At 61.1% G+C, this 56,515-nt stretch carries 53 protein-coding genes (1 of these 53 cut by a window edge); 23 read left to right on the forward strand and 30 right to left on the reverse strand.

All coding sequences use genetic code 11. The features are described from left to right. Positions 1-132: 132 nt before the first annotated feature. The 11 genes from ACIOMR_RS21780 to ACIOMR_RS21830 form a co-directional block, all read right to left on the reverse strand. Positions 133-1,110 carry a LysR family transcriptional regulator gene (locus tag ACIOMR_RS21780; RefSeq protein WP_003211527.1) on the reverse strand — a complete coding sequence of 326 codons (978 nt, stop codon included), beginning with the start codon at positions 1,108-1,110 and terminating at the stop codon, positions 133-135. A gap of 51 nt (positions 1,111-1,161) precedes the next feature. Next, the gene (locus ACIOMR_RS21785; protein WP_401196317.1) at positions 1,162-2,097 is read right to left on the reverse strand and encodes a peptidylprolyl isomerase; all 936 of its coding nucleotides are present in this window, start codon (positions 2,095-2,097) and stop codon (positions 1,162-1,164) included. Next, positions 2,094-2,582 (reverse strand): YbjN domain-containing protein, encoded by a 489-nt coding sequence (locus ACIOMR_RS21790; RefSeq protein ID WP_008430320.1) that lies wholly within the window; start codon positions 2,580-2,582, stop codon positions 2,094-2,096. Before ACIOMR_RS21790 ends, ACIOMR_RS21785 begins: the two co-directional genes overlap by 4 nt. A 20-nt stretch (positions 2,583-2,602) precedes the next feature. Continuing rightward, positions 2,603-3,229, reverse strand: coding sequence for a hypothetical protein (locus tag ACIOMR_RS21795; protein WP_008430322.1), 627 nt, complete (start codon positions 3,227-3,229; stop codon positions 2,603-2,605). Between the two features lie 17 nt (positions 3,230-3,246). Then, positions 3,247-4,944: a putative porin gene (locus tag ACIOMR_RS21800; protein WP_134326875.1), complete on the reverse strand. Its 1,698-nt coding sequence runs from the start codon at positions 4,942-4,944 to the stop codon at positions 3,247-3,249. 41 nt (positions 4,945-4,985) lie between these two features. Then, positions 4,986-5,693, reverse strand: coding sequence for an energy transducer TonB (locus ACIOMR_RS21805; RefSeq protein ID WP_032898546.1), 708 nt, complete (start codon positions 5,691-5,693; stop codon positions 4,986-4,988). Positions 5,694-5,696: 3 nt separating this feature from the next. After that, positions 5,697-6,122, reverse strand: coding sequence for an ExbD/TolR family protein (locus ACIOMR_RS21810; protein WP_401196321.1), 426 nt, complete (start codon positions 6,120-6,122; stop codon positions 5,697-5,699). An 11-nt stretch (positions 6,123-6,133) separates the two neighbouring features. After that, positions 6,134-7,933: a DUF2341 domain-containing protein gene (locus tag ACIOMR_RS21815; RefSeq protein ID WP_401196324.1), complete on the reverse strand. Its 1,800-nt coding sequence runs from the start codon at positions 7,931-7,933 to the stop codon at positions 6,134-6,136. A 24-nt stretch (positions 7,934-7,957) separates the two neighbouring features. Then, positions 7,958-9,556 (reverse strand): ShlB/FhaC/HecB family hemolysin secretion/activation protein, encoded by a 1,599-nt coding sequence (locus ACIOMR_RS21820; RefSeq protein WP_401196381.1) that lies wholly within the window; start codon positions 9,554-9,556, stop codon positions 7,958-7,960. Between the two features lie 59 nt (positions 9,557-9,615). Then, positions 9,616-10,209: a transposase gene (locus ACIOMR_RS21825; RefSeq protein ID WP_087694077.1), complete on the reverse strand. Its 594-nt coding sequence runs from the start codon at positions 10,207-10,209 to the stop codon at positions 9,616-9,618. Positions 10,210-10,728: 519 nt separating this feature from the next. Continuing rightward, a complete protein-coding gene (locus ACIOMR_RS21830; protein WP_032899475.1) occupies positions 10,729-11,193 on the reverse strand; it encodes an Lrp/AsnC family transcriptional regulator in 465 nt (154 codons plus the stop codon). 159 nt (positions 11,194-11,352) lie between these two features. On the opposite strand from ACIOMR_RS21830, the gene ACIOMR_RS21835 reads away from it, so the two are divergent. The 4 genes from ACIOMR_RS21835 (at position 11,353) to dkgB (ending at position 17,685) form a co-directional block, all read left to right on the forward strand. Continuing rightward, complete coding sequence (locus tag ACIOMR_RS21835) at positions 11,353-13,179, forward strand: tyrosinase family protein (RefSeq protein ID WP_401196327.1); 1,827 nt, start codon at positions 11,353-11,355, stop codon at positions 13,177-13,179. Next, a complete protein-coding gene (locus ACIOMR_RS21840; protein ID WP_177045318.1) occupies positions 13,176-14,912 on the forward strand; it encodes a hypothetical protein in 1,737 nt (578 codons plus the stop codon). The genes ACIOMR_RS21835 and ACIOMR_RS21840 overlap by 4 nt, the downstream gene beginning before the upstream one ends. A gap of 65 nt (positions 14,913-14,977) precedes the next feature. Beyond that, positions 14,978-16,588 (forward strand): hypothetical protein, encoded by a 1,611-nt coding sequence (locus ACIOMR_RS21845; protein ID WP_401196330.1) that lies wholly within the window; start codon positions 14,978-14,980, stop codon positions 16,586-16,588. 293 nt (positions 16,589-16,881) lie between these two features. Continuing rightward, on the forward strand, positions 16,882-17,685 hold the full coding sequence (gene dkgB / locus ACIOMR_RS21850) for a 2,5-didehydrogluconate reductase DkgB (protein WP_003211554.1): 804 nt from the start codon (positions 16,882-16,884) through the stop codon (positions 17,683-17,685). Here dkgB and ACIOMR_RS21855 read toward each other — a convergent pair. The 7 genes from ACIOMR_RS21855 to ACIOMR_RS21885 form a co-directional block, all read right to left on the reverse strand. Further along, positions 17,682-18,113: a chemotaxis protein CheY gene (locus tag ACIOMR_RS21855; protein WP_177019722.1), complete on the reverse strand. Its 432-nt coding sequence runs from the start codon at positions 18,111-18,113 to the stop codon at positions 17,682-17,684. The genes dkgB and ACIOMR_RS21855 overlap by 4 nt on opposite strands. 135 nt (positions 18,114-18,248) lie before the next feature. Then, the gene (locus ACIOMR_RS21860; RefSeq protein ID WP_401196334.1) at positions 18,249-21,884 is read right to left on the reverse strand and encodes a transporter substrate-binding domain-containing protein; all 3,636 of its coding nucleotides are present in this window, start codon (positions 21,882-21,884) and stop codon (positions 18,249-18,251) included. Position 21,885: 1 nt separating this feature from the next. Next, the gene (locus ACIOMR_RS21865; protein ID WP_003211560.1) at positions 21,886-22,512 is read right to left on the reverse strand and encodes a response regulator transcription factor; all 627 of its coding nucleotides are present in this window, start codon (positions 22,510-22,512) and stop codon (positions 21,886-21,888) included. A 293-nt stretch (positions 22,513-22,805) separates the two neighbouring features. Beyond that, positions 22,806-23,522 (reverse strand): MgtC/SapB family protein, encoded by a 717-nt coding sequence (locus tag ACIOMR_RS21870; RefSeq protein ID WP_003211562.1) that lies wholly within the window; start codon positions 23,520-23,522, stop codon positions 22,806-22,808. A 581-nt stretch (positions 23,523-24,103) separates the two neighbouring features. Then, the gene (locus tag ACIOMR_RS21875; protein WP_401196338.1) at positions 24,104-24,706 is read right to left on the reverse strand and encodes a GNAT family N-acetyltransferase; all 603 of its coding nucleotides are present in this window, start codon (positions 24,704-24,706) and stop codon (positions 24,104-24,106) included. Between the two features lie 12 nt (positions 24,707-24,718). Then, the gene (locus tag ACIOMR_RS21880; protein ID WP_003211564.1) at positions 24,719-25,060 is read right to left on the reverse strand and encodes an FKBP-type peptidyl-prolyl cis-trans isomerase; all 342 of its coding nucleotides are present in this window, start codon (positions 25,058-25,060) and stop codon (positions 24,719-24,721) included. Positions 25,061-25,082: 22 nt separating this feature from the next. Continuing rightward, complete coding sequence (locus ACIOMR_RS21885; protein WP_023658938.1) at positions 25,083-25,703, reverse strand: hypothetical protein; 621 nt, start codon at positions 25,701-25,703, stop codon at positions 25,083-25,085. A 431-nt stretch (positions 25,704-26,134) separates the two neighbouring features. On the opposite strand from ACIOMR_RS21885, the gene ACIOMR_RS21890 reads away from it, so the two are divergent. Together ACIOMR_RS21890 and ACIOMR_RS21895 are read left to right on the forward strand one after the other, a co-directional pair. Then, complete coding sequence (locus ACIOMR_RS21890) at positions 26,135-26,476, forward strand: DUF6124 family protein (protein ID WP_401196342.1); 342 nt, start codon at positions 26,135-26,137, stop codon at positions 26,474-26,476. 376 nt (positions 26,477-26,852) lie between these two features. Next, positions 26,853-27,935 (forward strand): hypothetical protein, encoded by a 1,083-nt coding sequence (locus ACIOMR_RS21895; RefSeq protein ID WP_401196345.1) that lies wholly within the window; start codon positions 26,853-26,855, stop codon positions 27,933-27,935. 275 nt (positions 27,936-28,210) lie between these two features. Here the strand turns inward: ACIOMR_RS21895 and ACIOMR_RS21900 are convergent, their stop codons facing one another. The 7 genes from ACIOMR_RS21900 to ACIOMR_RS21930 all read right to left on the reverse strand — a co-directional run bounded on the left by ACIOMR_RS21900 (position 28,211) and on the right by ACIOMR_RS21930 (position 34,291). After that, positions 28,211-28,666, reverse strand: a complete 456-nt coding sequence (locus ACIOMR_RS21900; RefSeq protein ID WP_003211568.1) for a RidA family protein — start codon at positions 28,664-28,666, stop codon at positions 28,211-28,213. Next, complete coding sequence (locus tag ACIOMR_RS21905) at positions 28,663-29,547, reverse strand: PhzF family phenazine biosynthesis protein (RefSeq protein WP_003211571.1); 885 nt, start codon at positions 29,545-29,547, stop codon at positions 28,663-28,665. The genes ACIOMR_RS21900 and ACIOMR_RS21905 overlap by 4 nt, the downstream gene beginning before the upstream one ends. Next, positions 29,544-30,584 carry an ABC transporter substrate-binding protein gene (locus ACIOMR_RS21910; RefSeq protein ID WP_102369372.1) on the reverse strand — a complete coding sequence of 347 codons (1,041 nt, stop codon included), beginning with the start codon at positions 30,582-30,584 and terminating at the stop codon, positions 29,544-29,546. Before ACIOMR_RS21910 ends, ACIOMR_RS21905 begins: the two co-directional genes overlap by 4 nt. 25 nt (positions 30,585-30,609) lie before the next feature. After that, on the reverse strand, positions 30,610-31,374 hold the full coding sequence (locus ACIOMR_RS21915) for an ABC transporter permease (RefSeq protein ID WP_008435867.1): 765 nt from the start codon (positions 31,372-31,374) through the stop codon (positions 30,610-30,612). Next, a complete protein-coding gene (locus ACIOMR_RS21920; RefSeq protein ID WP_401196350.1) occupies positions 31,371-32,189 on the reverse strand; it encodes an ABC transporter ATP-binding protein in 819 nt (272 codons plus the stop codon). Before ACIOMR_RS21920 ends, ACIOMR_RS21915 begins: the two co-directional genes overlap by 4 nt. Before the next feature lie 133 nt (positions 32,190-32,322). Then, entirely contained in the window at positions 32,323-33,126 is an 804-nt protein-coding gene (locus ACIOMR_RS21925; RefSeq protein WP_401196352.1) for a helix-turn-helix domain-containing protein, read from the reverse strand. Between the two features lie 196 nt (positions 33,127-33,322). Then, positions 33,323-34,291: a hypothetical protein gene (locus ACIOMR_RS21930; protein WP_177009748.1), complete on the reverse strand. Its 969-nt coding sequence runs from the start codon at positions 34,289-34,291 to the stop codon at positions 33,323-33,325. A 175-nt stretch (positions 34,292-34,466) separates the two neighbouring features. On the opposite strand from ACIOMR_RS21930, the gene ACIOMR_RS21935 reads away from it, so the two are divergent. The 3 genes from ACIOMR_RS21935 to ACIOMR_RS21945 all read left to right on the forward strand — a co-directional run bounded on the left by ACIOMR_RS21935 (position 34,467) and on the right by ACIOMR_RS21945 (position 36,628). Next, positions 34,467-35,963: a PAS domain S-box protein gene (locus tag ACIOMR_RS21935; protein ID WP_087694084.1), complete on the forward strand. Its 1,497-nt coding sequence runs from the start codon at positions 34,467-34,469 to the stop codon at positions 35,961-35,963. 132 nt (positions 35,964-36,095) lie between these two features. Continuing rightward, entirely contained in the window at positions 36,096-36,347 is a 252-nt protein-coding gene (locus ACIOMR_RS21940; RefSeq protein ID WP_003211583.1) for a CsbD family protein, read from the forward strand. Positions 36,348-36,358: 11 nt separating this feature from the next. Further along, on the forward strand, positions 36,359-36,628 hold the full coding sequence (locus ACIOMR_RS21945; protein WP_401196355.1) for a DUF1652 domain-containing protein: 270 nt from the start codon (positions 36,359-36,361) through the stop codon (positions 36,626-36,628). A 90-nt stretch (positions 36,629-36,718) separates the two neighbouring features. Here ACIOMR_RS21945 and ACIOMR_RS21950 read toward each other — a convergent pair whose 3' ends face one another. Together ACIOMR_RS21950 and ACIOMR_RS21955 are read right to left on the reverse strand one after the other, a co-directional pair. Next, complete coding sequence (locus ACIOMR_RS21950) at positions 36,719-37,912, reverse strand: MFS transporter (protein ID WP_087694085.1); 1,194 nt, start codon at positions 37,910-37,912, stop codon at positions 36,719-36,721. Positions 37,913-38,065: 153 nt separating this feature from the next. After that, a complete protein-coding gene (locus ACIOMR_RS21955) occupies positions 38,066-38,374 on the reverse strand; it encodes an RcnB family protein (RefSeq protein WP_003211589.1) in 309 nt (102 codons plus the stop codon). A gap of 160 nt (positions 38,375-38,534) precedes the next feature. Between ACIOMR_RS21955 and ACIOMR_RS21960 the strand changes: the two genes are divergently transcribed. Then, entirely contained in the window at positions 38,535-38,885 is a 351-nt protein-coding gene (locus ACIOMR_RS21960; RefSeq protein WP_401196358.1) for a LemA family protein, read from the forward strand. A gap of 11 nt (positions 38,886-38,896) precedes the next feature. Here ACIOMR_RS21960 and ACIOMR_RS21965 read toward each other — a convergent pair whose 3' ends face one another. After that, a complete protein-coding gene (locus tag ACIOMR_RS21965; RefSeq protein ID WP_087694087.1) occupies positions 38,897-39,280 on the reverse strand; it encodes a DUF4440 domain-containing protein in 384 nt (127 codons plus the stop codon). A gap of 66 nt (positions 39,281-39,346) precedes the next feature. Here ACIOMR_RS21965 and ACIOMR_RS21970 point away from each other — a divergent pair, with 66 nt between their 5' ends. The 4 genes from ACIOMR_RS21970 to ACIOMR_RS21985 all read left to right on the forward strand — a co-directional run bounded on the left by ACIOMR_RS21970 (position 39,347) and on the right by ACIOMR_RS21985 (position 44,420). Beyond that, positions 39,347-39,904, forward strand: a complete 558-nt coding sequence (locus tag ACIOMR_RS21970; RefSeq protein WP_003211595.1) for a helix-turn-helix domain-containing protein — start codon at positions 39,347-39,349, stop codon at positions 39,902-39,904. 11 nt (positions 39,905-39,915) lie between these two features. After that, positions 39,916-41,262: a glutamine synthetase family protein gene (locus ACIOMR_RS21975; RefSeq protein WP_008435874.1), complete on the forward strand. Its 1,347-nt coding sequence runs from the start codon at positions 39,916-39,918 to the stop codon at positions 41,260-41,262. Between the two features lie 50 nt (positions 41,263-41,312). Continuing rightward, positions 41,313-42,410, forward strand: a complete 1,098-nt coding sequence (locus tag ACIOMR_RS21980; protein WP_401196362.1) for a DNA alkylation repair protein — start codon at positions 41,313-41,315, stop codon at positions 42,408-42,410. Positions 42,411-42,560: 150 nt separating this feature from the next. Then, positions 42,561-44,420: a DUF3857 domain-containing transglutaminase family protein gene (locus ACIOMR_RS21985; RefSeq protein ID WP_401196364.1), complete on the forward strand. Its 1,860-nt coding sequence runs from the start codon at positions 42,561-42,563 to the stop codon at positions 44,418-44,420. Here the strand turns inward: ACIOMR_RS21985 and ACIOMR_RS21990 are convergent. Further along, on the reverse strand, positions 44,417-45,307 hold the full coding sequence (locus ACIOMR_RS21990) for a LysR family transcriptional regulator (RefSeq protein ID WP_003211603.1): 891 nt from the start codon (positions 45,305-45,307) through the stop codon (positions 44,417-44,419). The genes ACIOMR_RS21985 and ACIOMR_RS21990 overlap by 4 nt on opposite strands. Positions 45,308-45,436: 129 nt before the next feature. Between ACIOMR_RS21990 and ACIOMR_RS21995 the strand changes: the two genes are divergently transcribed. The 6 genes from ACIOMR_RS21995 (at position 45,437) to ACIOMR_RS22020 (ending at position 53,428) form a co-directional block, all read left to right on the forward strand. Further along, positions 45,437-47,080: a GMC family oxidoreductase gene (locus tag ACIOMR_RS21995; protein WP_177019728.1), complete on the forward strand. Its 1,644-nt coding sequence runs from the start codon at positions 45,437-45,439 to the stop codon at positions 47,078-47,080. A gap of 145 nt (positions 47,081-47,225) precedes the next feature. After that, positions 47,226-48,848 carry an MFS transporter gene (locus tag ACIOMR_RS22000; RefSeq protein ID WP_008435879.1) on the forward strand — a complete coding sequence of 541 codons (1,623 nt, stop codon included), beginning with the start codon at positions 47,226-47,228 and terminating at the stop codon, positions 48,846-48,848. Between the two features lie 235 nt (positions 48,849-49,083). Continuing rightward, positions 49,084-51,033 (forward strand): DNA topoisomerase III, encoded by a 1,950-nt coding sequence (locus ACIOMR_RS22005; RefSeq protein WP_401196368.1) that lies wholly within the window; start codon positions 49,084-49,086, stop codon positions 51,031-51,033. Between the two features lie 135 nt (positions 51,034-51,168). Next, positions 51,169-51,609, forward strand: coding sequence for a CBS domain-containing protein (locus tag ACIOMR_RS22010; RefSeq protein WP_003211614.1), 441 nt, complete (start codon positions 51,169-51,171; stop codon positions 51,607-51,609). Positions 51,610-51,623: 14 nt separating this feature from the next. Beyond that, entirely contained in the window at positions 51,624-52,472 is an 849-nt protein-coding gene (locus tag ACIOMR_RS22015) for an NAD-dependent protein deacetylase (RefSeq protein ID WP_401196371.1), read from the forward strand. 626 nt (positions 52,473-53,098) lie between these two features. Then, the gene (locus ACIOMR_RS22020; protein ID WP_003211618.1) at positions 53,099-53,428 is read left to right on the forward strand and encodes a hypothetical protein; all 330 of its coding nucleotides are present in this window, start codon (positions 53,099-53,101) and stop codon (positions 53,426-53,428) included. 64 nt (positions 53,429-53,492) lie between these two features. Here ACIOMR_RS22020 and ACIOMR_RS22025 read toward each other — a convergent pair whose 3' ends face one another. Further along, complete coding sequence (locus ACIOMR_RS22025) at positions 53,493-54,401, reverse strand: LysR family transcriptional regulator (RefSeq protein ID WP_023658941.1); 909 nt, start codon at positions 54,399-54,401, stop codon at positions 53,493-53,495. Between the two features lie 132 nt (positions 54,402-54,533). Here ACIOMR_RS22025 and ACIOMR_RS22030 point away from each other — a divergent pair, with 132 nt between their 5' ends. The 3 genes in view from ACIOMR_RS22030 to ACIOMR_RS22040 are tightly spaced (at most 31 nt apart) and all read left to right on the forward strand, a layout consistent with a single transcriptional unit that may run on beyond the window. Further along, positions 54,534-55,232 (forward strand): CoA transferase subunit A, encoded by a 699-nt coding sequence (locus tag ACIOMR_RS22030; protein ID WP_008435892.1) that lies wholly within the window; start codon positions 54,534-54,536, stop codon positions 55,230-55,232. Positions 55,233-55,263: 31 nt separating this feature from the next. Then, complete coding sequence (locus ACIOMR_RS22035) at positions 55,264-55,923, forward strand: CoA transferase subunit B (RefSeq protein WP_003211625.1); 660 nt, start codon at positions 55,264-55,266, stop codon at positions 55,921-55,923. An 11-nt stretch (positions 55,924-55,934) separates the two neighbouring features. Beyond that, a protein-coding gene (locus ACIOMR_RS22040) for an acetyl-CoA C-acetyltransferase (protein WP_003211627.1) crosses the window boundary here: on the forward strand, positions 55,935-56,515 show its start. It continues 601 nt past the right edge of the window; only the first 581 of its 1,182 coding nucleotides appear in the window; it begins with the start codon at positions 55,935-55,937; the stop codon falls past the right edge of the window.

Genomic DNA, 56,515 nt, shown 5'->3' on the forward strand with positions numbered 1-56,515 from the left:
AGCCTAGGCGAGGCACCGAGTGGTGGGGCAAAGACCTTTTGGTTACTTTTGGGGCGTTTGCCAAAAGTGACCCGCTGTAAGAGCGGAACCATAAGTAGCCGTTACCGAAGAAACGGATATGTACTCAATCAATCAATCAAACCACTCCCCCCGCTCAAGAAACGTATTCCGAATCATCTCCACCACCCACCCCACCTCCAGCGGATGCCGCACATCAGCACTCACCCCCATCCAGACCTGCCGCTGCATCCCCTCCAGAAATACCCCATCCAACGCCGTCAACCCACGATCAAAACAACTCATGTACCGCGGCAACAACCCAATACACGCACTGCACCGAATCATCTCCAGCATCAGCGGATACGCTTCCACCCGCACCACCCCCGCCAGCCGCTGCTCCACCAGGCTATTCCACGGCCGCAGCGCCTCCACCTGCCGGTCCGGCTGCCACTGCACCAACATATAATCCGCAAGGTCTTCAATGCTGTCCGGCCGCACCGCCAACCGCGAATACCGCTTGGCAATATGCGGCGAATAATCCAACCGCGCCAACACCTCTGGCGCCCCAATGGCAAAACTCGGCCCCGCCCCCGGCGAATCCATCCCCGACAACCACACCACCACATCCGCATCCAGCGCCTGCAACCCCAACTCGCTGTCGATGGAAATGATCTCCAACCGCACACTCGCATTGCGCCGCAACAGGGCAATCAGGTCCCGCCCCAGAATGTCATGCAGGATCGACTCGGCAACCGCCAGCCGAATCAACGGTTGCTCCAGCACCGGCAAGCGTCGCTCATGCGCCAGGGCAATCAACTGCGCCTGCAACTGCTGCCCTTCACGACTCAGGGCCAGGACATTGCCCTGATAGCTGAACAGCGAACGCCGCAGTTGCTCTTCCAGCTGCGCCAGGCGCTTGCGCAACTGCGTGGCCTTGATGTTGAGGCTGCGAGCCGCCTGCATGAAACACCCACAGCGGGCGCTGATCAGGAAATACTGCGCCACCTCGGGCTCGATGGCGGCCGCCAGGGCCAGCCAGGCCTCGCGGGATTCGGTCGACGCACGATAAGGCGCGACGCCGTGGGGTACAGCCGGTTCAACAAATACCATGGGAGACTCCCTGTCTTGTGGGTACTGTGCATCCAATGCGGTGATACGGTTTTACTCCAGCACCTTGTTCAGCTCGGCGCCATCGATACTCAAGGTCGCGGTATTGAGCATGCCTTCCAGGTAGGCCTTGGCAATCTGCTCCTGGCGTTGCGCACGCAAGGCCTCGGTCAAGCGGCCCCGCAGTTCATCCAGCGTGGCGGTGCGCGCCGGTTGTTGCCCAGTGAGTTTGAGCACGTGAAAACCCGCCGCACTCTGCACCGGCTCCGACACCCCGCCCGTCTTGAGCCGTGCCACCACACCGCGCATTTCAGGCACCAATTGCTGCAATGGCTGCATCCCGGAATCGCCACCGCGCCGGGCGCTGTCGGGGTCCTGGGAATACTGGCTGGCCAGGGCGGCAAACTCGCCTGGCGAGGCCTGCGCCTTGCGGCTCAACTCCTGGGCCTGGCGGCGCACATTGTCGACGGTTTGCGGGTCGCTCACGGCCAGGAAAATCTGGCTGACCTGGTACAACGGCGGCGTCACCCATTGTGCCTTGCCGCTGTCATAGGCTTGCTGCAATTCGGCGGCGCTGGGGTAATCCGTCGGCACCTGGCTGACGGACAACATGTAGTCGCGAAACACGATCTGCTCGGTGGCGGCGCGGGTCTGTTGCTCCACCTCCGGGCGCTGCCGCCAGCCCAGGGCATCGGCCTGTTCAAGCACAGCCTTTTGCGCCAGGCGTGAACGCAGCCAGGTTTCCAGGGCGCTGCGGTTGCCACGCAACTGCTCGCGGGTTTCCGCCGGCAAGGCGGCCAACACCGACTTGAGTTCGGCGAGGTCGATCTGCTGGTTGCCCAGGCGCGCCACCGCCGGCCCGTCCTTCACGGCCAGCGGTGCAGGCTGCTGGGCTGCGACCGGGTCACTGCCCGGCCGCAGGCTCAACCCCACCGCGACCGCCAGCACCACCAGGGCGCCAGCGCCGACCACCAGGGTTGGTTTCTTCACAGGGCAGGCGCCTCTTCACGGGCATCGACGGCAGGCGCGGCGTCGGCCTGGGCTTGAAGCTGGGCGGCTTGCTGGCTGTATTCACGCAGGTAGACGATGAATTCCTGCAGCAGGCGGTCCCACAATTCCAGCTGATTGCGCAAGTACGGCGCACCCACGCCGGCGGCCACCACGTCCATCTCCATCAGCAGGAACTCACCCTGCAACGACAACCGCGCAAAACGTCGGGAAGCGTTCCAGACCTGGGCCAGCCCCTCGGGCAATTCGCCCTGCACCCGCAGCGCGCAGCTGTAGGTGAAGTCCACGTAGCTGCCCTGCTCTGCCGCCGGGTTGCCGAAACGCACGGCGAAGCCGATGCCCTGGCTTGCGCTGAGCAATTGCACGATGCCGTTCTGCTCGGTCTGGTTGACCCGGTAGCCGGCTTCCTGCAGCAGCTCGGTCAAGGCTTGCGGGGTCACGCTGGTGATCAGTTGTACGTCGCTCATAGGGGTCTCTTCCTTGTCGATCAATGATTAGTGACGGTCTGTGGAGCATCGAACCGATTAAGGTAAAGGCCGTCACCAAAACCCTGGGCGAGTTCCTCGAACTTGACCCGGGTGCTGCTGGCGAACGGTTGGCGGATGCTCATCACGTCGGCCACGTCGATTTTTTCGTAGGCCGTCAGCAACTGCTGGGCCACGTCGTACATCTGTTGATTCTTGACTGAACATTGCTGCACTTGTGTGTCACGTTCCGTGAGTTGCGCCTGCAAGCGTGCGCGCTCGGTTTCTTTGCCCCGGGCGATTACCAGCAAGTCTTCATAGGCTTTCTTGAACTTGCCCACCTGCTCATTGCTCGCGGCCACCTGGGCCTGGGCCTGGCTGTGCAGGCTCTGTTGCTGGCCCACCAGTTGCTCGGCCACGCCACGGGTCTTTTCCAGTTCGGCGGTCAGTTGCTTGACCTGCGCCTGGGCCTGCTTGGCCTGGGTTTCGGCGGCGATGCGTGCGGCACTGGCCTGGGCCTGCTCGCTTTGCAGCGCCTGCAACTGCTGGGTGGTGCTGCGCAGCTGAGTGCGCAGGCGCTCCTCCATGCCTTCAGCCGAAGCGCCGGTGGTAACGAGCAGTAGAAGCAGGCCGCAAATTCGCGTGTTCATGAGCTTTCTCCGGCGCATCAGAAGCGCGTGTTGAGTTCCAGTTGCATGACATCCACTTCAAACGGCGCGCCATACACTTCGGAGGCGCTGAGCCAACGGGCACTGGCGTAGATGTTCTTGTCGAGGCCGTAGTTGGCGCCGATGAAATAGCCCTTGGCGTTGGTGCCGCCGAGGTGGAACGAGGAGTCGTTGAAGCCGTCCGGCAAGGCATCCGGCTGGATGTATTTGTAGCCGGCCAGCACGTTCCAATCGCCCTTCTTGCGCATCTCCAGCGCACTGCCGAGGGTGAACTGCACCAGCAGCGCATTGCCGCCACTTTCAAACTGGCCGTCGCGGTTGAGGTTGTTGACGATCTGGCCTTCGCTGCGCTTGAGCATCTCGCCCTTGTCGTAGGCCAGGTTGTGGATGAAGTTGGTCTGGCTGCGCAGCTTGAGGTCCTCCGGCAGCTCGCTGTCCCACGCCAGGTTGAGGTCCAGCACATTGAACTTGGACGCCAGGCCGACGAATTGCGGTTGCGGGGTCAGGCCAGGCGTTGCCGGGTTGGGGGTGATGTCTCGCAGCAGGAACACGCTGTTGCCCTTCTGCATGAAGGCCAGGCGCGTGCCATCGGTATCGCACGCCGGCTGGCCGGCCCACGGCGAGCAAGGGCTGGAGCGTTCGCCCTGGATATCGCCGAAGTGGTAGTAGGCCATCGAGCCCTTCAGGCTGTTGCTGCGGTTGATCTTCCAGTCGGCGCCGATCTGCCCGCCGAACAGCCATTTGTTTTCGCTCTCGTCCTTGTCGAAGCCGTTGGTGGTGGCGGTGTCGGGGCTGTATTCCACCGGGAACGCGCCGAGGGTGCCGAACAGGCCCCAGTCGCTGTTGAGCTTGTGGTTGAAGATCGCCGCCACACCGTCGAAGTTGAGGTCGCCGGAATACATCATGTCGGTGGAATAGAACGGGTTGGCAAAACGTCCGGCGGTCAGGGTCATGTAGTCAGTGGTCTTCCAGGTGAGGTAGCCCTGGTCGAGCCAGATGTCTTTCTTGCCGAAACCGCCGCCCAAGGTCTGGGTGGTGGACACCGGGTTGTTGTCGTTGCCGGTGCCGAGGCGGATGCCGGCGGTCCATTCCGGCGAGATCACGGCTTTCATGCCCAGGCGGGCGCGCAGGCGGAACAGGTTCTCGCGGTCTTCGCGGGTGTTGAGCAGCGGCGGCAATTTGGTGTTGGTGTTCTTGTTCACGTCGTAGGGGCCGCTGTCGTTGAGCTTGGCGTAATCGACGATTTCATTGCTGTTGTTGCCCGAGAAATAGCGCGACTCATCCCGCAGGCGAATATCGCCGTCGAAGCTGATGCGCGAGACCCACTCCGGGAACGTGTTGGGCTGGGCCCAGTTTTCCTGCTTGGCGGTGGCCATGACCTCGGCCTTGACCTGGTCGCGAATCTGGTCGCGCACCGCTGCCGGCACGTACTGCACCCGCACATCGCCGGGGGCCGCAGTTGGACCTGCCGCTACTGCCGTGGCGGTGCTGGCCTGACGTGCCTGCTGAGCCTCTTTTTCAGCCTGGGCGATCAGCCCGTCGGCCTGTTCCTGCTTGAGCACACCTTGCTGCACCAGCAGGCGGATCAGGTTGATCGTGGCGTTTTCCGAAGGCGCGGCGGCGGCCGTCGCCTGGCCGACCAGGGTCGCGATGACCATGCCGACCGCCAGGGTCAATCGATTCACGTGGGAAATCATCTGCACACAACTCCTGTAGAAAACTGCAAAAAAGGGTTCGATCAATCCGGGCGCCGGCCCTTGAGGGACAGGCGTACCGGCAGGGTCATTGAGGTGGGTGTGCGTTCCTTCAGCCGCGGTGTGGCACGCAATGCGGCCAGCACCTGGGCGTCGGTGTCGGCGTCGCCGCTGGACTTGGCCAGCTCCACGCGCGTCACCTCGCCGTCTGCGCTCAGCCACAGGTCGGCCTGCACCGTGTAGGCCTTCTTGCGCAGCTCCGGGTCTTCCCGCAGCAGGCGCTGGAACACCCCGGCCAGGTACTGCTTGAACGTCCCGGTACCGAGCCCGCCACCACCGGAACCGGCCATGCCGCCGCCCTTGCCGGCACCGATGTTGAAACCGTCGGTACCGGACTGAGCGTCGCCGTCGATCTGCATCGGGTTGGCCAGGTCGTCTGCTGGCGAAGGCGGTGCCTCTTCTTCGGGCTTGACCTCGTCGGGGGTCGGCGTGGGTTCCGGCTCGGGGATTTTTTCCTGCACCTCGGGCTCCGGTTCCTTGGGTTTTTCCGGCGGCGGTGGTGGCGGTGGCGGCAACGGAATAATCGTCGGCACCTTGGGCGCTTCACGGCGCACGCCACTCATGTCATTGGCCCACTGCCAGAGAAACCAGGCAGCCACGGCGCCCAGCAGCAGGCCAATGCCCCACTTCAGCGGGCGCAATGGCGGCTTGTTCTTGAGGGGCGTCGGCGTGATCGGCATCTGTGCGGTCATGACTCAGCCCTGGCTCGGTTTGCCGGTGATCAGCCCGACCTGGGACAGCTCCAGGCGACGCAGCAGGTCGAGCACTTCGATGACCTTCTGGTACTGCACCATGGCGTCGCCGCGCACGATCACCGGGAAGTCCGGGTTCAGCGCTTTCTCGATGCGCAGGCGCTCTTCGAGTTCAGGCAAGGTCACCGGGTAAGCGTCGAGAAACACCTGGCCGCCATCGTTCACCGAGATGGCCTTGGTCTTGGCCTCGGACAGCGATACCGAAGCACTGGCCTTGGGCAGGTGGATCTGGATCCCCGAGACCTGGGCGGTGGCGGTGAGGATAAACATCACCAACACCACCATCAGCACGTCCACCAGGGGCGTGATGTTGATGCTGTCGACGGGTGCGTCATCGTCATCGTCGTGGGAGGCATTCACGGAAGCCATGCTGATTCTCCTCAGGCCGGGACGTGGGCGTGGTGGTCGCGACGGTGCGCCGCTTCACTGTGCTGGCTCTCGCCGTGCATCTCCGCCAGGCGGGTGATGAACTCGTCGACGAACACGCGCATGTCGGCGCTGACTTCCTTGTTGCGGGTAATCAGGCGGTTGTAGCCAAACAGCGCGGGGATCGCGACAAACAGGCCCATGGCCGTGGCCAGCAAGGCCGCCGCCATACCCGGGGCGATGGCGTTGATGTTCACGTCGCCGGCCATCGCCGTGCCGAGGAACACCACCATGATCCCCAGCACGGTGCCGAGCAGGCCGATATACGGGCCACCGGCAATCGCGTTGGAGAGGGTCGACAGCTTGGCGCCGAGTTGCTGGTTTTCCCGGGTACGCACGCCGTCCATGGAGCAGCGGATGGCTTCGATGGTGGCTGCCGAGACCGACGAGGTGTCGGCGCCCTGGGCGCGGCGAGTGCGGATTTCCTTGACCGCGACCCGGTACAGGCGCCACAGCGAGGAATGGGTCAGGCGCTCGGCCAGCAACGCGTCGTCGTAGTACATCTCCAGGCGCGTACCGATCTGTGCGAATTGCTCGCGGAAGATATCGTTGGCAGCACTCACGCGACTGACCTGGCGGTTCTTGCGGAGCATGATGAACCACGACTGGAACATCATCCCCACCAGCACCAGGATGATCACCCAGGCATCCACCGGCACCGCCTTGAGCAGGAACCCCAGGCTGCCGAAGCCGAAGCCCGACTGTTCTTCATCCACGCCATAGGCCACCAGTTTCGACTCGGCGCCCTGGGCCGTGGCATCGGCCAGCAACAGGGCTGCCGGGCGCGCGACCTTGGAAAAGCGCAGTTCGTCCATGGCCCCGGTAAACGGCAGGTGCCCGCCGGCGGCTTCCGGCAAATCGGCACCGATGGCCAGTTGCGAATTGAACGCCGGCATCGCCACTGCGAGGGTCGCGGTCTCACGGCCGTTGACGTACAGCGAGACCTTGTCGCCCTCGGCGGTGAACGCCAGGTGCTGCCATTGGCCGGGGTTCAGCGGCTGGGTCGAGACAGCGCGCTGGCCGTCGATTTCAATAAACGGCATGCCCTGGTTCAAGCCCAGCAACAGGCTGTGGGCACCCTCGCGACGGGCCACCACCACTTGCTCGCCGCTGGCCTGGTCGACCCGCAACCAGGCGCTGAAAGTGAAGGCGCCGCCCGCTGCGTGTTGCAGCGACGGGCTGGCTGGCAGCAGCAACGGCTGGCCACTGAACTGCAAGGCCCGGCCGATCACGCCGTCGATGCTCGCACCGGTGGCGTTCACGGCAGTGTTGCCGTAGGCCGTGGTGTCCCGGGGCGGCGTGCCGTTGGCGCCGTCGAAGTGGTAGAGCGCGGTGTAGTTCGGGTCGAAGGTCAACTGGCCGTTGGCGGTGGCCGGCGCCTTCTGGTTGCCGTAGTACATCCACAGGTCCTGGCGCTGGCCGCCTTCGACCTTGGGCACATCGACCCAGATCAGCGCCATGCCCATCAGCGGGTCGAAGCTTTCGATCTGGTGGTTGAACACGGTCTTGTCGTCGGCGCTGACAAAGCGCAGGTCGGCGCCGTCGTCCTTGACCCCGTCAAAGCTGAAGTTGCCGGTGTGCAGGCGCACCAGCAGCGCGGTGCGGCCCAGGGCCTGGCTGATGGCTGCGCCCTGGGAGGTGGTGTCCACCGTGATCTGTTTACGGTAGTGCCAATCGTCCTGCCACCAGGCATGGGCGGTGGCCGGGAGCGCGAAGCCCAGGCAGATCAACAGGCTCAGAAATAGGCGTTGCATGTCAGGAGTCTCCGAAAAAAGGGGTCAGAAAGTCGCCTGCACACTGAAGTGCAGTCGCGAGTCCTGTTTCTGGGTATTTGGGCCTTCAAGCAGCGGGTAGCCCCAATCCAGGCTGCCGGACAACCACTTGCTCAAACTGGCGCGGGTGCCGAGGCCGACACTGGCCAGGCTGTATTCGTCTTCCTGCTCGGGCAGCGGGTCATGCAGGCGCAGGCGTGCGCCTTCGGCAAACGCGTAGAAGCGCCACTCCTGCACGTAGCTGCCGAGAAACTTGGCCAGGGACGGCGTGCGCAGCTCCTGGGACAACAGGTAGCCTTCGTCACCGGTGCGTTCGGCGGCGAGATACCCGCGTACCGACGTAGCGCCGCCAGCGGAATATTGCTCGTTGGACACCAGCGGCCCCGAGGCCAGCTGGAAGCCGGCCTTGGACGCCGACTGCCAGTCGTTGCCGAAGGTGTAGGTGTTATTCAGGTCACCCTTGAGCACCGCAAAACTCGGGCTGGCCTTGTCACGCTTGTACTGGAACTCCTCGGCGTCGCTGCCGTAGCCGAAGAACGCGCGGGTACCCACCACCAGGCTCAAGCCCAGCCCCAATTGCGACTGCTCGGTGTAGCGGTAGCCGTTGTAGCCGAAGGTCAGCGGTGCGTACTTCAGCGGGATATCGTCCGTGCTGCCGCCAAACTTCATCTGCTCCTTGAAGTCCTTGAAGTCGACCCCGGCAGAGAACGAATTGGCCCAATTGCCGCTGGCCGGCAGGCTGTAGATCGCCGACACGCCGTAGGAATGGCCCATGCCCAACACGTTGCTGCCGCCGATGGTGGCGATGTTGCTGTCGGACTGATAACCGGAGAACTGCAGGCTCCAGCGATCAGTCAGCGGCGCGGTGTAGGCGCCCGACCAGACCTTGGCGTTGTCGCTGTCCTGGGGTGCGGTGAAGTACGTCAGGGAAATGCTGTGACCCAGTTGCCAGAGGTTGTCGTAACCCAGGGTCGCGACGCTGCGCAGCTCCTTGGTGTCGGCGCTGTAGTCGTTGTTCAGGCCGACGCTGGCGTGCCAGGGGTTCTGGTCTTCCACCTGCAGGTCGACGTCCATGGTGCCGGGGCGCTGGCCTTCGCGGACCAGCGGCGTGACCTGCCGCCCGGCGCTGCGATTGAGGCCGGCGAGTTGGGTTTGCACGCTGGTGAAATCCGGAACCGCGCCCTCCTTCAAGCCGGGTACTTCGTCGCGGATTTCCACCGGCGAATAGTGCTTGGCGCCGACCACACGGACGCGCCCGACCTTGGTTTCGCTGACCTGCAGGTACACGATTCCGTCATCGACCTTCTGCTCCGGCAGTTCGACGAACACCGACTGATAGCCGCGTGCCTGATAGATCTTCTGCAAGGCATCCCGGGCGCCTTCGATGTCGGCGAGGGTCTTTTGCGGGCCGAGAAACGGGTACACCGCCTCTTCGATCGCACGAGCGTCGAGCACGGTGTTGCCGCGCACGAAGTACTCGTTGACGTCCACCAGCCGTGCCGGAGGCTCGGGCTGGGTGCCCTGCTCTTCGGCCTGTAGCGGTTGCGCCAGTGCACCCAGCGTCAGCCAGCACAGCGCCAGCGTTGATTTGAACAGATGCTCCACACCGCCCCCTGGTTTACTCAAGATGATTGCCGTCGCCGTTTGCCCGGCGTTTGGCCTGTTCAATTGCTGGATATCGAGGTGTTGCCGTGCCGGGCGAGCCAGGTGTGCAGCAGGGCGAAGTTCAGGGAGAACTCCGGCATGTGCAGCAAGGCGCCACAGAACACTTCACCGATGATTTTCTGGATCAACTGCACCGCCTGCGGGTTGTTCAGGAACGTGGCGATGTCGCGTTGCAGGAGGTTGATGCCCCAGACTTTCTGGTTCAGGTCGAGGCCGACGAACCAGCGGAACAGCAGGTTGTAGTTGAGTTGTTCGTGCAGTTGCTGTTCGTTGGGGACTGAGTACAGGAGTTGCAGCAGCAGGATCTGCAAGACGGTCTGGGGGGCGATCTGGGTGCCGGGCTGGGCCTGGAGCAGGTCGCGGTGGAGGTCGAGGATGTCGTCGATCTGCGGGCGCAGCAAGACCAGTGAATGGCCTGCGGGGATGTAGCTGGAGACTTCCTTGAGCGCGCCTTGCCAGTCGTCCTGGGAGACGATCCATACCCACGGTGCGCCATAGCGGTAGACCGAGACCGGTTTTTTGCGTGCGGCTTCGACGATCTTTGACAGGCGCTGGTCGAGCTCCTGCATGCCGACTTTCGAGTAACGTTCCATAGTTCCCATTCGCCCCACTCCTGGCATCCTGCTTGCGGCTCTGACGTCGCCTTTTTTGGCGGTGTTGAGCGCGTTACATAGCCAAGACGGGGGTCGCTGGGGACTACCGAACTTTTGTCATAAAAGCTTCTTTTTTGGGGCGGGGTGAGGTGGGCATATCCGTTGCTGCGGTCAGGGCTGGTATTGGTTCCGCTCTTACAGCGGCTCACTTTTGGAGTGTTGTGAAGCAAAATCAAAAGTTAAAGCGGGCACGGTTCAAATGTGGGAGCTGGCTTGCCTGCGATGGCATCGCCTCGGTGTATCTGAAAAACCGAGTTGTCTGCATCGCAGGCAAGCCAGCTCCCACAGAAAAGCAGAACCACGGAGTGCGGGCATGCCGAGCCTAGGCGAGGCACCGAGTGGTGGGGCAAAGACCTTTTGGTTACTTTTGGCTGGGCCGGCATTCCGGGTGTTTGCCAAAAGTGACCCGCTGTAAGAGCGGAACCATAAGCGGCCGTTACCGAAGAAACGGAGATGTACTCAAACCAAAGACCCCGGCAACGGCAGTTCATAAGACTTCTTAACCGTCCGCACCACCAAAGTAGACGAATAAGTACGAATCGGAATATCCCGATAAATCTCTAAAAACCGATAGATATAATCAGTGTACTCAGTGGCATCCCGAAACTTCGCCACCATCACAAAATCAAACTCCCCGGTCAGCAGATAACAGTCCTGAATCTCCGGATGACTCGCCAGGATATGCTGCATCTTGCGGTCGATATCATTGCTGTCCCTATCAAGCTTGATCAGGAAGAACGCCGTAACCTGAATCCCAAGCTTGCGCTCATCCAGCACCGCCACCTTGGCCTTGATGATCCCGACACTCTCCAACCGCCTGATACGCCGGTAACAACTGGTTGAAGACAGCCCGACACTGTCACTCAACAACTCCAGACTCTGACTGCAATCCCTTTGCAATTTCCCCAGAATCTTCAAATCCATGGCATCTGTCATTTTTTCCATATCTTCCTTGAAAAAACTGCAATGAATCCACCGTAAACACCCACCAATTTGCACAAATCCTGCGCGGTGGCGCACTAACATCAATCCAGCTTAGCAGCCCAGCCAAATCAGGCACCGGGGCCGCATGAGAGGGATCTTATGATAGTCGCGAAACCGACATGGGCCACCGATATCCACGGCCTATTCAGCGCCCCCTACTGGATCCCCCAAGAGCAACGCGCCGCCGTCGCCGCCTCCTGGGTGGGCTGCATGAACGCCTACTTCGTATTCCTCGAAGACCCCGCCTCCGTCAAGACCTGGTCCGAAACCATCTACCAGCACCTGGCCTCCCGCAGCATGCCGCTGACCCTCGACCAGCAGCAGTTCTGGCCCATCGACGCGCTGGAAACCTTCAGGCTGTGGGTCAACCAGGGCTGGCGCCTCACTCCCGCCTCACCGTTCGACGAGGCAGAACGCATCCCCCCACCCGACCTGCCTCACCCGGTCAAACGCGTGCGCCAGGACATTCGCGCACTGACACAGGAACAACTGAACCTGTACCGCTCACGCCTCGATGACGTAATGCAGGTGGCCAACGCCGACAGCGGCTCCCCGTGGCAGCGTTACGCCTATATCCACACCAACTGGTGCCTGCATTACCAGGAAGCGTTTGCCCTGTGGCACCGGGCCTATCTGCTGTACCTGGAAGCGCTGATCGACTGCCCCATTCCCTACTGGGACTGGATGGCCGAAGACGCCAGTGTCGACGGCAGCCCCCAGGCCGGCTTGCCCCAGGCGTTTCTCGATGAAACCTACGTGCACCCGCACACCGGCGAGGTTCGCCCTAATCCGTTGCGCTACGCCGCTGCCAAGGACGGTTGTTCGAAGGTCTGTGAAAAAGCCAGGGTACCCGGTGTGGACTGCCGCTTCGTGCAACGCAACCCGCTGTTCTACACCCAGTGCGAGACGCAGCGCGTCGAACGCACCCAGTTGTACGGCATGAGCCGGATTTTCCAGCAACAGGTGGTCGATGCCCTGAAGTTCAACACCTTCAGCCAGCCCCAGGGCGTGCCAGGTTATCCCTGGGCGAACATCCCGGTGTTTGATCCCCCCCAGGAAGATGACCTGTACCCCAACCGCGCGCTGAATTTCGACGGGCTCTACGAGCAGCCCCACGACAACTATCACGGCTGGATCGGCGGCGACATGGCTGACAACGCCTACACCGCGTTCGACCCGGTGTTCAGCTCCTACCACGCCAATATCGACCGGATGCTGGAGGTCTGGATCCGCGCCCACCCGGCAGCGCAGTACACCACCCAGTGCCTGCTCCAGCCGTTTGCCGGCAGCGAGGCCGACGATGTCACCTTCACCAGTGCCGACGCCTGGCGCTACACCACCCTGGGGGACATGGCCCAGGACAGTCGGCATATCGGCTATGACTACGGTGTGCCCGTCGCACCGCCCTTTGGCACCCGCCGCCCGGCCGCAAAAGCCTGCTGCCAGCAAAGTTCGACGCCGATGCAAGCGCAGGAACAAACCGCAAGACTGGGCCCGTGGGTGGTGTTCGACCATGTGCGCTGCACCCACGACACCTACCTGATCGACGTATTCCTCAACCAGCCCGACGCCACGCCGCAGCAGGTGAGCGCCGACAATCCGCACTATGTCGGGCGCTTCAGTCGCATCGGCATGGGCCTGGTGGATGACAAGGGCCGCTGCATCACCCATGGCGTGTCACGCGCGCTGAATGCCGCGCGCACTGCTGCCGCATTGAACCTTCGCCCCACTGACACCACGCAGTTATCCGTGGTGGTGACCCATCTCGATAGTGCCCGGGTGTTGACGCCGCAAGAGTACGCGCCGCTGCCTGGCTTTATCGCCCAACTGGTGTGGGACGACCCGCGCCAAACCGTCGCCGGCCCTGCTCCCAGTGCCGGTTGCTGCTCCGTTTCCACCACAACAACACCTGGAGAATCGACATGAGCACACCCTTCAAACAATTCACCTCTCCCGCCGGGCAAGCTCCCAAGGACTACAACAAGCTGGGCCTGGAAAACCAGTTGCCGCAGTTTGAAACCGACTGGAACAACGACCTCACCGGCTGGACCCAGTCCGCGATCATCGGCAACCCGTGGTCGGGCCTCAATGACGCGCCGCGCTCGGGCTATTACAACCCACTGGTGGAAGGCTACGGCCCCACCACGCCGCCGGCGATTACCTGGGCGCCCTTCCCCAATCGGCTGTGGACGTTTTTCTACAACAACGGCACAGCGGTGATTCCACAGTTGGGCGGCAAGGCCATGTCCATGCAACAGGTGATGGAGCTGACCGACAACGGCCAGATTACGATCAATAACACCCTGTACATGCTCTACGACCCGAACAAGCAAGGCACCCTGCTGCAACTCCCCGTCACTCGCTGCCCGAGCATCGACTGGCAAGGCAAGTACAAGGATTTCTCGCCTTCGGGCCCCCGTGGCTGGCTTGACGAATATTGCGAGTGGTCCATCGTGCGCGATGCCGACGGCAACATGCGCAAGATCACCTTCACTTGCGAAAACCCGGCGTATTTCCTGGCCATGTGGCGCATCGATCCGACTGCTGTACTGGGGCTGTATCGCGACTACATCGACCCGCAGGTGCAACTCGAAGACCTGTACCTGCGCTACACCGCCGACTGCCCGACCGGTAAGGCCGGCGACCCGGTCATCGACCCCACCACCGGTCAACCGGCCTACGACACCGTCAACAAATGGAACGCCGGCACCGCCTGTGTGCCAGGCCAATACGGCGGTGCGATGCACCTGACCTCCGGCCCCAACACCCTGAGCGCCGAGGTGTACCTGGCTGCCGCGGCGACCATCCTGCGGCCATTGAGCAGCAGCCAGAATTCCCAGGCGTTGATCTGCTGCGCGCAATACGGGCAGAACTACCGCAACTCCGATCCGCATATCGGTTTCTCGGCCAACAGCGTGGCAGTGAATAACCGGCTCTCCCTGACCAACCCCATCGGCCTGTACCTGCAACAACCCACCGACTTCTCGGCGTGGAAAGGCCCCCAGGGCCAGGACGTCAGCCAGTACTGGAAAATCACCCGTGGCACCGCCAAATCCGCCGCCAACGGCTCCGACCAGATTCTGCAAGCGGTGTTTGAAGTGCCGGTCAGCGCCGGGTTCTCGATCAACGACATCACCATCAGCGGCCAGCCGATCGACTACGTGTGGGTGATTGCCCAGCAGTTGCTGGTGGGCCTGAGTGTGACAACCACGCCCATCAGCCCGACGCCGGATTCCTGCCCGTGCGTGACGGACCGGGTCAACGGCGTGCAACCCTGGCCGGTACAGCTGCTGCCGCTGGACCTGTTCTACGGGCAGTCACCCACCGACCTGCCGGCCTGGCTGGCACCCGGCACCAGCGGGCAGTTTGCCCTGGTGGTGCAAGGCGCCGACCTCAAGACCACCGCCGAGACGGCGCGGGTGCAATTCTCCAATCCTGGGGTGACGGCGCAGGTCACAAAGTTCCTGCCGGATGCCTCGGCCATCCCCGGGCAAACCAACTCCGGTGGCACCCAGGGCTACCTGCTGACCATCACCGTAAGCCCCACTGCCGCACCGGGGCTGGTGACAGTGCGCGCCCTCAACCCGGGCGAAGCCGATAACCCCAGCGCGACGGAACACCCATGGGAATCCGGATTGGCGCTGGTGCCTGGCGCCTGACTGATACAGTCCATCAGCCGCACCCACCCAGGGTGCGGCTTTACCTGCTTGCAAGGAGCGCGATGATGTCCAGGTTACGCTTGAGTGTTTTATCGCTGCTGACCAGTGTGGTGCTGAGCCTGTTCGCCATGCAGGCCGCCTACGCATCCCCCACTTCCGACGCCGACGCTTGCGTGCAGCAACAGTTGGTGTTCAACCCGAAAAGCGGCGGCTTCCTGCCGATCAACAACTTCAACGCCACCGGCCAGAGCTTCATGAATTGCTTTGGCTGGCAGTTGTTCATTGCCCTGAACTGGCCGGTGAATCCCGGTTGGCCAGCCACACCTGCCCTCGCGGGTGAGCCGGACATGAACAGTACCCTTGCGCAATTCGGCGTACCGACTGCCTCCGGGCAGCCGATGAGCGTGGCGCCGGTATGGGCCAGCTACAAGGACGCCAACGATATCTTCCTGCCCGGCGCGCCCGTGCCCACCGGCTGGGGCGTGCAAACCCTGGTGCCGTCCAACTGCAGCACCCAGGGCAGCCTCAGGGCGATGTCGGTGGGGGCGCGCAAGTTCATGACCGCCACCTCCGAAAGCGCGATCAACGCGCGGCATGGGTTTCACCTGTCCAGCGGCACCCTGGCCTCGATTCCGGACCCGATCATGGAAGCCTCCGGCGGCTGGCTGACGGACCAGTCGCAGAACCTGGTGTTTTTTGAACGCAAGGTGGGCAAGGCCGAGTTCGACTACATCGTCAGCAAAGGGCTGTACGACGCGGCCAACCAGCTGAAAGTCGCGCAGAACCTCGACAACCAGAACCCCGGCGGGCTGTCCTTGCCCATCGGTGAACCCATGCGCTCGCTGCCGCCCAACCCGGTGCCGCAGGAGCAACTGGGAGCTCTGGAGGTCAAGGCAGCATGGCGAATCCTCACCGGCAAACCCGAGCTCTACGGACGTTACCTGACCACCGTCGCCTGGCTCAAAAACCCGGCCACCTTACAGTGCACCCAGCAAGTGGTGGGCCTGGTGGGCCTGCATATCATCAACAAGACCCAGGCCTCGCCCAACTTCATCTGGACCACCTTCGAGCAGGTGGACAACGTGCCGGAACCCGACCAGGTGCCGCCACAACAAACGCCGCCCGACAGCTTTGCCTTCAACAACCCGAACTGCGGCACCGGCCCCGAATGCACGCCGAACGTGGCGCGTATCCAGTGCAAGCAGCAGCATCCGGACCGCGACTGCACCGAGCCGTTTCCACGGGACCAACCCGTGCAGACCACCCGGGAACATCCGCTGCCCACTGAACTGCAGGCGCTTAACGGCGCGGTGCAGGCCAATTTCGCCCAGCAGAGCCAGGGCAAGTCGGTGTTCCAGTACTACAAACTGATCAACGTACTCTGGACCCTCACCCCCAACCCGCCCACCCAGCCGGAACCGGGTGTCAGTGCGCAAGTGCCGCTGTCCTACGGGCCATTTATCAGCCAGGGCAACGTACCGGTGGCCAACACCACCCTGGAGACCTACGTCCAGGGCGATAACTGCAATGCCTGTCACCAGTACGCGACCATCGCCGGCAGCTCGACCCTGGCCTCGGACTTTTCGTTCCTGTTCAACAGTGCCGATTCGGCCAGCAAGAAAAGCCTGGTCAAGCGCGTAAAAGCCTTCCAGACCCTCAAGGACGGTTCACCATAAACGCGACTGTTCAGACCGCTGCTCAAGGTTTCTCGGTGCTGTAAGGCCTTGAGCATTTGGTCCTTGCGCTAGCTCCTGCTGGTTAAAAGAGGCGCCCCTTATCAAGTAACGCCCGAAATGTCCGACAGCCCCCCGCATCTACCCGGTAAGACCGCTCTCGAGGGATATCGTGTGGCCACCCGCCGACCACTCATGACTTTTGGTAAAGAGTCCTTTTCGGATTCAGCGGTTTTTCCGAAGGAACGAGAGGCCGATACTCGACTCCATTGTCCACACCACTTCAGGAGTCACTCATGTCCATTCCCGCATTCGGCCTCGGCACGTTCCGCCTGCAAGGCCAGGTCGTCATCGACTCCGTCAGCACCGGCCTGGAGCTGGGCTATCGCGTCATCGACACCGCACAAATCTACGAAAACGAAGCCGACGTCGGCCAGGCCATCGCCGACAGCGGCATCCCAAGGGACGAGCTGTTCATCACCAGCAAGATCTGGATCGCCAACTTCGCCGAGGGCCAGCTGATTCCCAGCCTCAAGGAAAGCCTGCGCAAACTCCAGACCGACTACCTGGACCTGACCCTGATCCACTGGCCATCGCCGGAAGACCAGGTACCGGTCGCCGAGTTCATGGGCCAGTTGCTGGAAGCCAAGCGCCAGGGCCTGACCCGCCAGATCGGTATTTCCAACTTCACCGTCGACCTGATGAAGCAGGCAATTGCCGCCGTCGGTGCCGAGCACATCGCGACCAACCAGGTGGAACTGCACCCGTACCTGCAAAACCGCACCGTGGCGGAGTTTGCCAAGGCCCATGGCATCCAGATCACTTCCTACATGACCCTGGCCTACGGCGAAGTGCTGAAGGACCCGGTGATCCAGCAGATCGCCGAACGTCATCAGGCAACCCCGGCGCAAGTGACCCTGGCGTGGGCCATGCAACTGGGCTACGCGGTGATCCCGTCGTCGACCAAGCGCGCCAACCTGGCCAGCAACCTCAAGGCTCTGGACCTGACCCTGAGTGACGCTGACATGGCGCAGATCGCCGCCCTGGAGCGTGGCCATCGGCTGACCAGCCCCAAAGGCATCGCGCCGAACTGGGACTAAGCCGCAGGGCTGCCGGACAACTCCCGCAGCCACGGCAACACCCGCAACCCGTCGGTGGCTGACGGCGGGTCGATGATGTCCATGAAGTGTTCAAGGTTGATGCTGTCCGGCGTACCCGGCAGGCGCACCAGCAGGGTTGGTGCGGCGGCCGGCGTGCCCAGTTCGCGGCTATCGTAGACCAGCACATGGCGAATCTGCGGGTGCTGTTCCTGGAAGGCCAGCACCCCGCCGTCGCTGTCTGCCAGCCCGGCGTTGATGATCAGCACATCGAACGGCCTGGCCGGAATCGCCGTGAGGATCCGCACTTCTTCGAAGGTCTGCACCGGAACGATGCGGTAGTAGCCCAGTTGGTTGAGCATTTTTTCGATGTACAGTCGTTGCAGATGCTGTTCATCGGCGATCAGGAGGGTCAGTGCTTTGTTTGGCATGGCGAACACCTGAGCAAGAAGCGCTCGTGAAGGACTGGACGCACTATTTTCCAGACATATTCCGAAGACTAAATAAGGCTTGTTCCACCTTCACGTAGGAGTTGTCCCAAACAACTCAATACCCCTCCGCACCGGTCAAGTCTGATTGCAATACCCCGACAGCGCGTGGTGCAGGTGCGAGAGCGCTTCATCCATGCCATCGACGGCACTGGCCAATTCGTCGCGGGCCTGACGTTCACAAACGCTTTCCAATACCTCGCAGCAAACCATCAGTGCATGGGCCTTGACCATCTTTGCCCCGCCCTTGGTGCGATGGGCCAGGTCATGCAGGCCGGCAAAGTCTGCCTTGCGTTGCAGGTTCACCAGCTGCCCATGGTCTGCCTCGAGGCTGTCGAGCAAGGGCGCCAGCAGCTCCTTCACCGCGTCGATATCCCCGCCGGTCAGTTTCTCAAGGTGGCTCAAGTCAAAGCCTGCCGCCAGCTCATCCGTGGTGCCGGGCGCCACCGAAGGTGTGGCCGTGCGCCGCGCCAGGGCCGCATGCAAATCCTCAAGCCCGGTGGGTTTGAACAGGCAGCCATCCATGCCCGCCTGCCGGCAGCGCTCGGCTTCCTCGGGCTGGGCGTTGGCGGTAAACCCCAGCAACAGGCACGGCGCCAGGCCACGCTCGCCCTCAAGGGTGCGGATATCCCGCGCCAACTCATAACCGTCCTTGAACGGCATATTGCAGTCGGTAATCACCCCGTCAAAATGCCCGGACAGCCACAACTCAAGCCCCTCGACACCATCTTCGGCGGTGGTGATCCGGTGTCCCAGGAAGCTCAGTTGCCGGGCCAGCAGCAGCCGGTTGGCCGGGTAGTCATCCACCACCAGAATGTTCAGCGCGTGGGCCGGCGGAGTTTCCACGGCAACCGGTACGGGCGGCATCAGCGTGCTGTCGGCGACTGCCAGCTCCAGGGTGACATCCACCCGAGTGCCCTGCCCCAGCAGGCTGCTCAATTGCAATTGTCCCCCCATCATCTCGCACAGGTTGCGGCTGATGACCAGGCCCAGGCCCGAACCGCTGCGCGCCGATTGCGCACTGTTGCTGCCCTGGATAAACGGGTTGAACAGGCGCTTCTGGTCTTCGACACTGATGCCGATGCCGGTGTCTTCCACCCACAGCCTGAGGTTCAAGTAGCCGCTGGCAATCGCCGACGAGCCGGACGCGCCAAGCCGCACCCGGCCGTGAGGGGTGAACTTGATCGCGTTGCTCAAAAGGTTCGACACCACTTGCTTGAAGCGCATCGGGTCCACCAGCACGTACCGATCAATCAGCGGGTCGAGCTCCACCTGCAGTACCAGGCCCCTGGCCCGCGCCAGCCCCTCGAAAACCCGCGCCACCGACGCCAGCAACTCGTGCAGGTTCGAAGGCTCGAGGGTCAGGGACAGGTGGCCCGATTCTATACGCGCGATATCGAGGATATCGCCGATCAATTCCAGCATGCCCCGCGACGCATCGGCGGCCACCTCCAGCGCATCGCGGTCGGCCCGGTTCTGCTCGGCGGCTTTCAGGGCCAGTTCGATCATGCCGATCACGGCGTTCATGGGCGTGCGGATTTCATGGCTCATGGTCGCGAGAAACGTGGTCTTGGCGCGGTTGGCCGCGTCGGCATCCTCCTTGGCCTCCTGCAACTGGCCGAGCAGTTGCTGCCTTTCGCTGACATCCACCCAGCCGGCGATCATGCCCACCACCTGCTCATTACCGTCGCGGTACGGCAGCATCCAGTGGTAGATGGTCAGGACCGCACCGCCCGGCACCTTGAGCACGCGGTCCTGGATCTGTGGCTCGCCCCGCTCCATCAAGCGCAGGTAATCCTGATGAAAAGACTCGGCCTGGGGGCGATTGCCGGTGTCGGTCTCGACCACGGTTTTACCGGTCACGTCCTCCAGCTTGAAACCGAACACATCAAGGTAAGCGCTATTGCACGCCATCAGCCGGCCCAGGCGATCACGCACATAAATCGGATGGGGCGTGCCGTCGATCAGCACGCCCATAAAGCGCATCTGATCACTCAGCGCCCGTTCGGCCTCGACGCGCTTGCGTATCAGCTGACGCAGATAAATCGCCCAGCCGAGGGTGATCAGCAACAGCAGCGCCGCCAGGCTGAAACCTTGAATAATCGCATTGCGGTGCCGCGCCCAGTAGCTGTCTTCAACCAATACCTCGCTACGCCAGTGGCCAGCCAATTCGTCCATTTCCTGGGGCGTAATACTCAGCAGCGCCTTGTCGAGGATCGAATACAACTCCAGTTGACTGCGATTGACGCCAAAGGCTATACGGGCCGGCTCGGACCCGACCGTGCTGGTGATCCGCAACCGGTCACGGTACTCGCGGGCAATCATGTAGCGGGCGCTGATCAAGGTATTGACGGCGGCATCGGCACCGCCATCGGCCACCAGCTCCATGCCGTGCTCGGGGTTCTCGACGTCCACGAACTTGATGCTCGGATAGTCCTGGGCGATGCCCTCCTGCAGGCTATTGCTGCCAATCAGCGCCAGGCGCTTGCCGGCCATGTCTTCCAGGGTAAGGGGGCTGCCGTCATCAATGCGACTGACCAACACAAACGGATTGGTCAGGTAAGGCCGGGTAATGCGTACCTTGTCCGTGCGCTCGACGCTGGGGGTGACCACCGCGATCATGTCTGCACCACCGGTGTTGACCCTGTCGATTTGCCGGAGCATCGAGGTGCCGGGAATGAAGTCAAACTTCAATCCCGTGCGCAAGCTGATGCGGGCCAGCACCTCGGCGCTCAACCCTTCGAACGCGCCCTGCTTGTCGATAAATGAAACCGGCAGGAACTTGTCGAGTACCGCGACCTTGATCCTCGGGTTCTTGTCCAGCCAACGCTGTTCACTGGCACTCAAGCGCAGCCGGTCCGCCCCCAGGAACCCCAGGTTGCCGGCACTCCAGCGCCGCAGGATTTCCATCTGCTCGCTGACCGGGATCACCGCCAGTGCCGCATTGATGATCGACAGCAAGCGCGCGTTGTCCCGGGAAAATGCAAACGCGAAGGGATTGACCTCAAGTGACGAGAAGTCGGCCATGCGGACGTTGTTCAGGTGGTTCCTGTTGATCAGGTAGTTGGTGCTGATTGCATCGCCGAGGTAAACATCTGCATGGCCGAACGCAACCGCGCCGATGGCCTCGAAGGTTGAAGGGAACAGCTGGATCCGGGCATTGGGGTAAAACGCCTGCACCGCGTCAGGCTGCATGTAGTGATAAAACATCGCCACACGTTTATCGGCCAGGTCGCTGCTCAGGCCCTGGCTGTCACCCGTGCGGGTGACCAGGGTCGGTTGATCCATGGCATAGGAGCGCGAGAGTACCAACTGCGGGTCTGCCGCCTCGTAGCCGTTGGCAGATCCCACAAAATCCACCTCGCCACGCTTGAGCGCGGTGATGACTTCATCGCGATTGTCGTAGCGGCGCACTTCTATCGTGATGTTCAGCGCATCGGCGATCAGCGACGCGTAATCCGCCGTAATCCCCTCGAGTTCATCGCTGGTGCTCAACTCGAATGGTGCGTAGTCGGGCCCAGAGATCCCCATCAACAACCGGCGCCGTTCGCGCAGCCAGCTCCACTGCGTTTCATGCAACCGTACGGCGGGCGTTTCAATGACGGAATGCCCCAACAGATACAGGGTGCGCGGCTCGCCAAGCGCCAGGCCTTGTGTGCAGAGCGCGCCCAGCAGCACACTTGCGCTGAGCCACAAGACCCGAAAGTTGATCATTTCAGATCAGATGATTGCGCTGGGCGAACTTGGACAAATGCACCACCGACGACATCCGCAGCTTCTCCTTCAGTCGGGTTTTATAAGTGCTGATGGTCTTGTGGCTGAGCAACATGTCCTCGGCAATTTCCTTGTTACCCAACCCCAGCGCCAGCTTCTGCAGTACGGTCAGCTCGCGGTCGGAAAGCTCTGCCACCAGGTCCTGCTCGGTGGATTGCAAATCGTCGCGGCGCACCGAGCTGGTGGGCAGGCTCGGAAAGCAGCTGTAGTTGGACATCACGGCCTTGATCGCTTTTTGCAGCTCATCCAGCTCGCCGGTCTTGGCGACAAACCCCATCGCGCCGGCACGCATGCAGCGGGTGGAAAAAAACACCGCCAGGTAGGACGTCAGCACCAGGATCTTGCACGGCAGGCCCAGCGCCTTGATCCGGCTGATCACCTCCAGGCCACCCAGCTTCGGCATCGCCAGGTCGAGGATGATCAGCTCGGGGCGCTCCTCCCGGGCAATCTGCATGGCATCGGCGCCGTTGCCGGCCTCGAAGATCGTGTCGAAGCCTTCCTGCTTCAGCAAGTAGCGGACGGTTGCGCGGATAAATGGATGGTCATCCACGATTAAAGCTTTGCTCATAAGGCTCCCCTGGGAGGATTCAGTACCGTTACACATCACACGGGACCTATCTACCTGTGAGAAATGACAGTTCCGACGAACGGAACTGAACAGTCCTACAAGCAGCAGTCGGGTCCCTCCATTTGAACAGCGCATAACCCTAGGTAGGCGGCACCTGCGTGCCTGGCTAGTCGCAAGCGCGCAACCTTACCAATGGAACGGCGTAACAACTGAAGGGATAGTCCCAGCTGAATGTAGGATTTTTCCTCACCACAAGCATAGTAAAGAGCCGGTCCCGGGGGCGCCAAGGCGGCCTAGTCGGTGGTACTCGGACTCCAGAACGCTTGCACCACGAGGGCTGAAGTGGAAATACGGGCCACCAGCGCATCCAGTTCGTCACCGTCTACCGAGGTCACGGCCAGCGTCGCCTCGATTTCCACCTCTTCAGGACCAAAGGGACGTACGTCCACATCACTGGCCGGGTAGTTGCAGCGAGCAAGTTCGGCTTCGAGCAAGGCCAACACCGCCTTCTGCTGGGTACGCCGGGCCACCACATACAGAATGTTGGTCACCTCGGCCGACACCACGTCCAGTGGCTGGCGGTTGATGTTATTGACGATCGGGCGCAGCAGCGTGTTGGCCGCCAGCACAAACAGTGTACCGAGCAGCGCTTCGAGGATCAGGTCGGCACCGGCACAGGCACCCACCGCCGCCGACGCCCAGAGCGTGGCCGCAGTATTCAGGCCGCGCACGTTGCCTTCTTCACGCATGATCACACCGGCACCGAGAAAACCGATGCCCGAGACCACATAGGCCACGACCCGCACCGCCCCTTCGGCGCCGCCCAGGCGGTTGGCCATGTCGACGAAAATCGCCGCTCCCACCGCCACCAGCACGTTGGTGCGCAGCCCCGCCGTGCGCTGGCGGTACTGACGCTCAAACCCGATCAGGCCACCGAGAATGAAGGCCGCGGTGAGGCTGACCAGCGTGTCGATCAGCGAGTTGAGGTTGATGTTGTTGATTGCTTGCATAGGCGTCTTCCCTATTTATTACCAGCCAAACTTACGCGAGGAAACCTTCGGCCAGGTACGACCATCCTGGGCCGTGATTGAGTCACGGGCACGACAGGACAGGCCCGCCCGTCGCAAACGACAGGCGCGTCCGCAGTACCGCGATGCAAGGCATCACGTACTGTTAAGCGTCGATGAGAGGGAATTCGGAATCGGGCCAGGACTGGCCGCCATCGAAATGCCGCTTCTCGCTTCTGGGCGAGACAACGGCATCGGAAAAATGCGCGTTATCTTGCCAAGTATGTGCCGGTTATCGAGACCGGCCGACGACTGTCACTCGAACAAGTACCCACTGAGGGTCTCCGCTATTGATGAAAACGCGCGAAGCTTACGCTCCGAATTAATGAGAGTAAACCGTAGGAAAATTTACCCGATGGGTTTGGGCAGGTTCTTCAGGGAGGGTTCAGGTACGCACCACTGCGCAGCTCTCCCCTCCGTAGCAGCTGTCGAGCCCAAGCGAGGCTGCGTCGGCCACACTGCGATCATCAAGCCAGACACTCCACCGAGTCGCCGAACGCAGCCTCTCCCAGGCTCGACAGCTGCTACGCAGAAGACGGTCGATCACGCTCCACCAGCGCCAAATACTCATTGATCGCCCCACCCGCCAACGCCTTCACCTGAATGGAAACCCGATTCACCTGCCGCTCCATCTCGATGCCATCCCGAGTCCGCACCTGAACATACCCAAGCCGGGGCCAGAACCGCTCAGCCTTGACGTTCCCCACCACCACCGTCAACCGCAACCAGCGTGCGCCCAGGCTCACTACCCAATCCTGGAAATCGGCATGCAACTGCCGCGCAAAACCGCTGCCATGCAACGGCGTGGCCACCAACAGCAACCCGATATGCCAAACCCCGACCGCCAACAGATCCGACGCCACATTCACCACCGCAACCAACTGCCCTTCGGCATTGCGGTAGCCAATCCAATACATCCGCGTGTAGCTCCAGGTGTCGGGCAGTTCAAGAGTCAACTCATCCCGAGCCTCCGTGGGTGTGGCTGGCTCACCGTTGACCGCGAGAAAATATTCCGGGGCTGCTTCGAAAAAGCGCTGCAACTCGGCTTCACCCTCAAGGGTCAGCTCAACTACCCGAATGCCCGCTATCGAACTGCGCGGCAACTCCCCTGCTTCAACAACATCCATGTTCACCGCCCCTCAATCATCCCGCGTCAGTACTTCCAGCAACTCAATCTCAAACCGCAAATTACTGTTGGGCGTGATATGCGCCCCCATCGAGCGCTCGCCGTAGGCCAGGTGCGCCGGCACGAACAACGTGCGAATGCCGCCAACTTTCATGCCCATCAGCCCCTGGTCCCAGCCCTTGATGACGCGACCGGTGCCGATCACGCACTGAAACGGCTTGCCGCGTTCCCATGAGGAGTCGAACACCGTGCCGTCTTCCAGAGTGCCGGTGTATTGCGTGGTGATCAGGGCGCCTTTGACCACGGTTTTGCCGTCGCCGAGGCGGATGTCGGTGATTTCCAGTTCGGTGCTCATCGTGCTCTCCCGCTATCCAAAGTCACAGCCAATGCCAGAACCGGCTCCAGAACCCACGCCCCAGATCATTCTTGCAGCCCGCATATTGCGCCGCATACATCTGCGAACGCGCCTGCACCTTCCCCGCCACCGGCATCAGCCAGGCTTTGCTCGCGTAGGTACGCTGCCGGTAACCGCCCCAACCTTCGTGGTAATTCAGGTACTGGCCGTAGGCATCGTATTTGTATACGCCGTTGATGGTGTAGGTCTTGTCCATGTACCAGCCGACAAAGTCGATGGCGTCGTCAAAGTCCTGCCGGCTGGCGCCGTAGCGTCCGGTGCTTTTCTGGTAGTCGCTCCACACTTCGTCCTTGGCCTGGGCGTAGCCGGAGGCCGTAGACACACGACCCCAGGGGATGATCCACAGCAGGTACTTGCGTGGGGTCTTGGCGTCCTGCCGGAAGCCCGATTCCTGATACATGATCGCGAACGGCACCTGGATCGGCACGCCCCAGCGCGCCTGGGTCACCTTGGCGGCGTCGTACCAATCGTCTTTTTCGCGGAAGATGCCGCAGATGTCGTTGGGGGTGCGGGGTGGCGAGGTGCCGCATCCCGCCAATAAGGCGGTGAGCAGCAACAGCCCTGCGGTTTTTCCTGCGTTCAAAAGCTCACCGTCTCGTCGTGCGCGTAAAAAGCCGGCAGTTTACGCCTTCACCCGGGGTGATGCCGATATGGCATGACGAACTTTCATAATTGCGCACCCGAACAAGCGCAAATCTGTGACATTTCCCTTTCCTTTGCAGGACGCTTCCTAGAAAATCCTGCCCCCTTGCGCCGCTCAAATCACATGGCTAGTCTCCGTCGGTCACTGCCAATTCAGTGACTCTGGTTTGGTAGACCACGATGTGATTAGGCGCTAGGCGCCCCCTTCTGCAAGGCGCTTTTTTTCGGCCCTGCGTTATGGTGGCCGTGCGTAGGGCACCTTCGGGTGCACCGGGTCCTAATCACCGGTCTACCAACCTGCGTACGGCCATCACCCTAAAATCGTTTGGTAGCGATGGTGGTGACCCTCCAACTTAGATTAGGAGTTGAACCATGGGCAAGATTGTTCCAGATCCACCTTTTAACCGTTCCGAAGATTGCTCAGACCTTTCCGCAAAACACGTCGCGTACATGCGAGCGCTGGACCATTACCTGAACCCTGCCCTGTCTCTCAAAACGAAAGAACCAGCACTATTCGCCGTTGACTCTGATACCAGTTTTGAAAGCGCCCTTACTCACACCAGTAGCTTGCTGCATTGTGCGTCAGTCACAGCACAACAAGCTGGCGACCAGTTGGATGGAGCGTCACGAACCTTGGTGATTTCAGTGATGCATCTGGTGGATATGGCACTCGTGATGGTTGACCGGGCGGTGGATTGTTTGCAGCCTCGTTAGAAGGCGACGGCAAGGGGCAAAACCCTTGCCGTAATCTATTGAATCCGTCGCGCAAAGCGAAGCAAAACATACGAACCCAGTGCACAACTCAAATCATCGAAAAAGCATGACGTAAAAATGATGTATGGCACACGGTAGCAAGAATCGCTCGCAGGCTCATCGCACATCCTACTGTCCCGCAGCACTAACTCATTCCTCTGTTGCAAAAAAAAAATGGCGAAAAGCGCCTCATAACGCTCTCCGCCATCTTCGATAGCATTCGAGTCGAGGATATGAAAATATAATGGCATATTGCCCAGGACCGGGCTTGATCAACAGATGAAGTCAAAACCTTTTTGAATGACAAACGCCGACAGCTACGGGATACCGAGTGACGATGGAAGATTTTAATGACGTTGAAAGACTCAACCAAGAATGGATAACTTTAAACGCAATTCGAGGCATGATAAAAATTGCAACAAAGGGAGATATGTCGAAAGGAACATATGATAACTCCCTTGAATTTGGCGGCCAGCTTTACCCTGATCTTTTGGGACCTGAAAAAAGCCTCCTTAGAAGAGAGCGCGAAAGCGATACCGTCAAAGAGTTTCGTCAACGAGCCGAATTGCAGTCATTAAAGCTCAACAAAGAAGTCACAGCACTCGAACTCTTAGAGCAAGAAATCGAAGAACTTAACTCTCTTCTCCCACTCGCCAAGAGAGACAAAGAAAACCTCAAAAACACTGATCAACTTAAAAGAAAACTTTCAACGTATGAAAAAGCAAGGGAGGAACTTACACCACTAGGCCATAGTGAAAACAAGTTAATATTTAGAGACGCCTACAATGTTGACCGAAAGCTACCAGAACTGACCAATGGAATCGGAAAAAAGGATTTTCAGTTACCTGACGGGAATCACCTTCGCCTAAGAGTTCTACATCCTGACCAACCTGAGCACATCACTGGTGCGGACATCATTTATGAGCGCCACGACTACGAAACAGAAACTGTGAGCGTAGTAGTGGTTCAATACAAAATATGGGACGGAAAGAAAATCTACCTTTCTGATGAAAGATTGAACAAACAGCTCGAACGCCTAACTTGCTTCACATGCGGCAAAGGATTGTGCAAAGATATTGAGAACGAAGCCCCCTACAGATTCCCTCACTGCTCGGCGTTTTTGCGTCCAACTGACAAGTTACAGAACCCTAATCAAAAGCTAATCTCTTCCGGCGAACATTTACCGATATGCAAAATTGACAAACTAAGAAGCGAAATTAAAGAAGTTGAAAGCAGAGGAAAATTAGAGTATGAAAAAATTCGTTCAACCTCACTTTCTAGTGAACTATTCGAGCACATGTTCAACAGAGGGAAAATTGGCTCAAAACCTCTAACATACGACGAGCTAAAAGAACTATACAAAGACTCCTCTATAATTGACAAAAGCGAAACAGTAGTAATCTATGCCCAAGAATTTTAGAAAAATAAGACACCAACCAACTTTTACATCGTTAGGCAACGACCTCAAAAATAAAAGTGACGAGCTAACTACAGTCGCGGCTCATTCCCTTCTCAAATTGTCGCCTCGATTCCGTTGAGCTCATGATGATGTGGCGAGGGAGCTTGCTCCCGCTGGAGCGCGAAGCGCTCCCGGACCGGTTGACGCGGTATGCCTGAGGCACTGTGATCATCGGTTTCGGGGCGGCTGCGCAGCCCAGCGGGAGCAAGCTCCCTCGCCACATTTTGGTGGGTGGCTCAGGCAGTGACGACCGCCGTCAGTTCCAGTTCCAGCAGGCCGTTGCTGGGTAATCCCGCCACGCCCACCGCCGAACGCGCATGCCGGCCGTGCTCGCCAAACAGCTCAATCAACAGTTGCGACGCGCCGTCGACAACCTTGGAGAAGCCCTGGAAACCTTCCCCGCCAAACACAAACCCGCGAACGAACAGGATGCGCTCGACGTTCTCCAGCCCTACCGCCTGGTCCAGCACGCTCAAGGCCCGCAGCACACAGGTCCGCCCTGCTTCGTTGACCAACTCCGTAGAGGTCTGGTCCGTCACCGGCCCGGTAATCACGCTGTCACCCTGCCGACAAACCTGCCCGCTGACATACGCCACGCCTCCATGAATCGTCACTGGCACGTAGTCTCCCTTGGGGCTCGGCGCCTCGGGTAATTCCAGCCCGAGGGCTTGCAGTTTTTCGCGCACGCTCATGCCGGTTCCTCGACAAATTCCACATGCCCACCCAGCCAGCAACCTTGCACCTGCCCCGCTGCATCCCGGCGAAACCGCAGGGAGATTTGCGAAGGTCGGCCCATGGCCCGGCCCTGGCGGATGTGCACTGGGCGATCATCTGCCGTCACCAGGCCATTCTCCAACAAGCCAAACGCCAACGCGGCAGCCGCGATGCCGGTGGCGGCGTCTTCCGGGTAACCCGAGGACTTGGGAAACTGCCGCGCATCAAATTGTCGCCCGTCCAGATCCGATGGCGCATAGGGGTACAAACCGGTGGAGCCGATGCGCTCGCACAGTTGCTGCATCCGCCGGTAATCCGGTTTCAGGCTATCCAGTACCGCCACGCTTTTCAGCGCGATCAGGGTTTTCACCCGGCTGGTGCAAGCGTTCTGGATCGGCAGCGGTGCCAGTTCGTTGGAAGTGATGCCGAGCACCGACAGAATCTCGGCCTCGACTTCGGCATCGTTCAACGCCTCGACCTGGCCCTTGGGCTGGCTGATTTCCACCTGGATATCCGGGGTGCCCGCAGCGGTGATCCGCGCATCCACCGGACCGCTCAGGGTCGATAACGTCAGGCGGTCCTTGTGCAGCATGCCCAACCGATCCAGCAGCCACACCGCTCCCACGGTGGCGTGGCCGCACATTTCCATCTCGTGGTTGGGCACCCAGAAGCGCAAGGCAAAATCGAACTCGCTGCCAACCGGTGCGGCGAACACGAAGCCGCACTCATGGCCATAGTCGCGGGCGACTTGCTGCATGTCGGCATCGCTCATGCCATCGGCGACGGCCACGGTTGGCGCGGGGTTGCCGCCACGGGCGGTGGCGGGAAAAACATTGACCAGGTGAACCTCGGGCGTCATTTCGCCTCTCCCTGAAGGGTGGAAACAGTCGGCGCCACGGCGTCGACGATGGAGTTGGTGTAGACCTGCTGCGGGTCGAGTTCGACCGGGTCGCTCTCCACAGCGTTCATGAAGCGAATGTTTTTCTCAACGCCGTCTTTCTCGATGCGCGGCGTGGCCGGGTAGGACGGCAGCGAAGCGGTCCAGGCAGCATTGAAGATGGCGGCGTCGGTGTGGGCGAAATACGGGCGTACCGACTCGCGGGCCTTGTCCGGGTCGCTGGCAATCAGGTGTTCGGCACGCCACAGGGCGCGGACCATTTTTTCGGCCGTGACCTTGTTGCTGGCCAGCCAGTCTTCACGGGCAATCATCGCAGTGAAGAGGAAGCCGTCCAGGGGTTTGTATTCGCCCTTGGCCAGGTCCATCAACACAAAGCCGCCTTGCTTCTCGGCGGTGGTGATGGTGGGTGGCGACAGCGAGAAGCCGTTGATGCTGCCCTGGGAAAACGCCGCGAGCATGTTTGGCGCGCCGCCGATGGGCATGATGGTGAAGTCTTTGTCCGGGTTGAGCCCCGCATCCTTGGCCAGGTAGCGCACCAGCATGTCGGTGGTGCTGCCAGGGCCGGTGACGCCGATCTTCAAGCCCTTGAGAGCCTGGGCACGGGCGGCCAGGGATGAGGTGGCCGACACGCCGGCCTTTTGCGCCGAGGCACCGTCGATCACCACGGTGCTGCCGAACTGGGTTTGCACGGCGGCGAACGCCTGGACATTCTGGCCTTTGGTGCGGGCGCGCACCGCGACGGCGGGCAGGCCGACGTATGCATCCGCATCACGCCCCAGCACGGCGGTGAGTGCTGCCGAGCCACCTTTCTGGAATACGATGACGTCCACATTCAGGCCTTCATCGGCGAAGTAGCCTTGCTTCTGCGCGACGTAGATCGGCACATAGAGGAAGCCTTCGCTGGGGAACGCCAGGGTGACTTTAGTCAGGTCCCGGGCCTGCGCGGCGGGCAGGCATGAAGCGAGTAAAACGCTGGCGATGAACAGTGGTTTGAACATGATCAAGCTCCACAAAAATAAGGGGTTAAACCGCAACTTCACGTTCCGCTTCGTTGGCCTTCCACGGCATCAACTTGCGTTCGGCCAGCTTCACCGCCGTGTTCAGGATCAGCGCGAGGGCGATGATGCCCACCAGTGCGGCAAATACACCGGCGGTATCGAACTGCGAGGCTGCATCCGAGAGCAGGTAGCCCAGGCCCCGGTTGGCGGCGATGATCTCGCCCACCAGCGCGCCGATCAGCGCATAGGGCACCGACAGGCGCAGGCCGGTGAATACCCAGGTGAAAGCGGACGGGATGACCACCATGGTCAGCAGGTCGCGCTCCTTGGCGCCCATCAGGCGCAGGATGGTCAGTTGCTCGCGGGACACGTTGCGCACGCCGCTGTAGGTGTTGAGGAACACCAGGAAGAACACCACGGCCGCGGTCAGGATGACTTTCATCGGCAAGCCGATGCCGAACCAGAGGATGAACAGCGGCGCCAGCGCGACTTTCGGCAAACTGTAGAAGGCGGTCAGGAACGGGTCGAGAATATCCGCCAGCAGCTTGGCGCGGCCCAGCACCAAACCGGCGATCAAGCCTGCGAGGGAGCCGAAGAAAAAGCCCAGCACGGCTTCCAGGGTGGTGATGCCGGCGTGATAGAAGAACACCCCGTTCATGAGGATTTTCCACAGGCTTTGCGCCACCGCCGAAGGCCGGCTGATGAAAAATTCCACGCCGAACCAGCGGGACACACACTCCCAGAACACCAGCAGGAAAATCAGGAACAGCAAGCGATAGACCTGGATCATACGACCTCCAGCGAGTGAGCCAATGAGGCGGGATCGGCAGCACCGGCGACGTCGGGCGCCAGGCGTTTCCAGAGGGCGGCGCAGAGTCCCACGTAGCGTGGGTCGGAGCGCAATTGCACCAGGTTGCGTTCACCGCCCAAGGGAATATCGAGCACATGGTCGATGGTGCCCGGGCGACCGGCGAACACCACGCAGCGGTCCGCCAGCGCGATGGCCTCGTCGACATCGTGGGTGACGAACAGCACGGTTTTATTGAGCTTGCGGCACAGGCGCAAGAGTTCGGTCTGCAGGGTCAGGCGCATCTGCGCATCAAGGGCGCCGAAGGGTTCGTCCATCAGCAGGGTTTCCGGGTCGCTGGCCATCAAGCGCGCCATGGCCGCGCGTTTGCGCATGCCGCCGGAAAGCTGGTTGGGGTAGCTTTCGCCAAAACCGGTGAGGCCCACCAGCGCCATCAGCTCCTCGACGCGACTGTCGATCCGGGCCTTGGGCATGCGGCGGATTTGCAGCGGCACGGCGATGTTGCCGGCCACGGTGCGCCACGGCAGCAAGTGGTCGGCCTGGGTCATGTAGCCGACACGGGTGTTGACGCCCTTGACCTCGGCGCCGTCGTAATGCACCTGGCCCTCCGTGGGGCCGAAGAGCCCGGCGGTCATGTTGAGCAAGGTGGACTTGCCGCACCCCGAAGGGCCGACCAGGGTGATGATTTCGCCCCGCTGAACTTCAAGCGATACGTTGCGCACGGCCACAAACTGGCGGCCCTCGACTTTGAAGCTTTTTTGCACCCCTGCGAAGCTGATAAAGGGTTTTGCACTCACCGCCCCTCCTCGTCCGGTAGGCCGGACTTGTTTGTTGTTGACGGGGTGAGGATGAACGGATGACGGATTTGCGGCGCACGGGATCGGGCCGGATCATGCGCGGGATCGGGACATCAAAAAAGTTGAGGCGGTATCAGCCGCGGCGCCACTCATCCGGCGACACGCCCAGCACCCGGCGAAACACATGGGCCAGGTGTGACGGTGACTCATAGCCGACGTTATTGGCGATCTCCAGCACCGACATGCGGGTGTGCCGCAACAACGTCTGCGCGCGCTCCAGGCGCAGGCGCTGGACGTACGCCAGCACCGTCTCGCCGGTGTGCAGCGCGAACAGCCGGGTCAGATGGCGGCGCGACATGTGAAACGTCTCGGCGATTTCATCCAGCCCCGGCGCATGTTCGAGGTTGCCTTCCACGTACGCCTTGACGTCACGCACCAGCATGGCGCCGTGGCGCTCGGTAGATGAGCGTTGCAGACTCGGCTGGCTGAGGGAAATCGCCAGGCATTCGAGCAGCAGCAGGTGATCGGCCTGGGCCACCTGGCGGCAGCGGTCGATGTACAGGTCGGGTTGGCTGAAGGCTTTTTTTGCCAGGAGCAGATGGTGCAACGGCGCGGAGGTTTGCCAGATGCCCAGGGTGGGCACGCGCAGCAAGCGGTTGGCGTCACCGGACAGGTCACGCAAGGCGTAGTGCATGTAGTCGGGGTCGACGTAGAACGCCACGTGGCCCTGGCTGGCGGTGAGTGACGAGGAGGAATGGCTGGATTGCGGCGGCACCAGTACGAACTGGCGGTCGATCACCGAGGTGGTGCGCCCGCTTTCCTCATCCTTGAAACGCAACAGGCCGTGCTCGGGCACCATCAGCATGAATTCGTCGTGGGCATGGGCCCCGGTTTCATAGGCGCCGTTGGAGTTGAAGACGCTGTAGATGTCGCGCATCGCCAGGCACTGCCAGTGGATGTTGGAGTGCTGACACTAGCATGTTTGGTGCCAGCGAAGCATTGTGGCGAGGGAGCTTGCTCCCGCTGGACCGGGCTGGCGCTCCAGTGCGTAGCGCTCCCCTCTTTTTTGGGGCCGCTTCGCAGCGCCCAGCGGGAGCAAGCTCCCTCGCCACATAAATCACCTCAGGTCATGATCAGGCCAACGGTACACGACGGGTGGAAATCGCCAGGCGACCCACGCCGAAGCTCAACGCTGCGCCCAGCAGCAACATCAACAAGGTGCTCCACGCAGCACGGGACAGTTGCTTGGCCGCGACTTCACCGGCTTCACGGGCTTTCTGTTCAGCCTGTTGCTTCAGTTCGTCAACCTTCTGCACGGCCTGCTGGTAGGCCTGGGCGTAGTTGTCGACAATCTGGGTGGCCTCAGCCTGGCTCTTGCCGGTACGGGCCGCAACAATGTTGACCAGTGCCTGCTTGTCCGCCGCGTTCAACGCCGGCTCACCGGAAGCCTTGACCCGCTCGAACCACTGCTTCAATTCATCACCGGCCTGGGCTGGGTTGGTCGCCGCATCGTTGGCCGATTGCTTGCCATCCGCAGCGGCTTGATCGGCTTTTTGCTCAACGTTGGCCGGGTCCAGTTCAGGCTTGCCGCTCTGCTTGAGCAGTGTGTCGAGCTGGCCTTGCAGGCTGTTCCAGTCCAGCTTGATGCCCTGCTCATTCAGTTGCTGCTTGACGCTGTCGCTGATACCCGGCGCCACGGCGGCGATCCCGCTGCCGGCAGCCGACAGGCCCTTGCCGACGACATTGCCCGCCGCCCCCACAACGCTGGTGGCCAGCGCGGCCAGCAGCCAGGTGGTGAGCAAGGTGGTGATGGTCCAGCTCAGCACGCCGTGCAGGCCGCCGCGATCCGGCGCGGTGCGCCCGGCCACGAATGCACCGGCACCGATTGCCAGCAGCGTCGAGACAAACAGCCAGATCCCGGCACCGGTGCCGAAACCGCTCAGCGGGTTACCCGCGGCCATCGGGTCTACCGCACTGGCGCCAATCGCGGTGCCAAGTACGCTCAATACCAGATAGGTCACCAGGGCAATTGCACTACCGGCCAATACCGAGCCCCAGGACACACGAAACAGCGAACGGTTGGTTTCATAGACAGTGGTCATGTTAAATCCTTTGAACAGTGGGTAGGTGGCCAGTTTGGCGAGGCACCTGCCCTGCGGTCTCGACACAATTGCACTAGGCGCACTGGTGCATTCGCACCCCGCGCCGGGCACTTTCTCTGCACTATCCTGAGCCTCAGGTGTCGTACTTCCCATGCGACTTACCCCAGGAGAAACCATGAGCCAGGCCGTCCTCGCCAAAGAAACCAACCGCCGCCAACTGCAGCAGATCATCTCCGGCTTGTCCGACGGCGTGATCCTCGCCGAGGCCGACCAGACCATCCTCTGGGCCAATGAAGCCGCGCTGCAGATGCATGGCGTGGATAAAGTCGAAGACCTGGGTGCCAACACCAAGGAATACGCCGCGCGCTTTGCCTTGCGGTATCGCAACAACCACCCGTTGGTGCTGGAGAATTATCCTCTGAGCCGGGTGGCAGACGGTGAAGAGTTCAGCGATGTGGTGGTGGAAGTCACCCCCACCGGCGACGAGGAAAAAGTCTGGGTGCATCGCCTGCGCAGCCTGGTGCTCGACGACGCGTCGGGCGAGCCGGAATTGCTGGTGTTGATCCTGAGCGACGCCACCGAATGGGCCAGCGCCGAACAGCGCTTCGAAAAGACCTTCAATGCCAACCCGGCGCCGGCGGTGATTTGCCGCCTGAGCGACCTGCGCTACATCAAGGTCAACCAGGGCTTCCTGGAGATGACCGGCTACAACCGCGACCAGGTGATCGGCCACTCGGTGTATGAACTGGACGTGCTGGAACAGGCCGAAAACAAGGACCTGGCCGTCAAGCGCCTGGGCGAAGGCGCGACCATTCCACAGATGCAAGCCGAACTGAAACTGCCCGAAGGCGGCAGCAAACTGGTGATCGTGGCCGGCCAGCCGCTGGACATGAATGAGGAAGACTGCATGCTGTTTTCCTTCACCGACCTGGAGCCTCGCCGCAAGGCCGAAACCGCCCTGCGTCAGAGCGAGGAACGCTTCGCCAAGTCGTTCCGCCTGACGCCGGTGCCGACCCTGGTGTGCAACGCCGCCAACCGCCAGGTGGTGGATATCAACGAAGCCTTCATGACCATCACCGGCTATACCAGTGAAGAACTGATCGGCAAATCCATCGAAGACATCGACTTTATCGACAGCCCCCAGGCCTGCACGCAACTGTTCACCACCCTGGAAAAAGCCGGCAACCTCGACGGCCTCGACCTGAAGATCCGCAAGAAAGGCAATGAGCTGATCGACTGTGTGCTGTCTGCCGACACCGTCAGTATCCAGGATGTGCCCTGCTACCTGCTGGTGCTGATGAACATCACCGAACGCAAGCGCTCCGAGCTGGAACTGGTGGCCGCGATCGAGGAAGTGATGCAGGACGCCTCATGGTTCAGCCAGACGCTGATTGAAAAACTGGCCAACGCCAAGAGCGTCAACAGCCCCAATGTACCGAACATTTCCTTTACCGACCTGACCGCCCGCGAGCGCGACGTACTGGGGTTGATTTGCGAAGGCCTGGCCGACAAGGAAATCGCTTCGCGCCTGAAACTGGCACCCAACACCGTGCGTAACCATGTGGCCACGGTGTACTCCAAACTGGGGGTGCATAGCCGTAGTGCAGCCATCGTGTGGGCCCGTGAGCGCGGGCTGTTTGCCGGTGAGTTGCGGGTTAAAAAGCCGAAATAGAGTGCAAATGCACTAGTGCGACCGGTGCAAATTCGCCTTATTGCACGGGGGTGCACTGCTTAACCTTGAAGGGTGGGCACAGGGCTTCGGGTCCTGTGCCGTTGAGATGTCATGCCCTTTAAGGAATCCATCATGAAAAGCGAACAAGTCAAAGGCGCCGTCGAAAAAGTGGCCGGCAAGGCTCAAGGTTTTCTGGGTGATCTGACCGGTGACGAACGTCTCCAGGCCGAGGGTGTAGCTCGCCAGGCCGCTGGCCAGTTGCAGCAAACCTACGGTGACGCGCTGGACACCGTCGGCGATTTCGCCAAGCAAAAACCCCTGGCAACGGTTGCGATCGTCGCCGGTGTCGGCCTGCTGCTGGGCCTGTTGCTGCGTCGTCGCTGAGGAGAACCCTGATGTTTACGCTCTCCCAACTGCGCAACTGCATCGAAGAGGCCCTGTCGCCCCTGACCTGCGAATTCACCCTGTGCCGTGACGCGTCGTTGACGCTCAAGGTCTTCGACGCCGAAAGCGGCCGGGTGGATTTGGTGGTCACCGGGATCAGCGTCAACAAGCTGCAGACCCCGCAGGAAGTGGAAAAGATGGTCGAAGAGTTGCGGTACGAATTGCAGAGCAACACCGTCGGTAAACTCAGGCTGGATGACCTGCCGCTGCGCCCTTTGTAGGAGCGGGCTTGCTCGCGAAAAACGCCCAGGCACCGCGTTCATTCAGGCGTGGCGCGTTATCGTTGACGACCTTCGCGAGCAAGCGTGCTCCTACAGTATGTCGCGGGCTTTCAACGACGCCCCGATAAAATAGAACACCCCTCCCCCGACAATGAACGCTGCCAACATGTAGAACATGTAGTGGGCCGGCAGGTTGGCCAGCACCAGCCCGCACAGCACCGGCCCCAGGGCAGCACCGAGGTTGGAGAGGTTTTGCGCCCCGTAGTACATGCCCCGCAGGTTGTCCGGGGCGATGCGGTCGATGAACATGTACTCGGCCGGAAACACCACGATTTCGCCCACGGTGAAAATCGCCATCGCCAGGATCCACCACCACACGTTGCTCGCCAGAGCAAAGCCAATCACCCCCAGCATGAACATGCCCAGGCCGAAGATCAGCCACTGGCTCAGGTAGCGGTGGGAAATGCGCCGGCCAATCGCGTATTGCAGGGCAATCACCAACACCGCGTTGGTGGTGAGTACCGCGCTGATGATGGTGTAGGTGTATTCGGCGGTAGTGGTGGTCACCAGGTACTGCGACAGGTACGCGGTGAACTGGCCGAACACCACGGCACTGAGCAGGCCGCCGACGGTGAAGCACACCAGTCGGTGATCCCGCAGCAATACACGCCCCACCGCGAGGAACGACACCGGCTTTTGCGTGGTGTCTACCGTGGCCAGCGTGCGGTCGCCCCAACGCCAGTACAGCAGGAAAAAACCGAAGCCCAGGACCGCCGACAGGATAAACGGCAAGCTGATATCGAGCTTGGCCACCATCGCGCCAAAAAACGGCCCTACGGCATAGCCGATATTGGTCAGGGTGTACTTGATGGAAAACGCTTCGCTGCGCTCATCTTCCGGCAACAGGCTGGCAAACCCGGACTTGATCGCGATGTCGATCACCGCGTACGCCAGGTTGATCAGGATCAGGCAACTGTAGAACGACCAGATTTCCCGGGCCAGCACCGTGCCGATAAACCCCAGGGCAAACACCACACTCAAGCTGAGCAATAGCCTATAGCTGTCGATGCGGTCTACCAGGAAACCGCCGTAGACACTCAGCAGCGAGCCGACGATCAGCGAGCTGCCGATCACCAGGCCGACCTGGCTGATGTCGAGGGCAAAGTGGTTGGTGAGGTAGATCACCAGGTACGGAAAGGTGATGGCCTTGGCCAGGGTGAGGATCAGCGTGGCCGACAACAACAGGTTCACGGTACGCGGGTAATTTCTTATTGTGGCAAGCATCCTGCTCTCATTCCGGTCAAGGTAAAGGGACCATTGCGGCCCGCAGCGGACGTACCTTAACGCAAAACAAGAAGAAAAAAATGCTGGTTTATGCATTTATGCAAAAATCAAATCCAGCGGGATGAAGCGTGATCACCCATCCCGCTGAACGCTTTATTTTTTAACGGGCGTGATGTCGAGAATCGTGCCGTTGGTGGTTTTGAGCAATACGTACTTGTCGTTCACTCGAGCCCACTGGCTGTCTTCTTCCGGCTGCTTCAGGCCACGTTTCTTCCAGTCGGCAATGGCCGACTCCTTACGCATCAGAATGTCTGGCGCGCGGTCTCCCGTCTTGAGGTCGCGGGTATTGATATTCGAAGGCTGCACGGTTTTTTGCGGGGTATCCGCGGCCTGGACGGTGAGACTCGCGGCGGACAGGCTCGCGGCAACCAGCAGGCAGGCAACAAGGGATTTGGACTTCATGGGCACTTCCTTCAATGAATGACGCGTAAAGATTCCGACCGCAGCGGCGTGGAATCATTCAGCGCCGTGATGGAAGCGGCAGATGGATGGGCGGCCAGCGACCGGGCCGGCGATTAATCAGATAAGATTGGTTCTTTTTTCCAGCCGCTCAGGAATTCCAATGACTGGTACCCACGTCATCATCATTTTCGTGACCGTTGTCACCTTGCTCGCGCTCTACGTGTTCGGCACCTACAGGGAACTGGTGGCCCTGCTCGATCGCTGCAAAAAAGCCTTCGGCCAATTCAAGGAGGCCGAACAACAATTGGCGGCGGCGCAAAATGCCTCGTCACCCACCACAGAAATCGCCAGCCTGGAAAGCCGTGTCGCGTTCACCCGCCAGCTCTTCCACGACTCGGTCAACAACTACAACACCTACAAGCACAAGTCGCCGACCTCGGTGGTGGCCGAGCTGCTCGGGCATCGTGATGATGTCAGCCTGTCGGGGTTCGAGGCCAAGCGTACGGCCTGACCTGCCGGCGCTTACACAGGTGCACGCTGACGTGTCGGCGTGCCCTGATGAAACACCATCTGCCACTGCCCGCCGCTTTCGCGCCACACCGAACTGCGCAACGACTCCCCCGCCGCATTTGCATCCGTCGCCGCGCGCTGGCAGCGATACGTCACCAACGCCACGCCTTCGGCCAGCACCTTCATTGCAAAGTCACTGACGCTTCGGGCTGAAAACACCTCATCCTGCAGCCCCTCGATCACCTCGGCCTTGCTGCCCCACACATTGCCGCTGGCACCAAATTCGACGAAATCATCCGCCAGCAGCACCGACAACCGCGCCGCATCTGCACGGGTGGTGCATTGGTGCAGCTCCTGTTCCAGGCGGCGTAAATGCTCTGCCAACTCCATACCCATTGCCCTCGTGAAATTAATCCTGTAATTTTTCATGAAATTTCCTGATAAGAATTTCACGAAGCGCCCATGGACAAGCAAGAAGAACTCGACGCCCTGGCGATCCTGATCCACGACCTGCGCAAGCACAAGAAGCTCACCCTGGCGCAACTGGCGCAAAAGATCGAGCGTTCCGTGGGTTTCCTGTCCCAGGTTGAACGCGGCCTGTCGCGCCCGACCGTGGCCGACCTCACAGCCATCAGCCACGCGCTCGGTGTGCCCACCACCTATTTCTACAGCCTGTCCAAACCCAAGGCGGTGGACTGGGTCACCCGCCCCAACGAACGGCGCACGGTGTATTACGCCAATGGCATCACCGACATCCTGGTGTCGCCGAGCATGCACGGCGCGTTCTCGATCCTCGACAGCCTGCTGGCCCCCGGTGCCAACAGCGGCGAACAAACCATGAGCGACCGTGCCGAACAGGCCGGTTACGTGCTGGAGGGCGAGTTGACGCTGTGGGTCGAGGGCGAGCCGGACTCGGTCACCCTGGGCCCCGGCGACAGCTTCCACCTGGCCAGTTTTGCCCACTGCCGCTACGGCAACCTGACCGACCTGCCAGCCCGCGTGCTGTGGGTCTATAACTAGGAGCAACACCCGTGAAAAGCCATGCTTCCACGCTTTTGGCCGAAGTCCGGACCTTTCGCCAGAACCATCCCGATGTGCGCTACGTCGACCTGATTGCCCTGGACATTCCCGGGCATTTCTACGGCAAGCGCTACCCGGTGGAGATGCTGGAAAAGGTCGCCGCCGGCAGCCCGTTGAAACTGCCGCAGAACGCGGTGCTGCTGGGTGCCCAGGGCGGCCTGTTCAAGATCGGCGACTATTGCTTCCACGACGGCGACCCGGACGCCAACCGCCGCCTGGTGCCCGGCACCCTCAAGCCGGTGAGCTGGGAGGCGCAGCCGCTGGGGCAGATGTTGATTACCTCCGACGGCACCGAAGCGCCCATCGAATTCGAACCCCGGGAAGTACTGGCCAAGGTGCTGGAACGCCTGCAGCGCAAAGGCATTCACCCGGTGGTCGCGTTCGAGCTGGAGTTCTACCTGTTCGACAAAAAGCTCAGCGACGGCCTGCCGCAATTTGCCCGCGACCCGCTGAGTGATGACGCGGACGACCAGCCCAACTTGCACATCGAGCGCCTGTCACGCTTTGCGCCGGTGTTGGACGATATGGTCGAGACGGCCAAGGCCCAGGGCATCGACATCACGGTGATCACCGCCGAACTCGGCCCCGGCCAGTTCGAAATCAATTTCGGCCACCTGGAAGACGGCCTGCGCGCCGCCGACTGGGCCGCCCTGTTCTGCCGCAGCACCCGTGGCGTGGCCCTCAAGCACGGCTACCGCGCCAGCTTCATGGCCAAGCCTTACCTGCAACATCCCGGCAGCGGCATGCATGTGCACGTCAGCCTGTACGATGCGGCGGGCAATAACCTGCTGGCGGCCCACCAGCAGCAACCGTTGCGCCACGCGGTGGCGGGTTGCCTGGAACTGCTGCCGCACTGCATGCCGATCTTCTCGCCCAACCACAACGCCTTCCGCCGCCTTGGTGGCACGGTCAACGCGGCAACCCGCGCGTGCTGGGGCTTTGAAGACCGTGACGCGTGCGTGCGAATTCCTGAATCCGACCCGCGCAACCTGCGCATCGAACATCGCCTGGCGAGTGCCGATGCCAACCCGTATCTGGTATTGGCGGCGATTCTGGTGGGGCTTGAGCATGGTCTTGAAGCAGCGAAGGAGCCCATCGCCCCGCTGAACGAAGACCGCAACAGCGGCGCGGACTTCCCCCTGGAAATGCTGGAGGCGGTGCGCGCCATGCAGCATCAGCCGACGTTGCGCGAAGGCCTGGGCGCGGAGTTTGTCGACGTGTATTGCGAAAACAAACGCCAGGACCACCTGGCGTTCCAGCAGGAAATTCATGCGCGGGAATATCGCTGGTATCTCTAGGCACTGATGGTTAGCCTCGTGGGCATCTCTGGCTAACCGCGGACTTGCCCATGACCGACCAAAGCGCCCCGGCCCTGAAGGAAATCTTCAACGCCGAACGCCTGCAACACATCGCCAGCGAAATGACGGCGGTGTACCCGGCGTTCGACGCCAAGGGTTTTCTCAAACACGCCAAGGCCGGGTTGGCAGACCTGTCGGTGATGCAGCGCATGGCGCGGGTCAGCGAAAGCCTGAACGCTGTGATCCCGCTGGATTATCCGCAAACCCTGAAGTTGCTGTATGCCCTTGCCCCTCGGCTGAACAGCGCCTTTGTCAGCCTGTTCCTGCCCCACTACGTTGCCAGCTACGGCGGCGATGATTTCAAGCGTTCCATGGCTGCCCTCAAGTATTTCACCACCTTTGGCTCTGCCGAGTTTGCCGTGCGACATTTTCTGCTGAAGGATTTCAAGCGCACCCTGGCGGTGATGCAACAGTGGTCGCTGGACGACAACGAACACGTACGACGCCTCGCCAGCGAAGGTTCACGGCCACGGCTGCCATGGTCGTTTCGCCTGGCCGAGGTGCAGGCCGACCCGAACCTGTGCGCTTCGATCCTCGACAATCTCAAGGCCGACAGCAGCCTCTACGTGCGCAAGTCGGTGGCCAACCACCTCAACGACATCACCAAGGACCATCCGGATTGGGTGCTGGGCCTGATCGAAGGCTGGTCCCTGGATAACCCCCACACGGCGTGGATCGCCCGCCACGCGCTGCGCAGCCTGATCAAGCAAGGCAACACCCGGGCGCTGACGATCATGGGCGCCGGGGCCAGGGCCGAAGTGAAGATCCATCAACTCAAGGTCGAGCCGGCGGCGATCAAGTTGGGGGAGCGGATCAACCTGTCCTTCAGCCTGGAGTCCACTGCCGATTCGTCGCAAAAGCTGGTGGTCGACTACGCCATCGACTATGTGAAAAGCGCCGGTCACAGCGCGTCCAAGGTGTTCAAGCTCAAGGCATTTACCCTGGGTGCCGGAGAACATCACGCCATCAGCCGTGGCCAACATATCCGTGAATTGACCACGCGCAAGCACTATCCCGGCAAGCATGCGGTTCACGTGCTGGTGAACGGTGAGCGGCTGGGAAGCGTCGAGTTTGAACTCGAAAAATAATCCTTAAAACATTAACGAAGGCTCTAGATCGGGCCTTACAGCGTAATTAATTGTCGGACAATGCTAGGCATTCGTGTTGCGATCCATTATCATCCGGCGCCTTCTCGGTACCCCTAGGGTACTTGTGTCAATGTTCCACCTGAGGCGCCCATGCTCCGTTTTTCGTTTTACCGTCCCCTGATCTGCATCAGCTGGGGGCTTGCCAGTCACAGCGCGCTTGCCGCCCTGCAACCAATGGCCGAAGCCCCACTGGCCAGCGACACCGAGCTGCATTGCCACTTCAACCGCGACGCCAGCGTCGACTGCACTACCCGCTTTCACTACACCATCCTCAAGCCAAGCGGCCGCGAAATGCTCTCGCGGATCGACTTCAGCTACCAGGAAGAAGACGGCTTCGAACTGATCAAGGCCGAGTCCACCCAGCCCGGCGGCAAACCTGTGCCCCTGGACCCGACGCAAATCGACACCCGCACCGCCCCCAACCCGGACCAGGGTTTCTCCCGGGAAAAACAGACCTCGCTGGCGTTTCCCAACCTGCGGGTCGGCACGCAAATCCGCTACACGGTGCGCGAACATCACCCGGCCAAACCGCTGATGACCGAGTTCTACTACGCCTTGCAGTTCGGCCCCAACGCCGCACGGCGCGACCACTTCAAGGCACGCTTCACCGCCGAGCGGCCGATCGAGTGGCGCAGCGAATTGATGGAGGGTTTCAGCATTACGCCATCGGCCAATCGCAAGACCCTGGACGTGGTGCAAAAGGCCCCGACCTACCTCAGCTACATCAACGAATCCGCCAACGCCTACATACGCCACGCCCCGCGTATCGAAGTCGGCAGCTCCCTGGATCGCCAGCAGTACTTCGGCGGCTTTGCCGAACGCTACAACCAGATCCTCGGCGCCAAGCTGCCGCCCCAGGGCGCCGCCGCCGTGGCCGCCGTTCGCGGCTTGCCACCGGCACAACAGGTGGCCGGCCTGATGCAGCACATCAACGACCACTACCGTTACCTGGGCGACTGGCGCGCCTCGGATCGCGGCTACGTACCCTTCAGCCTGGCCGAGATCGAACAGCACGGCTACGGCGACTGCAAAGACCTTTCGACGCTGCTGGCGGCCATGCTCAAGGCCAGCGGGATCAAGGCCGAACCGGCCTGGGTCAGCCGCGGCGATGTGGTTAACCCGCTGCTGATTCCCGGTACCGGCGCGCCGAACCACGCCATCGTCCGCGCCGAAGTCGATGGCCAGGTGTGGTGGCTGGACCCGACCAACCCGATCTTCGCCCCCGGCCAGACCCTGCCCGACATCCAGGACCGCTGGGTGCTGGTGACCAACGCCGAGGGCCAGGTACGTGAAGAACACATCCCGCTGCAACCCGCCGCCGCCACGTTGATCCTCGACAAACAGGAGCGCTTCGACGCCCAGGGCACCGCCCGGGTCTCGGCCACCGTTGATTTTCGCGGCATGCCGCTGATGCAACTGAGCGTCGCCGACCGCCAGCAAGGCGCCACCGCCAGCGACCAGAACATCTGCGACAATTTCGGCAAACAGATCACCGACTGCCAGGTCGAGCGCCCCGCCACCGCCTTCTTGATCCCGGCCAGCTACAAGGTCAGCGCCACGCTGACGGACATGCGGCCCCTGGAACCGCTGGGCAACGACCACGTCTACAACGATGCCTTGCTGCAAGAGAAATGGGACGGTCTGCTCAACTACCGCCGCAATGGGCAACTGGCCGACTTGTACATAGGCAACCCCGAGACGCTGGATTACACCATCACACTGTCGGGTGGGCAGATCGACAAGGACATCAAGGCTTGCCAGGTACGCTCGCCGTGGTACGACCTGGACCTGACGGGTGAGCGCGTCAAGGGCGACTGGCGTTATCACTACGTCCTGACGCAGAAAATACGCTGGCTGACCCACGATGAAATTGTCAGCGCGCCGTTTGAAAAGATGATCAAGGAGATCCGTGCCTGTGGTGAGCAGGTGCATCAGGTGGTGAAGCTCTAACCCTCCCCCAGCAAAACCCCTTGCTCCCGCGCGCAGAGTTCCACCAGGTAATCCCACAACACCCGCAACCTTACCGACTTGTGCAACTCGCGCCGGGAGCTGATCCAATAGCTGCGCTGGATGCTCTCCGCCGGTAGCAGCGGCACCAGGTCCGGGTCGCTCGCCGCCATGAAGCAGGGCAATACGGCAATTCCCAACCCCGAGCGCGCCGCCTGGTGCTGGGCGATCACGCTGGTGCTGTGGAACACCACTTTGGGGTTGCGGCAGAAACTGCTGAGGAATTTCAGTTCCTGGCTGAACAGTAAATCGTCGACGTAATCGATCCAGGCGTGCACCGCCAGGTCCTCGCGTTTTTCAATCGGCGGTGTGCGGTCCAGGTAGCTGCGGCTGGCGTAGAGCGCCAGGCGGTAGTCGGTGAGTTTGCGAGTCACCAGTTGGTCGACGCTGGGGCGTTCGAGGTGGATGCTGATTTCCGCTTCGCGGTTGAGGATGCTGACAAACCGTGGCACTGCCAGCAGTTCCACTTCCAGGCCCGGGTAGCGTTCGAACAGGCCGCCCATGCGACTGGCCAGGAACATCACGCCCAAACCCTCGGCCACCCCCAGGCGGATCTTGCCCAGGGGCGCGGCGGAATGAGTCAGTTCTTCTTCGGCCAGCAGCGCCACGTTTTCCATGGCTTCGGCATGTTTGAGCAGGGCTTCGCCGGAGGGCGTGAGTTCGTAACCCTGGGCGTGCTGCACGAACAGCGCAGTGCCCAGGCTTTTCTCGATGGCCTCGATGTGCCGGGCCACGGTGGCGTGGGTGGTTTTCAGGCGTTGCGCCGCCGTGAGCAAGCGCCCGCTACGCTGTAACTCAAGAAAGAACCGCAGATCATTCCAGTCGAACATGCCTTCCCCTTCTTCCCCTGAACAGCAGCGTTGTCTAAAAACGCACAGCAGCTGGGTAAAAACTAACATTTTTAAGACGAAAACTAACAACTAGGATGGGACCAATAAGAAAAACAAGCGAGGTCACAGATGCATTCTGCAGCTGCTGAATACGATTACGTGGTGGTAGGCGCCGGCCCGGCGGGCTGCCTGCTGGCCAATCGACTGTCTGCCAACCCTGCCCATCGCGTGTTGCTGCTTGAAGCAGGCGGTCGCGATAACTACCCCTGGATCCATATTCCCGTCGGCTACCTGTTCTGCATCGGCAACCCACGCACCGACTGGTGCTTCAAGACCGAAGCCCAGGAAGGCCTGCAAGGCCGAGCGCTGAGCTACCCGCGCGGCAAGGTGCTGGGCGGGTGCTCGTCCATCAACGGCATGATCTACATGCGCGGCCAGGCCCGGGATTACGACGGCTGGGCCGAGGACAATCCCGGCTGGGCCTGGAAGGATGTGCTGCCGCTGTTCAAGCAGAGCGAAAACCATTTTGCCGGTGCCTCGCAATTTCACAGTGACGGCGGTGAATGGCGGGTTGAGCAACAGCGCCTGCACTGGCCGATCCTCGATGCGTTTCGTGACGCGGCGCAGCAAAGCGGTATCGACAGCATCAGCGACTTCAACCAGGGCGACAACGAAGGCTGTGGCTATTTCCAGGTCAATCAGAAATCCGGCGTGCGCTGGAATGCGGCCAAGGCGTTTCTCAAACCGATCCGCCAGCGGCCCAACCTGACGGTGATGACCGAGGTTGAAGTCGACCGCGTACTCCTGGAGAACGGCCGTGCGGCGGCGGTGGTTGCTCGCCAGCATGGCCAGCCAGTCACGTGGCGGGCGCGCAAGGAAATCATCCTGTGCGCCGGCTCCGTCGGTTCGCCCGGCATCCTGCAACGCTCCGGTATCGGCCCCTCCAGCGTGCTCAAGCCTTTGGGCATCGATGTGCTGCACGAGTTACCCGGCGTGGGCGGCAACCTGCAGGATCACCTGCAACTGCGCCTGATCTACAAGCTGGAAAACGCCCGCACCCTGAACCAGATCGCCGGCACCGTGTGGGGCAAGATGGGCATGGGCCTGCGCTACCTGTACGACCGCAGCGGCCCGTTGTCCATGGCCCCCAGCCAGCTTGGCGCGTTCGCCCGTTCCGGGCCGGAGCAGACGTCGGCCAACCTCGAATACCACGTGCAACCGCTGTCCCTGGAGCGCTTTGGCGAACCACTGCACGGGTTCCCGGCCTTCACCGCTTCGGTGTGCGACTTGCGCCCGCAAAGCCGTGGCCGCATCGACATTCGCTCGGCCAACCCGGCAGACGCACCGCTGATCCGCCCCAACTACCTCAGCCATCCGGAAGACCTGCGGGTGGCCGCCGACGCCATTCGCCTGACCCGACGCATCGTCTCGGCGCCGGCCCTGAAGCAATTCAACCCGGTGGAGTACCTGCCCGGCGCAGAACTGCAGACGGACGAACAACTGCAGGAAGCCGCCGCCCGCATTGGCACCACGATTTTCCATCCGGTGGGCACCTGCCGCATGGGCAGCGACAAGGACGCGGTGGTCGACGCCCAACTGCGAGTGCACGGGGTTCCCGGCCTGCGCATCGCCGACGCGTCGGTCATGCCACGCATCACTTCAGGCAACACCTGCTCACCGACGCTGATGATCGCGGAAAAAGCCGCGCAGCTTATCCTTTCGCCGAACACAAGGAGCCTCGCCCCGGAGAAAGAACTGACCTTACCGGCTTGACCTGCGGGAGCCCGGCTTGCCGGCGATGGCGTTTTCAGCTTGAGAGCGCCATCGCCGGCAAGCCGGGCTCCTACAGGGGAATAGCGGCGCCGATGTGGCGCCGACAGTGGAACAACAATAAATAATCACTGTGAGGGCTACCCAAATGTCAGAACACGCTCAACCCCTGGGCTCCGCCACCAAGGCGCGAGACAGCAACGACACACAGAAAGTCATCTTCGCCTCCTCCCTCGGGACGGTGTTCGAGTGGTATGACTTCTTCCTCTATGGCGCACTCGCGGCGGTAATCAGCAAGCAGTTCTTTGCCGGGGTCAACGACACCACGGCGTTTATCTTTGCCCTGATGGCCTTCGCCGCCGGCTTTGTGGTGCGCCCGTTCGGCGCGCTGGTGTTCGGTCGGCTGGGTGACATGATCGGGCGCAAGTACACCTTCCTCGCCACCATCATCCTGATGGGCCTGGCGACTTTCTGCGTCGGCCTGCTGCCGACCTATTCGAGCATCGGCATTGCCGCACCGATCATCCTCGTCGCGCTGCGCATGCTCCAGGGCCTGGCGCTGGGCGGCGAGTACGGCGGCGCAGCCACCTATGTGGCCGAGCACGCCCCGGCGGGCAAACGCGGCTTCCACACCAGCTGGATTCAATCCACCGCGACCCTCGGCCTGTTGCTGTCGCTGCTGGTGGTGCTGGCGTGCCGTTACTTCACCGGCGACCAATTCGAAGTGTGGGGCTGGCGCCTGCCGTTCCTGCTGTCGATCGTGCTGCTGGGTATCTCCACCTGGATCCGCATGAGCCTGCACGAGTCGCCGGCGTTCCTGAAAATGAAAGAGGAAGGCAAGGCCAGCAAGTCGCCGATCCGCGAGTCGTTCGGCAAATGGGAAAACCTCAAGATCGTGCTGATTGCGCTGTTCAGCATCAACGCCGGCCAGGCAGTGACGTTCTATGCCGCGCAGTTTTATGTGCTGTTCTTCCTCACACAGTTTTTGAAGATGGATCCGGCACTGGCCAACATGCTGCTGATCATCAGCGTGGTGATTGGTGCGCCGTTCTTCATCTTCTTCGGCTGGCTTTCGGACAAGCTGGGACGCAAGCCGGTGTTGATGGTCGGCCTGCTGCTGGCCACCGCGCTGTACTTCCCGATCTTCAAGGGCCTGGCGCACTACACCAACCCGGCGATGGACCACGCCAGCCGCCAGTCGCCGATCACCGTATTGGCAGACCCGGCCACCTGCACCTTCCAGTTCGACCCGGTGGGCAAGGCGCGTTTTGACAGCCCCTGCGACAAGGTCAAGACCTTCCTGGTGAAACAGGGCCTGCCGTACGAAAGCGCGGCCGCCCCGGCGGGCAGCGCGGTGCAGGTGAGCGTGGGTGATGTGCGTATCGACGGTTACGACGAAGCCGCCCTGAAAGGCGCGGTGACCCTGGCGGGTTATCCGCAATCGGCTGATGTGGCCCAGGTCAACAAAACCATGGTGGTGGTGCTGATCGTCGCGCTGATCCTGATCGCCGCCATGTGCTACGGCCCGCTGGCAGCGCTGATGGTGGAGCTGTTCCCGACACGCATCCGCTACACCTCGCTGTCGCTGCCATACCACATCGGGAATGGCTGGTTTGGTGGCTTCCTGCCGACGGTGTCGTTTGCGCTGGTGGTGTACACCGGGGATATTTTCTATGGGCTGTGGTACCCGGTGGTCATTACCGGGGTGAGCCTGATCGTGGGGCTGATTTGCCTGAAAGAAACCAAGAACGTCGATATCGACAATAACTAAACGTCGATCCGGCCGACGCTGGAGTTTCAGTGTGGGAGCGGGCTTGCTCGCGAAAGCGGGGTGTCAGTCGCCGGATAGGTTGACTGATACACCGCGTTCGCGAGCAAGCCCGCTCCCACATTGGGTTTAGCACCAGACACACAAATTGCTGTATATCCATCCAGATAAAAGTTGCCCAATTCTGATTTATTGCTCATCCTGCTCCCCATTCAATTGCGTAGCGAATGTGGTGACCATGCGGCTGTTCCTCTGTGAAAAACCGTCCCAGGCCAAGGATATCGCCGCCGTGCTCGGCGCGACCCGGCGTGGCGACGGTTGTTGGCTGGGTTCAGGCGTGACGGTGACCTGGTGCATCGGCCACCTGCTGGAAACCGCCCCGCCCGACAGCTACGACGCCAAGTACAAGCGCTGGGTGCTGGCCGACCTGCCGATCATCCCCGAAAAGTGGAAGATGCTGGTCAAGCCCAAGACTGCCAGCCAGTTCAAGGCGGTCAAGCGTCTGCTGGGGGAAGCCCAGGAACTGGTGATCGCCACCGATGCCGACCGTGAGGGCGAGATGATCGCCCGTGAGCTGGTGGAGCATTGCCGTTATCGCGGCCCCATCCAGCGGCTATGGCTCTCGGCGCTCGACGACGCGTCGATCCGCAAGGCCCTGGCCTCGTTGAAGCCCGGTGCTGAAACCTTCAGCCTCTACCATTCGGCCCTTGGCCGCTCCCGTGCCGACTGGCTGATCGGGATGAACATGAGCCGCCTGTTTACCCTGCTGGGCCAACAGTCCGGCTACCAGGGCGTGTTGCCGGTCGGCCGTGTGCAAACCCCGACCTTGCGCCTGGTAGTGGACCGGGACCGCAGCATTGCCGACTTTGTACCCCTCGCTTATTGGGCCATCGATGTGGATCTGCTCCACGACGACATCACCTTTACGGCGCAGTGGCGCGCGACCGAAGACGCCTGTGATGATCAGGGCCGTTGCCTAAATCCGCAGCTTGCCCGGGACGCCGCCAATGCCATGAGCAACGCCGCCAGTGCGCGACTGGTCAAACTGCGTACCGAGCGGATGCGCGACGTGGCGCCCCTGCCCTTCGACCTCGGCACCTTGCAGGAAGTCTGCTCGAAAAAACTCGGCCTCGGCGCTCAGGAAACCCTGGATGTTGCGCAGTCGCTCTACGAAACCCACAAAGTGATTACTTACCCGCGCAGCGATTGCGGCTACCTGCCCCTTAGCCAGCACGGCGACGCTCCGAAAATCCTCGCGGCGCTGGGGCGGGCCGATCCGGCGGTGAATGAATTGATGCCACACATCGACCCGAAGCGGCGCTCCCGGGCCTGGAACGACGCCAAGGTCAGCGCTCACCACGGCATCATTCCCACCGGCGCCGGCAAGGATGTCGGGCAATTGACGGGCAAGCATCGCGCCGTCTACACCTTGATTCGCGCCCGCTATCTCGCGCAGTTCCTGCCCAACCACGAGTACGACCGTACCCAGGCAGATTTCGATTGTGCCGGTGAAGCCTTGCGGGCTGTCGGTAAAGTCATCGTCGAGCCGGGCTGGAAACGCGCATTGCCGGAAGCATTGGCACCGGCCAAGGGCCGTGAAGCACCTGCGCCGCAGTCCTTGCCAAAACTGGTTCAGGGGCAGGACTACGCCGTGGCCAAGGTCAACCTCAAGGACCTGTGGACCCAGCCACCCAAACCCTTCACCGAAGGCGACCTGATCAAGGCGATGAAAAACGTCGCCAAGCTGGTGGAAGACCCGCTGCTCAAGCAAAAGCTCAAGGACACCACCGGGATCGGCACCGAAGCCACCCGCGCCGGGATCATCCAGGGCCTGCTGGATCGCGGTTACCTGGTGAAAAACGGCAAGGCGCTGTCGGCAACGCCTGCCGCGTTCAGCCTGATTGATGCAGTGCCACGGGCAATCGCCGACCCCGGCACCACGGCCATCTGGGAACAGGCGTTGGACATGGTGCAAAGCGGTGAGATGAGCCTGGAAGAGTTCGTTGCCAAACAGGCGGCGTGGATGAGCAAGCAAGTCACCCGCTGCACCGGCATGCGTCTGACCATCAGCGGTCCGGCCAGCCCGGCAGGACGGGGTGCCACACCGTGGAAAAACAAACGCAAACCGGCCAAGCGCAAGACGGCCACCAGCCCGAAGCGGGCGGCGAAACCGGCAAACAAGGGCTGAGAAGCACTAAGAAATCGCGACAATGACGTTTTTCGACGGGATGTATGCCGCTTTGGACCTTGCCCTGCTGCAGGCCATCCAGGATTCTGTAGGGCCTGCTAACCTCCCAACAATAACAACACCGGAGTGGCCTCCATGAAAACCGTTGCCCAAGTGCTGAAGTCCAAAGACCAGCATAACCATCAAGTCCACACCATCCCCCACGACCATACGGTATTTGAGGCCTTGATCGTGATGGCTTCGAAAAACGTCGGGGCCTTGCCAGTGCTCCAGGACGGCAAGGTGGTGGGCATCATCAGTGAACGAGACTATGCCCGTAAGGTCATCCTCCATGGATTGTCTTCGGTGACGACCAAAGCCCACGAGATCATGAATTCACCGGTGATCACCGTCGACACTCACCAGACTGTCGAGACGTGCATGACGATCATGACTGACCGACATCTGCGGCACCTGCCTGTGGTGGAGAACGGCGAGCTCCTTGGCCTGCTGTCCATCGGCGACCTGGTCAAGGAAGCGATTGCCGAACAGGCCGACCTGATCAAACAGCTGGAGCAGTACATTCGCGGCGAATAATCATTGGGGACCCCATGCTCGATACCCTGCAACATCAAGTCGATAACCAGCTCGACAACCTGCACCGGGCCATGGCCGAACGGCGCTTCCTGGTGCTGACCGGTGCGGGTATCAGCACCTCTTCGGGGATTCCCGATTATCGCGACAGCGAAGGCGTGCGCCGGGGCAAGGCACCGATGATGTACCAGGAGTTCCTGGCAACCCCGCAGGCGCGCCGCCGCTACTGGGCGCGGGCGATGCTCGGCTGGCCGAGGGTGCGTGTCGCGCAGCCGAACGCGGCGCATATCGCCCTGGCCACTCTGCAGCAACGCCAGCGCATTACCGGGCTGATCACCCAGAACGTCGACACCCTGCACGACCAGGCTGGCAGCCATGATGTGATCGAACTCCACGGCAGCCTTCACCGGGTGCTATGTCTGGATTGCCAGCAGACCAGCGAACGGGACCTGATCCAGCGCCGAATGGAAGCGGAGAATCCGTACCTGGCGGGTGTGGATGCTGTTCAAGCCCCCGACGGTGACACCCTGCTGGACCCGGCCTTTGAAGGACGTTTTCAGGTGCCCCGCTGCCCCCACTGCGGCGGGCAACGGTTGAAACCGGACGTGGTGTTTTTCGGCGAGAACGTCGCCCAGGGCACGGCAGCCAAGGCGATGGCGGCGGTGGATGACGCAGAAGGATTGCTGGTGGTGGGTTCGTCGCTGATGGCGTATTCAGCGTTTCGGTTGTGCAAGGCGATGGTCGAGCAAGGCAAGCCCGTGATTTCCATCAATCTGGGCAAGACACGGGGCGATGAGTTGCTGCAACTCAAGATCGAAGCCTCCTGCGAACGTTTGTTGCCGTTGCTGGCAGAACGCCTGGGATAGCCCAATCCTGCTTTTCTGTGGCGAGGGAGCTTGCTCCCGCTGGGCTGCGCAGCAGCCCCAAAACCGACAACCGAATGATTCCTGCAGAACCGCAGTCAGCCTGGTGGGGGCGCTTCGCACCCCAGCGGGAGCAAGCTCCCTCGCCACAAAAAGCCCCCGGATCCCGCGACCTGCCCGCACGAAAAGTGACGCCCAAGTCATGTTTTCCGCTCACACCCCCGCCCTGCAAGGATTTATGTAGTGCTCAAAAATAATCACTACATAATCGTTGACGTAACCGTTTTGTAATTGCATGATTCAAGCGTCTCCCGGATCGGGAGCGTTGGTAACACGCGTTTTGAACAAGCTCGTCTGACCGCCGAGCTGTTTTTTCCGGATGTGCACTGCCCACAAGGCAGATTGATGAAGCTGACCGGCCCGAAAGGATCGGTACAAGGAGCTCAAACGCTGCTTGTCTTCGTTATGAAACCATTGCGTAGCAGGTCATCAGCAAGACTACATGCATCGGTTCAAGACCCTGCCCGTATTCGGCAGACAGTCGCTGACGCCCGGTTTTCTGAGCCGGAGACAACTTAGTAGTTTTAACGGATCAACTAGAGATCGCCAACTGGTCAAGGGGCTTACACATGAATCTGAACAACCAACCAACTATCGATGAATTGGCTGAGATGTTCGCAGCGCAGAAAGACACGCTCGACGACCATATCCTTTGGATTGGTAAATCGGGCCAGGTCCATATTGACTGCCTGGCGCCCCACACCGTGGAAGAAGAGTTCGACAGGAATAACCGTGAACTGGCAGCGCGCCTGAAGATGTACCGCCGCGGCCAGGGTTATGTCGGCAAGAAAGCCGCCGCCGATCGCAACTTTATCGAGCAGGTCTTCCATACACTTAATACCGAGTGGCAGAACCTTAAAGGCCATTCGCAAGTTAAGGTGATCGACAGATACTGCTGATAACTACGCACTTATCACTTAAGCCTGCTCGCTTAAAACGAGCAGGCTTTTTTATGGCCGACGGTTATTGCAACAACGCCGGGAAACGCCCCTTCCCCGCTTCATCGCAAAAAATATCAAACATGGCCTGGGCCGCCGCTGAAAGTTCGTGGCCGGGCTTGGTCAGTACACCAATCGGCCGTTCGATCACCGGATCGCTCAAGGTGATGCAATGGGCGCCTGCTTCCTGCATTTGGCGTGCACACAACGCCGGCACTGCACTCACGCCCAAGCCACTGGCAACCATCTTGCCCACCGTCGCCAGTTGATGGCTCTCCAGGGCTACGGGCAGCTTCAGGTCCAGCGCCTTCAGGTGTTCTTCAAGCATCACTCGTACCGTGGACGGGCGCTGCAAGGTGATGAAGGGTTGTTCCAGCAAGGTGTGCCAGGCGATATCGGAGCGGCGTGCCAATGGCGAGTCACCGGGCACCACCGCCACAAAGCGGTCCACATACAGCGGGGTGAACACCAGCGATGAGCTTTCCGACGGTTCAAACGCCACGCCCAACTCCACTTGGCGATCGCGGACCATTTCCAGCACCTGCTCGTTGATCACGTCATTCACCGTTACGTTGACCTGAGGATAGCGCGCGCGAAAAATCTTCAGGATCGGTGGCAGCAGGTTTCCGGCAAACGACGGCATCGCCGCCACCGTTACCCGCCCGCGCTGCAGGGTGAAACGCTGGCGCAACTCATCCTCGGCATTGTCCCAATCGGCGATCAGGCGCCGGGCCAGGGGCAGTAGCGATTCTCCTTCGGGAGTCAGCGCGACATTGCGCGTATTGCGGCTGAACAGGCGCCCGCCCAGGCCTTCTTCCAGGCCTTTGATGGTCAGGCTCAAGGCCGACTGGGAAAGATGCAAACGCTCACAGGCGGCCGCAAAGCTCAGGGTCTGGGCCACGGCAAGAAAGGCACGCATCTGTTTAACTGTCATGAAGCGTCTCCGATGGCTGAGGACTATGCTGTTTTTTAAATCAATCAACCTTAAAAAACAACTTAACAAATCAATCCGTCGGCGCAACACTCGGTTCATATGGCTGGCCCACAAACAATAAAAGAGGTGCATATGGCAGGTTTTGATAAACGCGTGGCGTCCTATGAAGAGGCGCTGGCAGGCCTGGAAGATGGCATGACGGTTCTTGCCGGTGGTTTTGGCCTGTGCGGCATCCCGGAAAACCTCATTGCCGAAATCAAGCGCAAAGGCACCCGCAACCTGACCGTGGTCTCCAACAACTGCGGCGTCGACGGCTTCGGCCTGGGCCTGCTGCTGGAAGGCAAGCAGATCAGCAAGGTCTTCGCGTCCTACGTCGGTGAAAACGCCCTGTTCGAGAAGCAACTGCTCAGCGGCGAAATCGAAGTGGTCCTGACGCCCCAAGGCACCCTCGCCGAAAAACTGCGCGCAGGCGGTGCCGGCATCCCGGCCTTCTTCACCGCCACCGGCGTCGGCACGCCAGTCGCTGAAGGCAAGGAAACCCGCGAGTTCAACGGTCGCCCGTACCTGATGGAAGAATCCATCACCGGCGACTTCGCCATCGTCAAAGGCTGGAAAGCCGACCACTTCGGCAATGTGATCTATCGCCATACCGCCCAGAACTTCAACCCGCTGGCCGCCACCGCCGGCAGGATCACCGTGGTCGAAGTCGAAGAAATCGTCGAACCGGGCGAGCTGGACCCGGCGCATATCCACACCCCAGGGATCTACGTCGACCGGATCATTTGCGGCACCTTCGAGAAGCGCATCGAACAGCGCACCCTCCGCAAATAATCCACCAGCCCAGATAATAAGGAGACAAAAAATGGCTCTTACCCGCGAACAAATGGCTCAACGCGTCGCCCGCGAAATGCAGGACGGTTTCTACGTCAACCTCGGCATCGGCATTCCGACCCTGGTGGCCAACTACATCCCAGAAGGCATGGAGGTCATGCTGCAGTCGGAAAACGGCCTGCTGGGCATGGGTCCGTTTCCTACTGAAGAAACCATCGATGCCGACATGATCAACGCCGGCAAACAGACCGTCACCGCGCGCATTGGCGCGTCGATCTTCTCCTCGGCCGAATCCTTCGCGATGATTCGCGGCGGCCATGTCGACCTGACCGTGCTCGGCGCGTTTGAGGTCGATGTACAGGGCAACATCGCCTCGTGGATGATCCCCGGCAAGCTGGTCAAGGGCATGGGCGGCGCGATGGACCTGGTGGCCGGTGCCGAGAACATCATCGTGATCATGACCCACGCGTCCAAGGACGGTGAGTCCAAGTTGCTGAGCCAATGCAGCCTGCCGCTGACCGGCGCCAACTGCATCAAGCGCGTGCTGACGGACCTGGCCTACCTGGAAATCGAAAATGGCGCTTTTGTCCTCAAGGAACGCGCACCTGGCGTCAGTGTTGAAGAGATCGTCAGCAAGACAGCCGGTAAACTGATCGTCCCGGACCACGTTCCAGAAATGCACTTCCAGTGAGGACAGATTCCATGCAAGACGTCGTGATTGTTGCTGCCACCCGCACCGCCGTGGGCAGCTTCCAAGGTTCGCTGGCAAGCATCCCGGCCCCGGAGCTGGGGGCTGCGGTGATTCGTCGCCTGCTGGAGCAGACCGGCATCGACCCGGCACTCGTGGATGAAGTGATCCTTGGCCAGGTGCTCACCGCCGGCAGCGGCCAGAACCCGGCCCGCCAGGCCTCGATCCTCGCTGGCCTGCCCCACGCCGTGCCGGCGCTGACCCTGAACAAGGTCTGCGGCTCGGGGCTCAAGGCCCTGCACCTGGGCGCACAAGCGATCCGTTGCGGCGATGCCGAGGTAATCATCGCCGGCGGCATGGAGAACATGAGCCTGGCCCCGTACGTATTGCCGGCCGCCCGCACTGGCCTGCGCATGGGCCATGCGAAGATGATCGACAGCATGATCACAGACGGTCTGTGGGATGCGTTCAACGACTACCACATGGGTATCACCGCCGAGAACCTGGTGGACAAGTACGGCATCAGCCGTGAAGCCCAGGACGCCTTCGCCGCCGCCTCCCAGCAAAAAGCCACAGCGGCCATTGAAGCCGGGCG

It is taken from the genome of Pseudomonas sp. NPDC087814, from assembly GCF_044742865.1.
Classification (GTDB): Bacteria; Pseudomonadota; Gammaproteobacteria; order Pseudomonadales; family Pseudomonadaceae; genus Aquipseudomonas.

Bases quoted from the DNA above. Each gene is read 5' to 3' on its own strand.
- ACIOMR_RS21780 (WP_003211527.1), bottom strand. From the start codon at position 1,110: ATGGTATTTGTTGAACCGGCTGTACCCCACGGCGTCGCGCCTTATCGT.
- ACIOMR_RS21790 (WP_008430320.1), bottom strand. From the start codon at position 2,582: ATGAGCGACGTACAACTGATCACCAGCGTGACCCCGCAAGCCTTGACC.
- ACIOMR_RS21795 (WP_008430322.1), bottom strand. From the start codon at position 3,229: ATGAACACGCGAATTTGCGGCCTGCTTCTACTGCTCGTTACCACCGGC.
- ACIOMR_RS21800 (WP_134326875.1), bottom strand. From the start codon at position 4,944: ATGATTTCCCACGTGAATCGATTGACCCTGGCGGTCGGCATGGTCATC.
- ACIOMR_RS21805 (WP_032898546.1), bottom strand. From the start codon at position 5,693: ATGACCGCACAGATGCCGATCACGCCGACGCCCCTCAAGAACAAGCCG.
- ACIOMR_RS21810 (WP_401196321.1), bottom strand. From the start codon at position 6,122: ATGGCTTCCGTGAATGCCTCCCACGACGATGACGATGACGCACCCGTC.
- ACIOMR_RS21815 (WP_401196324.1), bottom strand. From the start codon at position 7,933: ATGCAACGCCTATTTCTGAGCCTGTTGATCTGCCTGGGCTTCGCGCTC.
- ACIOMR_RS21825 (WP_087694077.1), bottom strand. From the start codon at position 10,209: ATGGAACGTTACTCGAAAGTCGGCATGCAGGAGCTCGACCAGCGCCTG.
- ACIOMR_RS21830 (WP_032899475.1), bottom strand. From the start codon at position 11,193: ATGGATTTGAAGATTCTGGGGAAATTGCAAAGGGATTGCAGTCAGAGT.
- ACIOMR_RS21835 (WP_401196327.1), top strand. From the start codon at position 11,353: ATGATAGTCGCGAAACCGACATGGGCCACCGATATCCACGGCCTATTC.
- ACIOMR_RS21840 (WP_177045318.1), top strand. From the start codon at position 13,176: ATGAGCACACCCTTCAAACAATTCACCTCTCCCGCCGGGCAAGCTCCC.
- ACIOMR_RS21845 (WP_401196330.1), top strand. From the start codon at position 14,978: ATGTCCAGGTTACGCTTGAGTGTTTTATCGCTGCTGACCAGTGTGGTG.
- dkgB (WP_003211554.1), top strand. From the start codon at position 16,882: ATGTCCATTCCCGCATTCGGCCTCGGCACGTTCCGCCTGCAAGGCCAG.
- ACIOMR_RS21855 (WP_177019722.1), bottom strand. From the start codon at position 18,113: ATGCCAAACAAAGCACTGACCCTCCTGATCGCCGATGAACAGCATCTG.
- ACIOMR_RS21860 (WP_401196334.1), bottom strand. From the start codon at position 21,884: ATGATCAACTTTCGGGTCTTGTGGCTCAGCGCAAGTGTGCTGCTGGGC.
- ACIOMR_RS21865 (WP_003211560.1), bottom strand. From the start codon at position 22,512: ATGAGCAAAGCTTTAATCGTGGATGACCATCCATTTATCCGCGCAACC.
- ACIOMR_RS21870 (WP_003211562.1), bottom strand. From the start codon at position 23,522: ATGCAAGCAATCAACAACATCAACCTCAACTCGCTGATCGACACGCTG.
- ACIOMR_RS21875 (WP_401196338.1), bottom strand. From the start codon at position 24,706: ATGGATGTTGTTGAAGCAGGGGAGTTGCCGCGCAGTTCGATAGCGGGC.
- ACIOMR_RS21880 (WP_003211564.1), bottom strand. From the start codon at position 25,060: ATGAGCACCGAACTGGAAATCACCGACATCCGCCTCGGCGACGGCAAA.
- ACIOMR_RS21890 (WP_401196342.1), top strand. From the start codon at position 26,135: ATGGGCAAGATTGTTCCAGATCCACCTTTTAACCGTTCCGAAGATTGC.
- ACIOMR_RS21895 (WP_401196345.1), top strand. From the start codon at position 26,853: ATGGAAGATTTTAATGACGTTGAAAGACTCAACCAAGAATGGATAACT.
- ACIOMR_RS21900 (WP_003211568.1), bottom strand. From the start codon at position 28,666: ATGAGCGTGCGCGAAAAACTGCAAGCCCTCGGGCTGGAATTACCCGAG.
- ACIOMR_RS21905 (WP_003211571.1), bottom strand. From the start codon at position 29,547: ATGACGCCCGAGGTTCACCTGGTCAATGTTTTTCCCGCCACCGCCCGT.
- ACIOMR_RS21910 (WP_102369372.1), bottom strand. From the start codon at position 30,584: ATGTTCAAACCACTGTTCATCGCCAGCGTTTTACTCGCTTCATGCCTG.
- ACIOMR_RS21915 (WP_008435867.1), bottom strand. From the start codon at position 31,374: ATGATCCAGGTCTATCGCTTGCTGTTCCTGATTTTCCTGCTGGTGTTC.
- ACIOMR_RS21925 (WP_401196352.1), bottom strand. From the start codon at position 33,126: ATGCGCGACATCTACAGCGTCTTCAACTCCAACGGCGCCTATGAAACC.
- ACIOMR_RS21930 (WP_177009748.1), bottom strand. From the start codon at position 34,291: ATGACCACTGTCTATGAAACCAACCGTTCGCTGTTTCGTGTGTCCTGG.
- ACIOMR_RS21935 (WP_087694084.1), top strand. From the start codon at position 34,467: ATGAGCCAGGCCGTCCTCGCCAAAGAAACCAACCGCCGCCAACTGCAG.
- ACIOMR_RS21940 (WP_003211583.1), top strand. From the start codon at position 36,096: ATGAAAAGCGAACAAGTCAAAGGCGCCGTCGAAAAAGTGGCCGGCAAG.
- ACIOMR_RS21945 (WP_401196355.1), top strand. From the start codon at position 36,359: ATGTTTACGCTCTCCCAACTGCGCAACTGCATCGAAGAGGCCCTGTCG.
- ACIOMR_RS21950 (WP_087694085.1), bottom strand. From the start codon at position 37,912: ATGCTTGCCACAATAAGAAATTACCCGCGTACCGTGAACCTGTTGTTG.
- ACIOMR_RS21955 (WP_003211589.1), bottom strand. From the start codon at position 38,374: ATGAAGTCCAAATCCCTTGTTGCCTGCCTGCTGGTTGCCGCGAGCCTG.
- ACIOMR_RS21960 (WP_401196358.1), top strand. From the start codon at position 38,535: ATGACTGGTACCCACGTCATCATCATTTTCGTGACCGTTGTCACCTTG.
- ACIOMR_RS21965 (WP_087694087.1), bottom strand. From the start codon at position 39,280: ATGGGTATGGAGTTGGCAGAGCATTTACGCCGCCTGGAACAGGAGCTG.
- ACIOMR_RS21970 (WP_003211595.1), top strand. From the start codon at position 39,347: ATGGACAAGCAAGAAGAACTCGACGCCCTGGCGATCCTGATCCACGAC.
- ACIOMR_RS21980 (WP_401196362.1), top strand. From the start codon at position 41,313: ATGACCGACCAAAGCGCCCCGGCCCTGAAGGAAATCTTCAACGCCGAA.
- ACIOMR_RS21985 (WP_401196364.1), top strand. From the start codon at position 42,561: ATGCTCCGTTTTTCGTTTTACCGTCCCCTGATCTGCATCAGCTGGGGG.
- ACIOMR_RS21990 (WP_003211603.1), bottom strand. From the start codon at position 45,307: ATGTTCGACTGGAATGATCTGCGGTTCTTTCTTGAGTTACAGCGTAGC.
- ACIOMR_RS21995 (WP_177019728.1), top strand. From the start codon at position 45,437: ATGCATTCTGCAGCTGCTGAATACGATTACGTGGTGGTAGGCGCCGGC.
- ACIOMR_RS22000 (WP_008435879.1), top strand. From the start codon at position 47,226: ATGTCAGAACACGCTCAACCCCTGGGCTCCGCCACCAAGGCGCGAGAC.
- ACIOMR_RS22005 (WP_401196368.1), top strand. From the start codon at position 49,084: ATGCGGCTGTTCCTCTGTGAAAAACCGTCCCAGGCCAAGGATATCGCC.
- ACIOMR_RS22010 (WP_003211614.1), top strand. From the start codon at position 51,169: ATGAAAACCGTTGCCCAAGTGCTGAAGTCCAAAGACCAGCATAACCAT.
- ACIOMR_RS22015 (WP_401196371.1), top strand. From the start codon at position 51,624: ATGCTCGATACCCTGCAACATCAAGTCGATAACCAGCTCGACAACCTG.
- ACIOMR_RS22020 (WP_003211618.1), top strand. From the start codon at position 53,099: ATGAATCTGAACAACCAACCAACTATCGATGAATTGGCTGAGATGTTC.
- ACIOMR_RS22025 (WP_023658941.1), bottom strand. From the start codon at position 54,401: ATGACAGTTAAACAGATGCGTGCCTTTCTTGCCGTGGCCCAGACCCTG.
- ACIOMR_RS22030 (WP_008435892.1), top strand. From the start codon at position 54,534: ATGGCAGGTTTTGATAAACGCGTGGCGTCCTATGAAGAGGCGCTGGCA.
- ACIOMR_RS22035 (WP_003211625.1), top strand. From the start codon at position 55,264: ATGGCTCTTACCCGCGAACAAATGGCTCAACGCGTCGCCCGCGAAATG.